Below are 57671 nucleotides of genomic sequence, written 5' to 3'. Positions count from 1 at the left end.
CGGATGGATTCGTCGGCACTCCAACCCGCGCGGGAGACCACCTCGGGCATGCCGTAGCTCTCGGATTCGGCCGCCAGCGCGATCCCGCCGTCCTGGGCGTTGCCGTCGATGAACACGGCCTGGAGGTCGGCGGCGTCGGCCACCTCGGCCACGGGCTTGATATCGCCGTAGTTGGTGGGCAGCGGCGCGCCGGTGGGTTCCGGGGCGGTGCTTTCCGACGTCCCGGTGGCCGGGGTTTCCACAGGGGCAACCTCGGCCGGGGCGGCCTCAACGGGCGCGGGCGCCGGAGTTTCCTCCGCCGGTGCTCCCACCATGTCCACGCCCGCCACGGATACCTGCACGCGGGTGGTGGGTTCCACGTAGATCAGTTCGGTGCCGGTGGTGCCGGTGGGGGAAGTTTCGTCGAGGGGTTCGGCGTCGTACCAGGGGCCCCAGGAGCCGTCGGCGGCCTGGGCACGGACGAAGGCGGCGATGTCGCGTTGGCCGTTCCAGGTGAGCGCGAACATGGAGAATGGTTCCTCGCGGCTGAACTCCTTGACGGTGCGGGCGGCTTCTCCCTCGCCCTGGGTGGCGATGGCGGGGTCATTGACCACCACGTTGGTGCCCTCCGCGAAGGATGCGGTGGATTGGGTGGCGGCCACGGGGGCGGTGCCGGTGACATCCGTGGGAATGATGCCGGTGCCGATGTCGAGCGCGGCGGTGACCACGAGCGAGGTGCTCAGGATCACCGCGAGGGTGGAGGTGCGTCGGGGCGCGATCAGGTGTCGGCGTTGCTGCACGGTGGCGTTCTCCTCAGCGTATTTGCGGTGCATGGGGTGTGCCATGAGGGATAGTTGGTGATTATCGTAGACAACTGGGGTTAGAGATGCCAGTGTTTTAACAGGGGCTGTTTATATCCAGAGTGATTTCTGTGAACTTTCCATGGGTCGCCCCACCCGCAACCCGCGCGCCCTCTGCCCGGCAGGGGCGGCGTCGATTAGCCTGGCAGCTATGACCTCACAGACCTATGACCTGATCGTGGTGGGTTCCGGCTTGTTCGGCCTCACCGTGGCCGAGCGCGCCGCGAGCCAGCTGGGCAAGCGGGTGCTCATTGTGGAACGCCGCGAGCACATCGGCGGCAATGCTTATTCCGAGGCGGAGCCGGAGACGGGCATTGAGATCCATAAGTACGGCGCGCACCTCTTCCATACCTCTAATAAGCGCGTGTGGGAATACGTCAACCAGTTCACGGACTTCACCGGCTATCAGCACCGCGTGTTTGCCATGCATGATGGCACCGCCTACCAATTCCCCATGGGCCTGGGCCTGATTAACCAGTTCTTTGGCCGCTACTACTCCCCGGAGGAGGCGCGCGCGCTGATCGCGGAGCAAACCGACGGGCTCGACCCCGCCCAGGCCACCAACCTGGAGGAAAAGGCGATCTCGCTGATCGGCCGCCCCTTCTACGAGGCCTTCATCCGCGATTACACCGCAAAGCAATGGCAGACCGACCCCAAGGAACTTCCTGCCGGGAACATCACCCGCCTACCGGTGCGCTACACCTTTGATAATCGCTACTTCACGGATACCTACGAGGGGTTGCCCGTGGACGGCTACACCGCCTGGCTAGAGCGCATGGCCGAGCACGAGCTCATCGACGTCTCCCTGAACACCGACTGGTTCGAGGTACGCGAGGAACTACGCGCCGCCTCCCCGGAGGCCCCCGTGGTGTACACCGGGCCGCTGGATCGTTACTTCGACTACGCCGAGGGCAAACTCGGCTGGCGCACCCTGGACTTTGAGGCCTCCGTGGAACCGGTAGGCGATTACCAAGGCACCCCGGTGATGAACTACAACGACGCCGACGTCCCCTGGACCCGCATCCACGAGTTCCGCCACTTCCACCCCGAGCGCGCCGACCGCTACCCCAAGGACAAGACGGTCATCATGAAGGAGTACTCGCGCTTCGCGGGGGAGGGAGACGAACCCTACTACCCCATCAACACCCCGGAGGATCGCGCCACCCTGGAGGCCTACCGACGCCGCGCTGCCGCCGAATCCCGCGAGAACAAGGTGCTCTTCGGCGGGAGGCTGGGCACCTATCAATACCTGGACATGCACATGGCCATCGGTGCGGCGCTCTCCCTCTTTGATAACCACCTTGCGCCGTTCTTTGAAAACGGGAAGCCGCTGGAGCAGCCGAGGGGGCACTGAGGGGGTGGAGTCTGAGCAGGGCTCTCCGGATTCAATTTGACGAATCGTGGTGGGGAGTCCTATTGTCTCGGGCAGAGAAGGTAAGGACAAGGTCCCTTGCCATGAGATTGGGAAGGTCCGCTAGACGAATGCACTAGCGGGCTTTTCCTGGTTCTGGGCGTTTGCGTAGGAGGCTTCTTACCGTGCTTGTGCCACTAAGCCATTCCCGCAGCTGCGGATTAATGCTTCCTGCAAGATCAAAAGCTTTGTTCATGTGATCAAGGATGTTGGTGTTGAGCAAGCTATCCATATGCGACACGCGATTCCTTAATGCGTGTAGGTGGAGGACTCTCCAAAATGTAAGCGCTCCGTCAGGATCCTGTGCATGGGGGAAGGCTTGATGGATCGCTTCGTCCCACAGCCTTGCCCGGTTTCTATTGTTTCCCCTCATGGGATTGGCTTCTGGGGACGTGGTTTGGCAAGAGATCCCTCCACATGCCAAACATGGTGTGGGCAAGAACGTCATCATGGGTAATGTGCTCGCCATAGCGGGGGTGGTCGGCGTTGCGTATCTCTGCGGCTTTCCGCGCGCTGCGTAGTGCTTCCTCTCTCTTTCTTGAAGTGAGTGAGCGGAGCGGCGCTGCGGGAGCTTCTAATAGCCAGCTTTGTTCTTGGCCAATTTGGGCGTTATTCCATTGCTGGAGTGTGCCGTCAATTGCATTGCGGAGTATGACTTCGGTGAGGCTCAAGACTCGTGGACTGCTGAAGATAGCTCAATGCTCCAGCGATAGAGCCTCAGCGCATGTTTCTTGTTCCCACCTGTTTCTGCCAGGTACGGGCGGAGGCGCGCTGTCCCCAGAGCATTGATAATAGTGTCACGTTGATCCATGAGCATACCTTTGCACATCTGAGGGGGCTTTTGGGCGGATTTTGCGGCGAGCATGAGCCACTCGTCGGCCCTGAGCAGATCGTAGGGGTGATCGTCTGGATTCTCGTAGAGCCCCGCAAAATCCTTGATGCTTTCCGTGACGATCATTCCGATATCGGCATGTACGGCAGTGGAATGGACGTGGGCATCAACGTATCGGGGTAGGCCACGTTTGTATCGTGGGAGAAACCGCCTCCCTCTCCTCTTGGCCGCCTCCGCTATGATGTCCTCTGTTCAGTAAAAGGACCATGAACCTGTGGTCTCGGCGGCGATGAGGGCGGAGCCAGCTGTGGAGGGTGGCAGAAACCCAGATGTTCGCGTCGGGGAGTACGGAACAAGTACGCAGGGCAGTCGCCAGGTCATTCTGGCAATGTCTTTTGGGTAAGCAGATTCTTCAGTCTCGTTGTTCCTGTTCCCCTAACTCGTTTTCCAGATCCATGAGGCTGAATACAGCCTGGCGCTTTTCTTCCTTGAGTTCTTCCCGGAAAGTCAAGACATCGCTGGAGAGGAGCCTGTGGTGACTACCCACCATGTGGGCGGGAATCCTGCCGTTGCGGACGTGCTTCATTAACGTGGGGCGGGTGATGCCGAGCATTAACGTGGGGCGGGTGATGCCGAGCATGGATGCGGCGGTGGTGGTGGTCACCTCTTTGGGGAGGGTGGAGATGGAGATGGGGAGACCTTCCTTGATGGCGTGGAGTACCTGAACAATCGCGTTATTGATTTCCGGGGGGGAGGCTTTTGCCCTCGGGGGTTTGAAGATCGGAGGCGTCTCCGCCCAATGCAGTGATGTACTTGGCGGCAGAGCGCTGCTCCTTGGGGGCAGGAGAAGAGTGCGGTCATTGACGGTGATGCTCATCCGGAGCTTCCTTAGATAAAGCATCACTCTGGTTGCTACCACCAGAGTGATGCTTTGCACTTGTATCTGCAATCAATGATTGGCGAGGGCGTCTCGCATGGGCTTGCGTGTGCCGGGTGGGGTACGGGGCGGGGGCTGGCATATTTTCCGTTAACTTTCTGTTTACCTTTCTCTGTCTGGATGGGCTGGCCATGTCGAGGTGGTGGCGCAATCTGAAGGGGTGGAGGGGTTGAGGGGCCCGTCCCAACTGTGATGAAAACCTCTTTCAGGGCTGGGTTTCATGGATATATTGGTCTTGAACTGCATGTTTTTCAAACTTGACGCCCGCCGACCCTCCGGGATGGCGGGAGGAAAAAAAACCGTTTGAACCTCCCATTATTTGAAGTGCCTTGCGTTGTTCGCTTGGTGACGCTAAGGTTAACAATCGGTTAACAAACGAAGTCTCCGACATGAACCTGAAGGAAGGATCGTGAGCATCATGACCAAGATTGATCGCCTCTGGAGCGTGCGGATGGATCTTCACGCCCAATTCGGCGCCGAGCTCTCCATCGGCCTGATTGACGCCGTCCTCGATGGCGTGGCCCGCCGCTGGGAGTCCAGCCCGGCTCTCTTCCGCACCGTGCTGATCGAGCGCGAGGCGGTGGAGGAGCTGGAGCACCGGCTGCACGGCGGAGTGACCGCTTCCCTCGCTGCCTAGAGCGGCTTCAAAGAACCCAAAATCATCCCGGCCCTGGCCCTGTTCTCGCAGCAGGGCCGGGGCCGGAGTCGCGTCAAGGGCCGCGCTTCTGGCTCGGCCTGGCCGGGGAGATGGACGTGTCTGCGGCACCGGGGCCCGGTAACCAATTAGTCTGGAGGGGCGATAATAGCGGCGAGAATAACGTCCTCAAGGGAAGGCGAACATCAGCATCGTGAGTGAGACCTCCAAGATTCCAGCGGAGAACCCTACATCCAAGGCGGTGGAGCAACTCCAGCGCCTGCTCATGCCCAAGCGGGGCGAGCCTGCGGACGTGCGCAGCCTGTATTACATGGAAACGCACCAGACTCAGGAGCGGATCACCTGCCCGGATCGTCTCAGCGTGAGCATTCCCGCTGGCGCGGAGGTGAGCTTTGAAACGTACTTCAACGCTTTCCCCGCGAGTTACTGGCGGCGATGGTCACAGCTCGATTCCGTGGTGCTGCGCGTGGAGGTGCAGGGTTCCGCGCGCATTGACGTGTACCGCTCCCGCTTTGATGGTGGGCGCATCGCGGTGGATTCCGCCGAGGTCACCGGCGACGCCGCGGAGTTCGAGCTTTCCCTGGCTCCCTTTGAAGATGGCGGCTGGTATTGGTTCGACGTCACGGCGGAATCGGAGGTGACGCTCACCGGCGGTGGTTGGTTTGCGTCCCAGGCCCCGGGGCCCCAGACCATGCCGGATGGAACCCAGGTGGGGCCGTTTGAGAAGTCCGTGACGGTGGGTATTCCTACCTTTAACCGTCCCAAGGACGCGGTGGCGGCCCTGGAGGCCCTGGCCTCGGACCCGGAGGTGGATGCCGTTATCAACGCGGTGCTCGTGCCGGATCAGGGCACCCAGCACCCGGCGGACGAGCCCGGGTATAAGGCCGTGACGGAGCACTTTGGCGAGCGGTTCTTTGAGTTCCGCCAGGGCAACCTGGGCGGCTCGGGCGGATACTCCCGCATTATGTATGAGGCGCTGGGGGAGAACACCCCGGCTACCCCCTATATCCTGTACATGGACGATGACATCGCCATTGAGCCGGACGCGATCCTGCGCGCGGTGCAGGTGGCCCGGTACGCACGCCAGCCGATCTTTGTGGGCGGGCAGATGCTCAACCTCTTGCAGCGCTCCGAGCTGCGCACGATGGGCGAGGTGGTGAACCACGCGGACTTCATGTGGTCGTCCGCCCCGTACGTGCACTATGACCACGACTTCGCCCAGCACCCCATGAATGACATGGGCAAGCACGGCGATCCCCTAAGCACCGTCACCTCCCGCGATATTCACCGCCGTATTGACGTGGACTATAACGGCTGGTGGATGTGCATGTTCCCCACGGTGGTGGCCGAGCGGATGGGGCTGCCGCTGCCGTTGTTTATCAAGTGGGACGATACGGAGTATTCCCTGCGCGCTAAGGATGCCGGTTTCCCCACGGCCACCTGGCCGGGCGTGGCCATCTGGCACATGTCCTGGGCGGATAAGGATGATGCGATTGATTGGCAGGCGTATTTCCATCTGCGCAATCGCCTGATCGTGGCGGCCATGTATCACCGGGGCGATGTGAAGGGCATTATCAAGTCCCTGCGCAAGTCCACCTTCAAGCACGCCATGTGCCTGGAATACTCCACGATGGCCATTCAGATTGAGGCCCTCAAGGACTTCTTGGCCGGGCCGGATCACCTCTTTGAGATCCTGGAGAGTTCCCTGCCCCGGATCAACGCCCTGCGCAAGCAGTACCCGGACGCCCAGGTGGTGCCCTCGGCGGCGTCGTTACCCAGCCCCTCGGGGCTGCCGGGTGGGGTGCCCATTCATGACATCGGCGGCAGGCTCGCCCCGGTGAAGAAGCTGCGGTGGCTGGCCAAGAGCCTGGTGCATTCCGCGCGCCCGGCGCAGGCGCAGCACCACGAGGTGCCGCAGGCGCACCTGAGCAAGCACGAGGCGCGGTGGTTCTCCCTGTCCCGCCTGGATAGCGCGACGGTGACCACCGCCGACGGCAAGGGCGTGACCTTCCGCAAGCGGGATCGGGATCAGGCCAAGGAGTTGTTGCAGGAAACGCTGCGCCTGCACAAGGAACTTGCCGCGCGCTTTGAGGGGCTGCGCGGGGAATACCGCGCGGCCATGCCCCGGCTGACCAGCCGCAAGGAGTGGGGGGAGATCTTCGATGCTTAGCGAGCCCGACGTATTGGTGGCGGTGCAAAAGGGTGCCGCCGATCTTCCCGGCGTGGTACCCACGGCGCGGGCCTTAAGCGCCTTCGGCGAGCATGCCCTGGGCTGGATGGGCATCGCCGCCGTGGGCGCGGGCCTGGACGCGCCGAGGCGTCGAGAGTGGGTGCGGGTGGGGGTGTCCGCGCTGGTGAGCCACGCGGCGTCGATAGCCATCAAGCGGGTGGTGCGCCGCAAGCGGCCGCACGATCCGCGCATTCGGGTGGGCGTTTCCACCCCCTCCAAGCTGAGCTTTCCCTCCTCGCACGCCACGTCCACGGCGGCCACGGCGGTGGCGGTGGCGGAGGTGACGGGCCGGCGCGTCCCCCTGCTCATTGTGCCGGTGATGATGGCCTCGCGTATGGTGCTGGGGGTTCATTACCCCACGGACGTGGTGGCGGGCACCGTGCTCGGCGCCGTGATAGGCAAGGCCGTGATGAGGGCGGAAGGAAAGGCGTAGCGCGTGACGGAGCAGACGACGGGCATTTTCAGCTCGGAACCGCACACCGAGGGCATCGACGATACGAAGAAGCGCAAGCCGCCAAAGAACCTGCTCGACGGCATGATAAAGGCGCTGCGGCCCAAGCAGTGGGTGAAGAACGTGCTGGTGGTGGCGGCCCCCGCCGCCGCCGGTGCGGACGCGCTGCTCAACCAGCGCACGCTTATCGACGTCGCCCTGGCCTTCGTGGTCTTTTGCCTCGCGGCCTCCTCCATCTACCTGATTAATGACGCCCGCGACGTGGAAGCCGACCGCCAGCACCCCACCAAGCGCTTCCGCCCGATCGCGGCCGGGGTGCTTCCGGTGGGCATGGCCTACGCCATGGCGGTGGTGCTGATCCTGGGCTCCCTGGGGCTGTCTCTGCTGGCCTCCTCCGGGTACGGCCTGGCGATCGTGGCGGCGGTGTACATCGCCCTGCAACTGGGCTACTGCTTTGGGTGGAAGCACCAACCGGTGATTGATATTGCCCTGGTGTCCTCCGGTTTTATGCTCCGCGCGATGGCCGGCGGCGTGGCCGCGGGTATTGATCTTTCCCAGTGGTTCCTGCTGGTGGCGGCCTTTGGCTCCCTGTTCATGGCGGCGGGCAAACGCTATTCCGAGCTGCTGCTCGCGGAGCGCACGGGGGCGAAGATCCGCAAGTCCCTGCGCGGCTATACCCCCACCTACCTGCGCTTTGTGTGGACGCTGGCGGCCACCGCCGTGGTGATGAGCTACGCGCTGTGGGGCTTTGAGATGTCCAATACCGTGGCGGCTTCCTCCGGGGTGTGGTATCAGATCTCCATGGTGCCCTTTGCCATCGCGATCCTGCGCTACGCCGCCGACGTGGATCGCGGCGATGGCGGCGCCCCGGATGAGTTGGCGCTCTCCGATCGCGTGTTGCAGGCGCTGGCCGGGCTGTGGATCTTGTGCATCGTGCTCGCGGTGTACGTGATGCCCGCAGTGGGATAGTGCCGGGGTAGAGCACCGGGGTAGAGCGCGATAATAACCGCATAATCGCCTGTGGCCTGGGTTGTTTCCCGGTGTGTAACGGTTTTGTGATCGTGGGCGATGAGAATAAAAGAATGACCGGCTTGGGAAGTTTGATCGAGAGAGGTATGTCTATGAAGTCTGGCTTGCGCTTTGCGCCGCGCGCCGTGGTGGCGCTGATGGCCACGATGCTTACCGCGCTGGGCGTGATGACCGTGGGGGCGGGGCAGGCCCATGCCGCCAACCGCGATGAACTCCGCCCCGACGCCACCGGCACCTGCGAATGGGACCCCCACGGCTACTGGGTGCAGCGCTGCGATGTGTGGTCGCCCTCGATGGGGCGCAACATCGCCGTGCAGATTCAGCCCGCCGGGCGAGGCGGCGATGCCGGCCTGTACTTCCTGGATGGCCTACGGGCCACGGAGGAGACCAACGGCTGGATGGACGTGCCCAATGCCCCGGCGGTGTTTGAGCACGATAACGTCACCCTGGTCATGCCGGTGGGCGGCCCCGGTTCCTTCTATGCGGACTGGAACGCTCCGGCCAAGTTCGATGCCACCGATCCGGTGAACTATCAGTGGGATACCTTCCTCTCTCAGGAACTCCCGCCGTACCTGCAACAACACTTTGGGGTTTCTCCCACCAATAACTCCGTCCTGGGCATCTCGATGGGAGCCACCGGGGCCATGACCCTGGCGGCCAATCACCCCAACCAGTTCCGCCAGGTGTTCTCCCTGTCCGGCTACCTCACCAATACCCTGCCGGGTGCGCAGACCCTCATGCGGGTGGCGATGATGCAGGTGGGTCTCAACGTCAATGACATGTACGGCTCCGTGGTGAGCCCTCGCCGCTTTGCCAACGATCCCCTGCTGAACATGGAGGGACTGCGCGGGACGGACGTGTACGTGGCGGCCGCCTCGGGCCTCCCGGCCCCGGTGGATCAGCAGCTCCCGCCCCAGGACATCGCCGCAGGTTCTCCCCTGGAGATCCTTTCCCGCGCCTCCACACAGATGTGGTCGGCCAAGGCGAAGGCGACGGGGATCGGCGTGACGGAGAACTACCCCGCCCTGGGTCTGCACAACTGGAACCTGTGGGTGGATCAGCTCAATAACCATGTGCGCCCGCGCGTGCTGGAGGTCATGGGCGCGGCATAGGGCCTCCGAAGGGCAAAGCAGCAGGGAAAAAAGCGGCAACGCCGGGCGTGGCGCGCGCCCGGCGTTGTGTCTTCACCGGATAAGGTCAAAATGTTATTCATGTGACCTATGTGATTGCTGTTAATATGAACCGCAGAGAGTACGCCGGGGCTGAGCGCCGGGCGCGCTGCGGCCGGGTGGCCGCGAAGGAACTGCGAATAAAACCAAACGTGAGGAAGTAACAATGCGCAGTGCACACGCCGGGATCAGGCCCCGGATGGAGAAAGTGGTGGCCGCCGTGCTGGTGGCCGTGATCGCCGCCGTAGGAATGATGGTGGCCGGCCCCCAGCCCCGGGCGCATGCCGATAATCGAGACTGGTTGCGCCCCGATTCCACCGGCACCTGCGAGTGGGATCCCGCCCTGTACTGGATTCAGCGCTGCGATGTGTGGTCGCCCTCCATGAACCAGCACATTCCCGTGCAGATCCGCCCCGCCTCGCGGGGCGGCAACGGCGGCCTGTACCTGCTCGGCGGCCTGACCGTGGAGGACCCGAATAGCTGGGTGCGGGATTCTAACGTGTACCGCACCTTTGAGAACGATGACGTCACCCTGGTCATGCCCACCGGCGGTCGGGGTTCCTTCTACGCGGACTGGGAGGCCCCGGCGAGCGTGTTGCCGATTCCGGCCGCCCCCATGGTCAACCCGGATTACCGCTACGAGACCTTCCTTACCAAGGAGCTTCCCTCGTACCTGGAATCGAACTTTGGGGTGTCACGCAATAATAACTCCGTGGCGGGCGTGTCCATGGGTGCCACCGGGGCGATGAACCTGGCGGCCAAGCACCCGGCGCAGTTCAAGCAGGTGATCTCCCTGTCCGGCTACCTCACCTTGACGGTGCCGGGCGCGTACTCGGTGATGGGACTCATGTTGCTGGGCGTGGGTGGCTTCAACATCAATAACCTGTATGGCTCCCTGATGAGCCCCAAGCGCGTGGAGAATGATCCCTTCATGAACATGGGCGGGCTGCGCAACTCGGACGTGCTGGTGGTGGCCGGCAGCGGCCTGCCGCGCGAGGATGACCTGAAGGACCCGTGGAGCCTGGTGGTGGGCGGAGGCCTGGAACAGGTCTCGCGCCTATCCACGCAGATGTGGAGCGGCAAGGCGCGCGCGGAGGGTGTGGTGGACACGGAGGTCTACCCGCCGCTGGGCCTGCACAACTGGCCGATGTGGAATGACGTGATGGGGCAGAACCGCGAGCGTATTTTGCAGGCGCTGGGCGCTTAGGGGGGATCGAGCCTGGCCTTCCTGGCTGGGTGCGCATGGGGCCGCACGAAGAGGGGATCGTGCGGCCTTTTTATGTTTTCCGGTCGGGGGAGTATGGCACTTCCGCGTGTCCCCGCGAAAAACTCTCAAGTTAAACTTAAACTTGACTAGACTGTGTACCGAGTGCAGACAGAAGTAATGTACAAGGGTAGCAACGGAAGAGGGGAACTTCCGCTGCTTCGCGGAACCGATTGAGAAGTACGAGAAGTAAAGGACAAGGAACACATGCGCGACACCGCATTCCGTGCGCCGCAGCGGCGCTCCTTCAGGATTGCCGCCACGGCGATCCCCACCGTCGTGGCGCTCGCCCTCGGCGGGATCACCCAGGCGAATGCCCTTCCGAGCCTCCCCATCAGCCTCTCGGATTACATCAAGCCGGGCGATTCCCAGCAGCCCGCCCCCACTCGCACCGACGTGCCCCAGATCCAGGGGCTGCCCGAGGGCGTGAGCGTGGATCGCGTGGAGTGGCTGAGCAGCCGCCGCGTGGCGGTGTACATCAATTCCCCCTCCATGCCGCAGAGCCCGGTGCAGGTGCAGATCCTGCTGGCGCGCGACTGGCACTCGCAGCCTGACCGCACCTTCCCCGAGGTGTGGGCGCTCGATGGCATGCGCGCCCGCGATGATGAGAACGGCTGGACCAGCGCCACCAATCTGGAGCAGTTCTACTCCGATAAGAACGTCAACGTGATTCTTCCCGTGGGCGGCGAGTCCTCGTTCTACTCCGACTGGTTGGAGGAGGATAACGGCCGCCACTACAAGTGGGAGAGCTTCCTCATCAATGAACTTGTCCCGGTGCTGGACAAGGGCTTCCGTTCCAACGGGGATCGCGCCATCACCGGCATCTCTATGGGCGCCACCGCCGCGGTGAACCTGGCGGCGCACAACCCCGGCCTGTTTAGCTTTGTGGGTTCCTTCTCCGGGTACCTGGATACCACCACCCCGGGCATGCCCGCGGCGATCAACGCGGCGATGTCGGACGCCGGCGGATACAGTGCCACGAAGATGTGGGGCCCCTACGGCTCGGAGGAGTGGAAGAACCACGACCCCAAGCGCGGCCTGGACGCGCTCAAGGGTACTCCGGTGTATGTTTCCGCAGGCTCCGGCCGGGAGGAAAACGGCAAGGTGACGGTGCCGGAGCCCGCCGCCCGCATGACGGGCATGGGCCTGGAGGCGGTGTCGCGCATGACCACCCAGACCTTTGTGAACCACGCCAAGAAGGCCGGGGTGGACGTGACCGCGCGCTTCCGCGACGCGGGCATCCACTCCTGGTACTACTGGCAGTTTGAGATGACCCAGGCCTGGCCGCTGATCGCGGATTCCCTGGGCGTGCACGACGGGGATCGCGGGGCGGAGTGCGCGCCCATCGGCGCGATCGCGGAGGCCACCCAGGACGGCGGCATCGGTTCCTGCGTGAACAACGAATACGACGTGGCCGGTGGCGCAGGAAAGGCGCAGGACTTCCAGAACGGCACGGCCTACTGGTCCGAGGCCACGGGGGCGCACGTGCTCTTTGGCCGCATCAACGCCCGCTACGCGGAGCTGGGCGGCCCGGCCTCCTGGCTGGGGTTCCCGCGTTCCACCGAGCTGAGTTCCCCGGACGGCAAGGGGAAGTACGTGCTCTTTGAGCACGGTGCGATCTACTGGTCGCAGGAGACGGGAGCCTTCCCCGTCAACTCCGCCACGATGGACGCCTGGGGCGGGGCGAATTACGAGACCGGCGAGCTGGGCTATCCCGTATCGGACACCGTAGTCTCCGGGGATTCCCGGGTGCAGCAGTTCCAAAACGGCGTGATCGTGAGCACCGGCGAGGGCGAGGACGCCAAGGCCTTCCGCCTGAGCGGGGCCATCGGCCAGAAGTACGCCGAGCTGGGCGCGGCCACCTCCTGGCTGGGCATGCCCACCTCCAACGTGATCCGCATTCCGGGCGGTGCGCTTCAGCAGTTTGAACAGGGCAACATCTATCACTCCGAGTCCTCCGGGGCGCACGCGATCCGCTACGGCGCGATCTTTGACGCCTGGGGCGAGGACCAGTGGGAGCAGGGGCCCTTTGGCTGGCCCACCGCGGACCAGGCCGAGATCCCCGCAGGTGGGGAGTACGTGCAGTTCCAGCACGGCAAGATCAGCCAGGTCAACGGCCAGATCAATAAGGAGCGCTCCTAATGCGTCGGATAGCGCTGGGCGGCGTGGCCCTCATCGCGGCGGCGAGCATGGCGGCCTGCGGAGGCGCCACCGTGGAGGGTGGAGACGGCGCGGAAGGCACCGAGGGTACTGTAGCCCCGCTCACCCGCAGCCAATCCGCCTCGTCGGAGGCTTCGGAACAGCCCTCGACGAGCGCAACGGCGAGCGCGGAAGCGTCGTCGAAAAGCGCCGCCGAGCCCGCCCGCACCGCAGCCGAGAAGGATTCCGGGGCGCGGGAGATCGAATCCCTGCCGGAGCCGCAGGGGGCGACCACCCCGGAGGAACAGGACTACCTTGACCTGGTGGCCGATGGCGGGGTGGATACCCAGAAGGTCTCCGATCAGCTGATCGCGGCGGCGCAGTCCGTGTGTACCGCCGCGGCGGAGGGTACCGAGGGAGACGCCACGGCGCAGGCGATCGGCGGGCAGCTGGTGGAACAGGGCTTTACCGAGCTGGACGCGCAGAAGGCTGCCGAGTTGATCGAGTCCTCCGCGCGGAAGGCGTACTGCTAGAAACGCTACGATGAGGAGAATGCGAAAGGTTCTCACGATTCTCGCGGTGCTCGCCGTGGTGGTGGCCATCGGCGTGGGCGTGGCGCAGTGGTGGCAGCGCCCGGACGCCCCCGAAGACCCCCTTCCCGGCGGGCAGGAGACGCCCTCGCAGGCCCTGCCCGAGCAACCGGACTGGTGCCCCGAGGTCGAGGTGATCGCCGCGCCGGGAACATGGGAATCCGGCGCGGAGGATGATCCCATTCACCCGCACGTGAACCCCCTTTCCTTCCTGCTCACGGTGACCACCCCCATACAGGAGCGCTACCCGCAGGAGCGCGTGAAGGTATGGACGTTGCCCTACGCCGCGCAGTTCCGCAACATCAACGCGCCCGCCGAGATGACCTATGACGATTCCCGCACCCAGGGCACCGACCGCGTGCGCGCGGAGATGGCGGAAACACACCGGCAATGCCCCGGCACGGACTTCGTGCTCACCGGATTCTCCCAGGGCGCGGTGCTCCTGGGCGACCTGGCGGAGGAACTGGGCGGCCCGCAGCCGGCGGTGCCGCCGGAGCGCGTGCGCGGCATCGCCCTGGTGGCCGACGGCCGCCGCGTGCCGGAGCAGGGAGTGCCCGTGGGCAACCCCGTCTCCGGGGTGGGCGCCGAGGTGGCGCTGCAACCGCTCAACGCCCTGGTGCAGCCGATCGTGCCCGGCGCCACCATGCGCGGGGCGCGCGGCGGCTTCGGGGTGCTGAACGAGCGCGTGTACCAGGTGTGTGCCCCGGACGATCACATTTGCGACGCCCCCCGGGACGTGGGCAATGCCCTGGGGCGGGCGCGGGACATGATTGCGGCCGGGGGAGTACACGCGCAGTACGGCACGAACCCCAACGTTTTCCCCGGCACCACCACGAATCAGTGGCTGGTGGAGTGGATCGGCGGCCTGATCGACGGCGCGCCCGCACCGGAGTAACCTCGGCCGGGATACGGTTGTATTTTCCGCAAAAATATCCGGTGGGGTAGATTGCTTAACGGTACTAATATCCGCCCCGGCACCCTGCCGCGCCCCGCCACGCGACGACGTTAGGAGAAACATGGATCTGAAGTCCGCCCTGGCCGCCTTTTTCAACGAGAAGGGGGAGATCACCATTGACCCCCGCCTCACCCTCCCCGGCCTGTCCGAACTGCTCTACCAGAAGGAAGCGGCGGCCGGCGGCGGAGATCGCCCCGCCCTGCGCTACTGGGATTACCAGGGCAAAGGCGGCGTCGTGGAGTACACGCGAGCCCAGATCAACACCCGGATCAAGGCGGTGGCCGCGCGCCTTCAGCAGGTGGGTCAGCCCGGTCAGCGGGTGGCCCTGCTCATGGGCAACACCCCGGAGTACCTCTTTGGCTTCCTCGGGGCCCTGTACGCGGGCATGACCCCCGTTCCGCTCTACGATCCCCGAGAGCCGGGCCACGATGCCCACCTGCGCGCCGTGTTCCACGACTCCGACCCCCGCCTGGTGCTCACCAACAAGGCCTCCGCCCCCGCCGTGCGCTCCTACTTCTCCGACCTCCCCGGCACCGAGCGCCCGCGCATCATCGCCATCGACGCCCTCCCGGACGCTGTGGCAGCCTCCTGGGCCAACCCCCTGGAAAAGCCGGAGGCGGCGGAATACCTCGCGCAGCGCGGGGTGGCCCCCCTCGACCTCCCGGCCTTCTTGCAGTACACCTCGGGTTCCACGCGCACTCCTGCGGGCGTCATGCTCACCCACCGCTCGGTGCTTACCAACATTCTTCAGGTCTTTGCCGCCGGGCACCTGCGCACCCCCATGCGGCTGGTGCTGTGGATCCCGCTGCATCATGACATGGGCATCATCCTCGCCACCTTCGCCCTGATCCTGGGATTTGAGACGGAACTGATGGGGCCGCGCGACTTCATCCAGCAGCCCTCCCGGTGGATCGAACAGCTCAGCAAGCGGGGGGAGGATGACGCCCTCGCGGTGTACACCGCCGTCCCGAACTTCGCGCTGGACCTCGCGGTGCGCTACGGCAACCCCGGCGAGACCACCGACCTCTCCGGCGTGGACGGGGTGGTCCTGGGCGCGGAGCCGATCACGGAGCGCTCCCTTACCGCGTTCTACGAGGCATTCTCCCCCTATGGCCTACAGCGATCCAGCCTGCGCCCCTCCTACGGCCTGGCGGAGGCCGCCCTGTTGGTGACCACCCCGCAAAGCACGCGGCGCCCCGTGATCGCTCACTTTGACCGCGAGGCCCTCTCCCGGGGCAAGGCGGAGCAGGTAGAGCAGGATCACCCCTCCGCCGTGGCCCTGCTTTCTAACGGCCAGGTGGTAGCGCCCCAACGCCTGGCGGTGGTGAACCCGGAGACCCGCCAGGAGATGCCGGACGGCACCATCGGTGAGCTGTGGAACCATGGCGCAAATATCGCCTCCGGCTATCTCAACCGCCCGGAAGAAACGGCCGAGACCTTTGCCAACACCCTGGCCGGGCGCTTGGAGGAGGGCTCCCGCGCCGCCGGGGCCCCGGACGAGGGGTGGCTGGCCACCGGCGATCTGGGCGCGATCATCGACGGCGAGGTCTACATCACCGGGCGGCTCAAGGATCTCATCGTGATCGCCGGGCGCAACCACTACCCCCAGGACATCGAGTTCACCGTGAGCCGCGCCACGGAGCAGGTGGAGCCCACCGCGATCGCGGCCTTCTCCGTCCCGGGCGAGGACGCGGAGCAGCTGGTGATCCTCGCGGAGCGCGCCGAGGGGGTCGCCGAGGACGCGGACGCGGAGGCGATCCAGGCGATCCGCACGGAGGTCAGCGCGGCCCACGGCGTGACGCCCAAGGACGTGCAGATCCTGGCCGCGGGCCGCATCGCTAGGACGTCGAGCGCCAAGATCGCGCGCCGGGTGGCGCGGCAGAACTACCTGGGCTGACCGGCAGGAACCTTTGTCTACGGCAGTCGCATTGTGGGGTGCCGGAGGGTACCCTACATGGACGGCGATAGTAACCATTATTTTCACCGAATCATCTTTGTAGGGAGATTCTTCGCATGGCAGACAGCCCCAGTGCACCCACCACGATGACCGCCGAGCAATTGCGCCAGTGGCTGCGCGAATGGGTGGCCGGGGTGACGGACGTTCCGGCCGAGGAGGTCACCGACGATCGCCCCCTGGAAAACCTGGGCCTTTCCTCCCGCGACGCGGTTCTGCTTTCCGGGGAGCTGGAAAATCTCCTGGGCCGCAAGCTCGACGCCACCGTGGTCTACGAGCACCCCACCATCGGGGAACTAGCCACGCACCTGCTCAGCGCGCGATCTGCTCAGGCCCCCGTGCCTCCGGGCACCGCGAACGCCATGAGCACTACGAGCGTCGCAAGCACGGCCCCCGAGGATCACGACATCGCCGTGATCGGCATGGCCGCGCGCTTCCCCGGGGCGCGCAACCTCGATGAGATGTGGAGCCTGCTGGTGGAGGGCCGCGCGGCCACCACCGCCCAGCCGCCCGAGGGCCGCTGGGCGGAATACCAGGGAGACCCGGTGGCGCGGGCCAAGATGGCCGAGCAGAACCTCGCCGGGGGATACCTGGAGGACATCTCCTCCTTCGACGCAGAGTTCTTTGGGCTCTCCCCGCTGGAGGCGGCCAACATGGACCCGCAGCAGCGTCTCATGCTGGAACTCTCCTGGGAGGCCCTGGAGCACGCCCACCTGCCCGCCAACGAGTTGCGAGGCACCCCCGTGGGCGTGTTCTACGGCTCCTCCAATAACGATTACGGCATGCTGATCGCCTCCGATCCGCAATCCGCGCACCCCTACGCGCTCACTGGGACCTCCAGCGCGGTGATCCCCAACCGCGTTTCCTATGCCTTTGACTTCCGGGGACCCTCGGTGGCCGTGGACACCGCGTGCTCCTCCTCCCTGGTGGCGGTGCACCAGGCGATCCGCGCCCTGCGCGCCGGGGACGCCTCCGTGGCGCTGGCCGGCGGCGTGAACATCATGGCCTCGCCGTTTATCTCCACCTCCTTCGGGGAGCTCGGCGTGATTAGCCCCAGCGGACGGATTCACGCCTTTTCCGAGGACGCCGACGGCTTCGTGCGCTCCGACGGCGCCGGGGTGTTCGTGCTCAAGCGGGTGGCGGACGCGGTGGCGCACGGCGACACCATCCTGGCGGTGCTGCGAGGCTCCGCCATCAACTCCGACGGCCACTCCAACGGCCTCACGGCCCCCAACCCGGAAGCCCAGGTGGACGTGCTGCGCCGGGCCTACGCGGACGCCGGGATTGACCCCCGCGAGGTGGACTACGTGGAGGCCCACGGCACGGGCACGGTGCTGGGCGACCCCATCGAGGCCACGGCCCTGGGCGCGGTGCTGGGCGCCGGCCGCGATAGCGCGCAGCCCACGCTGCTGGGCTCCGTGAAGAGCAACTTTGGCCACTCCGAGTCCGCGGCCGGTTCCGCCGGGCTGGCCAAGGTGATCCTGGGCATGCGCAACGAGGTGCTGCCGCCCTCGATCCACTACGCGGGCCCCAACCCCTACATCGACTTCGACGCCGAGCGCCTAGAGGTGGTGGAGGATCCCCGCGAGTGGCCGGAGTACTCCGGGCGCAAGATCGCGGGCGTATCCGGCTTCGGTTTTGGCGGCACCAACGCGCACGTGGTGGTCAGCGACTTCGATCCCGCCGACTATCCGGCCCCGGAGAACCGGGTGGAGGCGCTTCTGGACGATCCCGAGGACGCCACGGCGCTGCTGCCGGTCTCGGGGCACCTGCCCTCGCGGCGTCGGGCGCAGGCCGCGGCGCTGGCGGACTACCTGGAGGAGGCGGGCCTAGAGGATCTCACGGCCCTGGAGCGCACCCTGGCCGGGCGCAACCACGGGCGTTCCCGCGCCGTGGTGCAGGCCAGCACCGTGGACGAGGCGGTCACGCGCCTGCGCCGGGTGGCCGAGGGGAAGAAGTCCGCCGGGATCGCGGTGGCGGACGCCCCCACCGCCACGGGGCCGGTGTTTGTGTACTCCGGTTTTGGCTCCCAGCACCGCAAGATGGCCAAGGACCTGGTGGCCATCTCCTCGGCGTTCCAGGAGCGGCTGGAGGAGCTGGACTCCCTGGTGCAGTACGAGTCCGGCTGGTCCATGCTCGGCCTGATCCTGGACGACGAGCAAACCTACAACACGGAAACCGCGCAGGTAACCATCACCGCGATCCAGATCGCGCTGACCGATCTGCTGGCCAGCCTGGGCGTGCGCCCCGCCGGCGTGATGGGCATGTCCATGGGCGAGATCGCGGCCGCCTACGCCTCCGGGGGCCTAAGCGCCGAGGAGGCCCTGCGGATCGCCTGCCACCGCTCCCGGCTGATGGGCGAGGGGGAGAACTCCCTGTCCGAGGACGAGCTGGGCGCGATGGCCGTGGTGGAACTCTCCACCGAGGCCCTGGCGCAGATGTCGGCCGAGGACGCGCGCTTTGCCAGCATCGAGCCCGCCGTGTACACCGCGCCGGGCATGACCACAGTGGGCGGGCCGCGCCCGGACGTGAGCGCGCTGGTGGAGCGGCTCGAAGCCGAGGGCAAGTTTGCCCGCCTCCTGGCCGTCAAGGGCGCGGGGCACACCAGCGCGCTCGACCCGATCCTGGGCGAACTCGCCGCGGAGATCGAGGGGCTGCGCCCGCGCCCCCTGCACACCACGCTGTTTAGCTCCGTGGATCGCGGTCGAGTGTACCAGCCGGGGGAGACGGTGCATGATGCGGATTACTTCCTGCGCTGCACCCGTCACGCCGTGTGGTTCCAGGACTCCACCGAGGCCGCCTTTGCCGCCGGGCATACCGCCCTGGTGGAGATCGCCCCGAACCCGGTGGCGCTCATGGGCATGATGAGCACCGCCTTCGCCGCCGGTAAGCCGGACGCGCAGCTGCTCTTTGCCCTCAAACGCAAGGTGCCCGCCGCCGCTTCCCTGCGCGATCTGCTCGCCACCCTCTACGTCTCCGGCGCGCCCGTGGACTTCCGCCGGGTGCGAGGCCTGGGGGACACGCTTGCCGACGCCCCCGGCACCCCATGGAAGAAGCAGGAATACTGGACGCCCGCGCGCCCCTCCGGCGGGACCAGCGGCCTGCCCGGGGCCAGGGTGACGTTTCCTGACGGCCGCGTGGCCTTTGGTACCGAGGCCACCCGGGTGCCCTCCGGGTTGGCGTTGATCGAGGCCGCCGTGGCGGAGATCGACCCGCAGGCCACGCTGGTGGCCAAGCGAGAGCACGCCGCCCTGCCCGCTCATGGCGAGGTGACCACGGTGGTCATGCGGCACCTCGGCGGGCTCTCGGTGGCGGTGTATGCCGCGCAATCCGGGGCCCAGGCCCTCGCGGAGGGCTTCGCGGCGGGCGCGGCCCCCGAGGCCGCGAGCGCCGGACTCACTGAGGCCGCCGCCCCGCCCGCCGCTCCCAAGGCCACCGGAATGCCCGGTGCGCAGGGGGAGATCGAGGTGGAGGCCCGCCACTGGGACCCCGAATCCGGGGAAACAGTGGAGGAGCGGCTGCGCGCGATCGTGTCCGAGTCGATGGGCTACGACGCCGAGGACCTGCCCCTGGAACTACCGCTGATCGATCTGGGCCTGGATTCCCTGATGGGCATGAGGATCAAGAATCGCATCGAAAACGACTTCCAGATCCCGCCCCTTCAGGTGCAGGCCCTGCGCGACGGCTCCTTGGCCGACGTGATATCCCTGGTGGAGCAGGCCGTGGCGGGCAAAGCGGGCACCACCGTAACGGAGAAGCCTGCGGCGGCCGAGGGGGCGTCGCAAAGCCCCTCCCAAGGCGTGGGCGTGGCCCCGCGCGATGCCTCCGAGCGGCTGGTGTTTGCCACCTGGGCGGGCCACAGCGGTGCGGCGGCAGCGGGTGTGACCAGCGAGCTTCCCGAGTTTTCCGCCGAGGTGGCCGAGGCGATCGCCCAGCGCCTCAGCGAGCGCTCCGGGGTGGAGATCACCGCGGAGCAGGTGGCGCGGGCGCGCACCCTCGAACCCCTGGCCGACCTGGTGCGCGAGGGGCTGGAAACCGAGGTGGAGGGCAATATCCGCGTGCTGCGTGAGCGGGCGGAGGGCTCCACAGCCCCCTCGGTGTTCCTCTTCCACCCCGCCGGGGGCTCCTCCGTGGTGTACCAGCCGCTCATGCGCAGGCTGCCGGAGAGTGTGCCGGTGTACGGGGTGGAGCGCCGCGAGGGCCCCCTGGAGGAGCGCGCGGCGGCATACCTGGAGGAGATCAAGGAACTCGCCGATGGCCGCCCGGTGATCCTGGGCGGGTGGAGTTTCGGCGGCGCCCTGGCCTACGAGGTGGCGCACCAGCTCCGCGCCCAGGGCGGCGTGGAGGTGGCCACCATCGCCCTGCTGGACACCGTGCAGCCCGCCGAGGCGATCCCGGACACCCCGGAGGAGACCAAGGCCCGCTGGGAGCGGTACTCCGCCTTTGCCAAAAAGACCTACGGCCTGGACTTCCCGGTGCCCTACGAACTCCTGGAAACCGCGGGCGAGGAGGCCATGCTGGGAATGCTCACGGAGTTTTTGAGCACCACCGACGCCTCCGAGCACGGCCTGGCCGCCGGGGTGCTGGAGCACCAGCGCGCCAGCTTCGTGGACAACCGCATCCTGGACAGCCTGGACATGCGGCGCTGGGCGGACGTGCAGGTGCCGGTGCTGCTCTTCCGCGCGGAGCGCATGCACGAGGGCGCCATCGAGCTGGAACCGGCCTACGCGCACATCGCCCCGGACGGCGGCTGGGGGGCCATCGTGAAGGACCTGGAGATCGTGCAGCTGCGCGGCGATCACCTCGCCGTGGTGGATGAGCCGGAGATCGCCACGGTGGGGGCGCACATCACCCGCTGCATCGAGAATCTGGAAGGAAAGAAGAGCTAGTGGCCACCACTGCGGAAAAACTCGCAGACCTGCAAGAACGCCTGGATAAGGCGCAGGACCCCGGCAGCGAGCGCGCCCGCGCCAAGCGCGACGAGGCCGGGCGCACCACGCCCCGGCAGCGCATCGCGGCCCTGTTGGACGAGGGCTCCTTCGTGGAGATCGGTGCGCTGGGCAAGACCCCCGGCGACCCGGACGCCATTTACTCCGACGGCGTGGTCACCGGCTACGGGCGCATCGACGGCCGCCCCGTGGTGGTCTATGCGCACGATAAGACCGTGTACGGCGGCTCCGTGGGCGTGACCTTTGGCCGAAAGGTCGTGGAGGTGATGGACATGGCCATCAAGATCGGCTGCCCGGTGATCGGCATCCAGGACTCCGGCGGCGCGCGCATCCAGGACGCGGTGACCTCCCTGGCCATGTACTCGGAGATCGCCCGCCGCCAGATGCCGCTCTCCGGGCGCAGCCCCCAGATCTCCATCATGCTGGGCAAGTCCGCGGGCGGTGCCGTGTACGCGCCCGTGACCACGGACTTCGTGATCGCCGTGGACGGGGAGACCGAGATGTACGTGACCGGCCCGGCGGTGATCCGGGAGGTCACGGGCGAGGACATCAGCTCCGCCGAACTAGGCGGTGCGCGCCAGCAGGAGGCCAACGGCAATATCTCCGCCGTGGTGAACAGCGAGGACGAGGCCTTTGACCTGGTGCGCGACCTCCTCGAACACCTGCCCTCTAGCTGCTTTGACCCCGCCCCCGTGGTGGCGGCCCCCACCGACGAGGAGGTGGCGGACACCCGCTCCCTGGACACCTTCATGCCCGATGACACCAATGCCGGGTATGACATGATGGATCTGCTCTCCCAGCTGGGCGATGACGATGATCTCATCGAGATTCAGGAGAACTTCGCCCCCAACCTCATCTGCGCCTTCGGGCGCATCGACGGCCGCACCGTGGGCTTCGTGGCCAACCAGCCCATGCACTACGCGGGCTGCATCGACGCCGAAGCCGCCGATAAGGGCGCCCGCTTCATCCGCACCTGCGATGCCTACAACATTCCCGTGATCTTTGTGGTGGATACCCCCGGCTACCTGCCCGGCGTGGCGCAGGAGAAGGAGGGCCTGATTCACCGGGGGGCCAAGCTGGCCTTCGCCGTGGTGGAGGCCACCGTACCGAAGGTCGCGATCATCGTGCGCAAGGCCTACGGCGGGGCCTACGCCGTGATGGGTTCCAAGAACCTCTCCGGTGACATCAACCTCGCCTGGCCCACCGCGCAGATCGCCGTGATGGGCGCGGCGGCGGCCGTGGTGATGATCCAGGGCAAACAGCTCGCCGCCGCCCCTCCCGGGCAGCGCGAGCAGATGAAGAAGCTCTTTATGGACTTCTACGATCAGAACATGACCTCCCCCTACGTGGCCGCCGAGCGAGGCTTCCTGGACGCCATGATCCAGCCGCGCGATACCCGCCTGGAATTGCGCCGTGCGCTGCGCCAGCTGGCGGATAAGCGGGAGGGGGATCTACCCAAGAAGCACCCGATCGCCCCGATGTAGCGATTTGCTCGCTGGGACGGTAAGGTCTGGTGAGGACTGTGCCCCGCTATACCACGCTGCGGGGCCTAGCAATTTTGTATTTTCTATGCGGCACAAGAACGCAACCAAAGATGGAATGAGGGAACCCCTATGATCTTCACCATTTTGAAGGGCCTGGCCCTGGCCACCGGCCTCTTCTCCCTGTCCGGCATGTCCACCACCGTCGATGCCCCCGTGGCGGAGACCGTGGCCGTGGAGCAGGCCGCCACTACGCAGGACGCTGAGGCTTCTGAGGGCTCTGAGAACTTTGCGGATCGTGAGGCCGCCGCCGAGGCCGCGATCCAGGCCATCGAGGACGAGGCCGGGCACGACCTGGTGAACGTGGAGTTCAAGGATGACTACGTGGTGCTGCGCCCGGCGGAGTCCTTCGACGAGGAGAACGATCAGGAGTACTTCAGCGAGATCATGGCGTCCCTGCGTGCGCTGGGCTACGAGAACATCGCTGCCGTGGGCAAGCCGGTGTACGTGGAGAACCCCGAGATTGATCCGGCCGAGGTAGAGGCCCTGGAGGCCGAGGAGGACGTGGACGTGCAGGCGCTGGCCCTGCCCGAGGTCGATCCGGCCTTTAGCCACGTGATCCGTGCGTAATTAACCCAAACGCAGATAAAGGGCCGGGGCGCTCATGCACCCCGGCCTTTGTGCTGCCGTGCTGCCGTGCTGTCGCTTAGGCGAGATCGGCGATGATGCGCAGGGCGAGGTCGCGGGAGGACTGCGGGTTCTGCCCGGAGTAGAGATTCTGATCCACCACCATGTGCGGGCGCAGCGGGAACCCGGCGTGGTATTCCACCCTGGCCTTCTTCATCTCATCCTCCAGCAGCCAGGGGGCCTTCCAGGCAAAGGGGTTGAGGAGTTCCTCCTTGTTGGATAGGCCCGTCATGCGCCGCCCGGAAAAGGCGTCGGGGGCAGCGAGGATCGCGGCGGGGGCATGACAGAGCAGCGCGAGGGGTGCTCCCGCCTCGATGCGCTGGCGCAGCAGCGCGCCGGAGGTGGCGTCAAAGGCTAAATCCTCCATGGGGCCGTGGCCGCCGGGGTAAAACACCAGGTCATAGTCCGTAGAGTCAATATCCTCCAGCGGCACCGGGCGGGCGAGAGCACCCGCGATGGAATCGAGGTAGGCACGCACCCTCCTGCGCTGGGAGGGCAGCCCGCCGGAGACGCCCATGCTGAGGGCGTCGAGGGTGGGGGCCACGCCGCCGGGGGTGGCGATGGTGATCTCCCACCCCGCCTTGGTGAACAGCTCGTGGGGCACGGCCAGCTCCTCGCCCCAGAAGCCGGTGGGGTGCTCGGTGCCGTCCTTGAGCGTCCACACCCGGGCGGCGGTGACCACCATGAGTACCTTGCGCGGGGTGGCGGAGCCGTCGGTAAGGCGCTGGGCTAGCCAGGCCGCGTAGCGACGATTCGCGCGCCGATTCTGTAGCTGTTCCCCGATCAGCGCTGCGCGGGGATCGAGGCTCAGCCGCGGTTCCTTGCCCCGCCCCAGGCGCGCCATCTGACGGCGCACCCAGGCCATCGAGGCGGCGGAGGCGATAGCCTTGTTCTTGATCCGGGTGCGGGGGATCTCCGGGGCGGTGTTCTGCCCGGCCTCCCATTGCCGGGGCAGGGTGGGGTTGGCGGCCAGGGCGGTGCCGATCCCCACCAGCGCGGCCCCGGAGTTCAGTACCTCCTCGGCCACGCTGGGGCGCACGATTCCCCCGGTGACCATGAGCGGAACCGGGGAATCGGAAAGGAGTCCGCGCGCCATCTCCAGGAAGTAGGCCTCGCGGGCCTGGGTGCGGCCATCGGCGGAACGCCCGGTCATGGCGGGGCTCTCGTAGGAGCCGCCGGAGAGTTCCACCAGATCCACGCCGAGCGGGGTGAGCATGGCGATGACCGCGCGGGCGTCGTCAAGCTCGAAGCCGCCGCGCTGGAAGTCCGCGGAGTTAAGCTTGACGGCCACGGCGAAGTCCGGGGCTACGGCGGCGCGGATACCCCGCACGATCTCCAGGAGGAACCGGGCGCGGTTCTCCAGGCTGCCGCCCCAGCCATCGGCGCGGGTGTTGGTCAGCGGGGAGAGGAACTGGGAGAGCAGGTAGCCGTGGGCGGCGTGTACCTGCACGCCGTCGAAGCCGGCCTCCTCCGCGCGGCGCGCGGTGGTGATGAAGCGCGCGATGGTGGCTTGGATCTGTTCCTCGTTCATGGGGGTGGGAGTGGGGAACGTGACGTTCTTGGTGCCCACCTCCACGGCCTTGGCGCTGGGTGCCCAGGCCACGCCGGGTTGGTGGGCGCTGACCTGGCGGCCGGGGTGGCTGATCTGCATCCATATTTTTGCGCCGCCGTCGTGGGCGGCCTGGGCCCACCGGCGGAATGGTTCGAGGGGCTGACGATCATCGAGCACCACGTCGCGGGTGCCGGTGAGCGCGGCATCATTCACCATGACGTTGCCGGTGATGAGGGTGCCCGCCCCGCCCTGGGCCCAGGTGCGGTAGAGGCGGAAAAGGCGCTCCCCGGGGAGGTGGGAATCGGTGGCCAGGATTCCTCCATCGCGGCTTTGACGATGCGGTTGGGTACCGTGGCTCCGCCGGGGAGCCGGTAGGGGGTGAAGAGATTGGTCATGGGGTCTCCGCGAGTTAAAGTTTACGGTGTACACACCGGAGGATAAGCGAGGAGGTTTACGGTGTCAACATCGGAGCGGAAGGAATACCACCACGGGGACTTAAGGCGTGCCCTCCTCACCAGCGCCCGCGAGATCCTTGCCACCGGCGAGGGCTTCTCCCTGCGCGCGGTGGCCAAGAAGGCCGGAGTGAGTCCCACCGCCACCTACCGGCACTTTGCCGACCGCAAGGCCCTAGAATCCGCCATCGCGGGGCAGGGATACCGGGAACTACACGAATACCTGGAAGCGGCCTCCCGGGAGGTTGCGGCGCGGGGAGACACCTGGAAGATCGCCGTGGCCTACGCGCAGTGGGCGATGGAGAACCCGGCCATCTTCTCCCTGATGTTCACCACGGACTGCGATCCCCAGGACGCCGAGCGCACCCGCGCCGTGGCGGAACTCAAGGGATTCCTGGCTCAGGAGGCGGCGGCGTGGATCCCGGAACGCGCCACGGAGGACTTCATCATCGCCCTCTGGTCCTTCGTCCACGGGATCACCCTCCTCCACGCGGAGGGAAAACTCCCCGCCCAGGAACCAGGGGAAATGGAAGAGCGCATCCGCCGGGCCTGGGATGCGCTCGTGGGGTAGGGGGTCAGGGGTTACTGCCCGGTTGAGGTACGCCCCGCCACGGCCCGCCACGCCGCCATGAGAACCCCGGAGGTCACGGTGGCAACGATGATGAACGACCAATGCGGCACCGCGCCGTGGCGCAGCCCCCACACGCCTAACCCCACGATCACCGCGAGCGGCCATGCCAGGCCAAGGCTGCGCCACGGGGAGGGGGTCACGCCACCGCGCACGGCCAGGATTCCCCAGGCCAGCGCCACACCCAGGAGGAAGGGCCACAGGGTGCTAAGCCACCCGGTCACGCTCAGCGGCATGTCCTCGCTGCGGTGGGCCACGCGGGCCAGGAGGGCAAAGAGCGCGATGGCCAGGGCGTCGTAGGTAAACCAGCGGGCTGCGGTAGAGGGGAACATGCCGCCCATTATCCTCCCGTGGCTACTGGGTTATCCAGGAGGGGGCGTGACCGCGCGGTTTTTCCCGCGGATAACCCAGAACCACAAAAACACCACCCACCCCACGGCGGCCAGCAGCACGAAGGTGAGCATGCGGAACACGATCGCCGCCGCCACGGCCAGGGACATGGGAATCCCGCCCAGGGCCACCAGGGTGGAGGTGAGCATCACGTCCACCGGCCCCAGCCCGCCGGGGGTGATCTGGGCCTGGCCCACGAGCTTGGCGGCCAGGAAGGAGAGCGTCACCCCGGCCACGTCTGGCTCGCCGCCCACGGCTACCACGCAGGCCCACAGGCACACGATCTCCGCCACCCACTTCAGCGTGGACCACAGCAGCGCCAGGCCCAGCCGGGCCAGGGGAATATCCACGGCGCGCAGCTGCGTGCGCAGCCCGGAGAGTTTATCCGTCCAGCGATCCTCCGGGGAACCCACCCGGCGGTTGTACCAGCGCAGCGCGGAGGTGAGCTTGGTCTCCACGGTGGCGGGATTGCGGGCGGCCCAGCTCACCGCGCACAGCACGGCCACCAGGGCCACTATCGACGCCACCAGGGTCAGCGGTTTCACCGAGGCCCCCAGGAAGAACACCGCGATGAGCCCGAGCAGCGCCATGCCCGCGGCGGCCAGCAGTCCGGAGACCACCATGTACCAGCTGGCCACCACCGCGCTGGCCCCCCAGGCCATCTGTTCCCGGAAGATCATGGCGGCGGCCACGGCCGGGCCACCGGGGAGGGTGGCCGACCACGAGTTTGCGGCCAGGCCCAGGGCGTTGGCGCGCCCCCGCCCGCAGGGCGCGCCGGTGGAGTGCAGCAGGCTCACCATCATCTCCGCCTGGAAGATCATGGTGATGGCGGTAAACAGCACGGCCACCGCGATGTAGCGGTTATCGGCCCGCTGGAGCGCCACCCAGCCCTCGCGGAGGAAGTGGGCGTTATCCCGCAGCACGTAGGCCAGGACGGCGAGCACGATCACCACCAGGCCGTAGCGCACCCACGGGCTGCGCAGCCACCGCCACACCGTTACTTCTCCAGCCTCTGGATCAGGTCTTTGAACGGCACCAGGCCATCATCCTGGGCGGTGGTGCGTCCGCCGCGGGCGGCCTCGGATTCCTCGATCACCACGGCCTCGTCCACGCTCACGGCGGCGGGCGGCGGCGTGGCATGCGCGGCCGCGGGTGCGGCCGGGGTGACCTCGGAGCCGTGCCCCAGCCGGGAGTATGCCCTGCGCAGCCAGGTGGGTGCCCACCAGTTATCCTCGCGCAGCAGGTGCATGACGGCGGGCACGAGCAGCATGCGGATCACGGTGGCGTCGAGGAGCAGCGCGGCGATCATGCCAAAGGCGATGTATTTCATCATCACGATCTCGGAGAAGCCGAAGGCCCCGGCCACCACGATCATGATGAGCGCGGCGGCGGTGATGATCCCGCCGGTGTGGGCGGTGCCGTACTTGATGGCGGTATCGGTGCTGGCCCTTCGGTCGCGGGCCTCCACCATGCGGGAGACCAAGAACACCTCATAATCGGTGGAAAGGCCGTACACGATGGCCACGATGAGCACCAGCACGGGGCTCATTAAGGGACCCTCGGTGAAGTTCAACAGGCCGGAGCCCACCCCGTCCACGAACATGAGGGTGAGGAACCCCAGGGTGGAACCCAGGCCCAGGATCGTCATGATGATGGCCTTGGCGGGCAGGATCAGCGAGCCAAACACCAGCGCCATGAGCACAAAGGTAGCCACCACGATGTACAGCGCCATCCAGGGCAGGGTATCGAGCAGCGCCTCGATGGACTCCACCTCCATCGCGGGGGTGCCGGCGATGTATACCTCCACCCCCTCGGGGGCGTCGATGGCGCGCAGTTGCTCCATCACGCGCTGGTTATCCGCGCGATCCGCGATGCCCGCCGTGAGCACCGTGGTGCCCTCCTGGCTGGGGTGGGCGGGGCGGAACCGCCCGGTGAGTCCCTCCACCTCGTTGGCCTGGCGGTACACGGTGCTCAGCTGCTGGTTATCGGCCCCGGTGACCACCAGCTTGATGGGCTCGGTGCGGAAGTCCGGGAAGGCCTCGTTGAAGGAGGCCTGGGCCTGGCGGGTCTCATTGGTGGGGGGCAGGTACGTCTCATTGATCCCGCCGAAGGTGATGCCCACCAGCGGAATGGCCAGGGCCAGCAGGCCCCCGGCGATGACCACCGTCACGGCCTTGGCGTGGCGCATGGCCCAGGCGGGTATGCGCCACCACAGGGTCTCTTCCAGGCGCTTGCCGCGCCGGGAGGCGCGCCGCACCGTCCAGCGATCGATGTTGGTGCCCAACATGCCAAAGAGCGCGGGCAGCACCGTCACGGAGAGTAGCGCCGCGAGCGCCACGGCGGAGATGGCCCCGTATGCTACCGATTTGAGGAAGGCCTGGGGGAAGATCATCAGCCCGGAGAGCGCCACCGCCACCATGCCGGCGGAAAAGACCACCGTCTTTCCCGCCGTGGCGGTGGTGGTGGCCACGGCCTGAGCGACGGGGGTTCCCTTGTCCATCTCCTCGCGGAAGCGCGAGACCATGAACAGGCCGTAGTCGATGGCCAGGCCCAGGCCGAGCAGGGTGACCACGGACTGCGCAAACACGTTGACCTGCGCGCTGCCCGCCAGGATGGAGAGGATGCCCAGGGAACCCAGGATGGAGAGGACGCCCACGATCAGGGGCATGGTGGCGGCCACCACGGAGCCGAAAACCAGCAGCAGCAGCACGGCCACCACGGGCAGGGCCACCAGTTCCGCGCGGGAAATGTCCCCGGCCATGCCCTCGTCGAGGGAGTCCGCTACGGCCGTGGCCCCGGCTACCTCCAGGGTCACGCTCTCCGGCAGGTCTTGGCCGCGCAGATCCTCCTCGATGGCGCGGTAGTCTTTGAGGGTCTGCTCCCCGTCTCCGGCGAGGCCGATGGCGGCGAAGGCCCGGGTGCCGTCGGCGGTCATCATCTCCGGGGCGCGGGTGGAAAAGTAACTGGTGATGTGGCTGATCTCGCCGGAATGTCGCTCCTTGAGGGAGTCTAATTGCGCGTTGAGGGCCTGGGCGAGCGCGTCCTCGCTGAGGCTGCGCGGGGCGTTCACGGAGTAGAGGGCGATGACGTCCCCGCTCCTATCGCGCCCGAAGGTTTCCTGCTCGATGCGCGCCCCCACGGTGGACTCCGCCCCGGGGTCCTCCCAGCCCTCCTGGCTGAGGCGATCGCCCAGGCGCAGGCCAAAGATGCCGTAGAGGGCGAGGATAAAGAGCACCACCAGGGCCGGGATAAGGTGGCGGTGGCGGTAGGAGAACTGACCCCAGCGCAGAAACACAGGCGACTATCCTTCCTGACCGGCGGCGGGTTCGTCTACTTTTTCCCAGAGGAACTCCGTGATCGCGTGATCCATGCGCAGGCCACGTCCCTCAAACTTGGTGCGTACTTGGCGGTCGGTGAGCACGGGGCACTGCTCCCACGGCCAGCCGCGATAGCGCAGCAGGGGTTCCACGTTGACGAGCTCGCTGATCCACTCGGCGTAGTCTGCGTGATCGGTAGCCACGTGCAGCACCCCGCCCGGTTTGAGCCGGGTGGCGATCAGGTGCAGCGGGCCGGACTGGATGATGCGGCGTTTGTGGTGGCGGGCCTTGGGCCAGGGATCGGGGAAGAAGATCCGCACCCCGTCCAGGGAACCGGGAGCGATCATGCGGTTGAGCACCTCGACGCCGTCGCCGCGCACCATGCGGATATTGTCGATCCCCTCGCGCAGCGCCGCCCCCATCATCTTGGCCAGGCCGGGTTTATAGAGTTCCACGGCGATGATGTTGGTCTCGCTTTCCAGCGGGGCCATGGCCACCGTGGAGGTGCCGGTGCCGGAGCCGATTTCCAGGATCGTGGGGTGACCGCTGCGGCCAAACCACTCCTCTACGTCGATGCGTTCGTCGCTCATAATTCGGCCGAGGCGGGGCCAGTGCTGCTCCCACGCCGCCTGCTGATTCGGCGTGAGGGTGCCGCGCCGGAAAGACACGGTGCCCAGGCGCGGGTAATCCAGCCCGTCATCGAACTCGGATTGCAGGGGCCGACCGTGGGGCAGGTCGCCGAGGCCGGGGGCAGGGGGCATGGCAGATTCGTTCATCTCCTACAGCATATCTGTGCGCCGTGGCGCTTATCGACGCCCCCTGAGCCTCGCCTTAGTTGTTATAACAATGGAGGGTACGGGGTGGGTGCTTGGCGGCGCCGCGCGGGCGCGCTGTGGCCAAGGAAACGTGTGGAATGGCTAACATTGGTGGGTTGTGGGAAGGTGGGGTGAGGGCGGGTACTGGCCTGGTGATAGGTACCTGTTTGAGGGGGTGGGGGAGAGGCGCCGGGGAGGAACGTGCGACGTAGGTCGGGCGAGGCGGGAGAAGAGAACTATTTTTCCCGATCTGGAAAGTGGGAGGACACCCCCGCATGGGGGTATTGCCGTTCGGGGCGTGTGCGGGCGCGGGGAGAGACGTGCCAGGTAGAGCGGCACTCGGGTAAGATGTTATGACCACTTGGAGGGGCGAGGCGGGCGCGGGGAGTGTTTTTCCGCTGCGCACATGGATACGCTGGAGAGGCATCGCAGAGAAAGCGACCGAAGATCAGGAGTAGGTTATGACCGCTGCCATCAAGGGTCTGCAAGGCCCAGCGCCCACGAAGAATCAGGAACTGCTGAAGTGGATCTCCGAGGCCGTGGAGCTTTTCCAGCCGGAGAACGTGGTGTTTGCGGACGGGACTCAGGAGGAATGGGAGCGGCTGACCTCGGAATTGGTGGAGGCCGGCACCCTCATTCGCCTCAACGAGGAAAAGCGTCCTAATAGCTTCCTCGCCCGCTCCAATCCCTCGGACGTGGCCCGGGTGGAATCCCGCACCTTCATCTGCTCCGCCACCGAGGACGGCGCGGGCCCCACCAACAACTGGGCCCCGCCGGAAGAGATGAAGGCGGAGATGCGGGAGCACTTCCAGGGAGCCATGCGCGGACGCACCATGTACGTGGTGCCTTTCTGCATGGGCCCCATCAGCGACCCCGAGCCCAAGCTCGGCGTGCAACTCACCGACTCGGCCTACGTGGTGCTCTCCATGCGGATCATGACGCGCATGGGGCGCGAGGCCCTGGACAAGATCGGCGAGCACGGGGACTTCGTGCACTGCCTGCACTCCGTGGGCGCGCCCCTGGCCCCCGGCGAGGAGGACGTGGCCTGGCCGTGCAACGAGACCAAGTACATCACCCAGTTCCCCGAGACCAAGGAGATCTGGTCCTACGGCTCCGGGTATGGCGGCAACGCCATTCTGGCTAAGAAGTGCTACGCCCTGCGCATCGCCTCCGTGATGGCGCAGGAGGAGGGCTGGATGGCGGAGCACATGCTCATCCTCAAGCTCACCTCCCCGGAGAACAAGACGTACCACGTGGCGGCGGCCTTCCCCTCCGCCTGCGGCAAGACCAACCTCGCCATGATTACTCCCACGATCCCCGGTTGGAAGGCCGAGGTGGTGGGCGATGACATCGCCTGGCTCAAGTTTGGAGAGGAAGGCCATCTCCACGCCATCAACCCGGAAAACGGCTTCTTCGGCGTGGCCCCCGGCACCAACTACTCCTCCAATCCCATCGCCATGAAGACGATGGAACCCGGCAACACGCTGTTCACCAACGTGGCGCTGACCGACGACGGCGACGTGTGGTGGGAGGACATGGGCGAGGCTCCCGAGCACCTCATCGACTGGCTGGGCAATGACTGGACGCCCCAGTCCGAGGGGCTGGCCGCCCACCCGAACTCCCGCTACTGCGTGCCGATCTCCCAGTGCCCGGTTTCCGCCCCGGAGTTTGACGACTGGCGCGGGGTGAAGATCGACGCGATCCTCTTCGGCGGCCGCCGCCCCGACACCGTGCCGTTGGTCACCCAGTCCTACGACTGGGAGCACGGCACCATGATCGGCGCGCTGCTCGCCTCCGGCCAAACCGCCGCCGCCGCCGAGGCCACCGTGGGCGCGCTGCGCCACGATCCGATGGCCATGCTGCCCTTCATTGGCTACAACGTGGGCGATTACCTCAACCACTGGATCGAGATGGGCCGCAAGGGTGGCGATAAGATGCCGCCGATCTTCCTGGTTAACTGGTTCCGCCGGGGTGAGGACAAGCGCTTCCTGTGGCCCGGATTCGGGGAGAATTCCCGCGTGCTTGCGTGGATCATTGATCGCATTGAGGGGCGCGTGGGTGCCGAGGAAACCGTGGTTGGCCACACCGCCCGGGCGGAGGACATCAACCTCGATGGTCTTGATACCCCCATCGAGGACGTGTGCGAGGCGCTCAGCGCCCCCGCCCAGCAGTGGGCCGGTGACCTGGAGGATAACGCCGCCTACCTGAAGTTCCTGGGCGAGCGCGTGCCGGAGCAGGTGTGGGAGCAGTTCCGCGCCTTGCAGAAGCGCGTGGCGGAGGCCACGGTCTAAGGTCCTAACCTGTGTAGGCATAAAGCAGCCGCCCCTTGCCGTGCGTGGTGAGGGGCGGCTGCTTTTGTGTTAAAAGATGACGATCTCCGGCGTGGAATCGCGTGGCTCGGGAGGGGGTGGGGAGTATCCATCGCCACCGTCCTTGCCAGGCGCGGTGGCATCATGACCTTCCTTGGGGTTGGTTATGTTTTCTTCACCATAATGAAGCCGCGTTATCCCCTCACCTGCTCCGCTCCCACCACGCCCACCGGCACCCGCACCATCTCATCCGGGCCCACGTTGTAGGAGCGGGAGACCAGCGCGGACACGGCGTAACCGCCGCCCGGCAACGGGGTGAGCCAGGGATCGGCCAGGGCCATCTCCGCCAGGGTGAACTTGGCGGTGGTCACCACGGTGCCCCGGTACTTGCGCACCCCGTTGTCCTCCGGGGACTCCGCTGCGGCGTCGCGGCTAAATGCCACCCGCTCGCCGTCGAGCACGGTGGCACCGTTCTTGGCTTTGACGGCCCCGCCGGTGAGGCCGGCGAAGCGGAAGGCGGCTGGGGCGTCGATAAGCAAATCCTGGGTGGGGGCGGGCGGGGTGTTCGGGCCGGGCTCGGGGGAGTAACGAAGGGGGATATAGAACTCCTCGGCGGCGTTGTGGGAGCCCGCCCCGGGATAAACGTAGACTCCCCAGCGGTCGCCCGGGGTGGTCTCCGACGGGTCTACCACCAGGCGGGCGGTAAAGGAGCCGTCCTGGTTCATCGGCTGGGCCTGGCGGGCGATGGAGCGGCGCATCTCCACCACCCCGCTGGGGATGGATTCCAGCGTGCCCTCCGGCATGACCCAGGCCATGCGATCGTGAGGGTGGGTGCGGGCGGTGCTATCCGCGCCTTCGCTGGGCTTCCAGTGCTCCGGGAAGGCGCCGTAGAGGACAAAAAGCCCGTTGGGGGTGCCGGGCGGTACGGGGAAGGGGAAGCCGCCGCGATTGGCCTGCGGGGAGAAGCCACTGCCGTGGACGAGGAGGACGTCGCCGCGCCGCACGGTGGTGTCGGGGGTAATTGGGGTGCCGTCCTCCAGGGTGACGGACACGCTGGGATTTTCCTGTACTTGCGGGAAAATCGGCAGATCGTCGGGGATCGTGGGGGTGGCGGCCTGCGCCGCCGTGGGGCTGATGAGCAGGGCGGCGGCGAGGGCCGTGGCGGTAAGGGGGAAAGGTCTCATGTTCCCAGAATAATCCAAGGGAAGGGGAGCCTAACCTTTAATTCTCTGTGTTGTGCCTCACTGTATTATCACGTGCTATCCCAGCGCGATTCGGTGCAGGAGGGTGCGCTGCTTATCGCTGAAGTTGTCATCGGACATCACCAGGAGTTGCGCGCGGCCGTCGCTTAGCCTCGGCGCCCAAGCCAGGGCCTCGATGTTATCCGGGTGATCGGGCAATTCGGAGAAATCAAACACCAGCTCCTTACGCACCGGCACCTCCGCCCCGGTCAGCGCCGGAGTGCCCAGCACGTCCGTGGCGCCGTCGAGGGTCAGCCGATAAATCTCGCCGCGATTGCCCTCCCCGGCCACGTAACCACGCTCGATCACATAAAAACTGCCGTCATCGCCCGCGATGATCTCGGAGATGCCGCGATCCTTCGCGCCGGGGTACAGCGCTCCCACCTCCAAGGCATACTCCGCCACCGGCTCGCCGGTGCTCACGGAATACTGGGTGAGCCGCACCCGCATACCCTGCTCCTCGGTGTTCATCGGCCCGTCCTGCGCCAGCGCGCCCTCGTTGGCCGTCATCACCACGTCCTCAGAGACCACGGCAAGCCCCTCGTTCGCCTTATTGTGACGAACCCCCACCGTGCCCTCCGGGTTCGGCGCATGATACGCGGGCACCTTGAGCCGCGAGAGCTCCCGCCCGGACGCCTCGCTGACGATGACCGCAGGCGAGCGGAAATTGCTGTCCTTTGCCCAGCCCTCCGACGTCCACGCCACCGTGCCGTTTGGCAAGATCCGCACCGATTCCGGGTCCACCGCCCGCGGGGCGTAGGGCTGGCCGTCAGAATCGCGGAGGATGACGGTTCCGGCGATGGTGGGCTCCGCGCCATGAGGATCGGTGGGAATGGAAAGGCGGTACGCGCGGGAGGGGCCGTTTTCCGCAGAGTCATCGGAGAGGGCAAGGTACTCCGCGCTGTTGTCTGGGCCGTCGGTGTCGGTCAGGCGCTCCAGGCCGGAGATCCCGCCAAAGGGAGGCTGCTGCTTGCCCTGCTTATCGACGCCCGGGACAGCAAGGTGGGACAGATCGGTGGTGCCGAGGTACTCGCTGGGGAAGCGGTGCGCGGCGGGTTGTGGGGCCTGCTGGGCTTGCGGGGACGACGCCGCAGGCGCCTGGGCGCGCGCCGGGGTGGCGGGGCAGGCGGTAACAGCAGCGACGGTGAAGGAGGCGGTGGCGAGGAGAACGCCGAGGGGGCGGGCATGGTGGGACAACATGGTGCGCAGCATAGGATGAGCGGGCGACGAGGCGGTGACGGGCAGGTGGACGGGAGGTGGCGCAGGGGTAAAAACTGGGTGAACTTTGGGGTTCCACATACACACCAGATACACACCACACTGATAATCTGATGCGCACTTTTATGAGTGTGGCTTGTAGTCTGCGAGTGTGCGGTGGACTGAACAAGATATCCTCGCTGCGGTTGAGGACATGCGTCGTTATGGAAATGACACCTCCCTGGTGGAGGTCAAGCGTGCCGCCGGAGGCCTTCCCGGATTAGCGGAGACGATCTGAGCCTTTGCCAATATGCCCCAGGGCGGCGTGGTGATTCTGGGGATTGATGAGGCACGGAACTTTGCGCTGGTGGGAGTAGCGGAGCCGGGTGCGCTTGTCCAGGGATTGGTTGACCAAGCGCGTGCTTTGGTACAACCGACGCCACAGATCGAGGCGTATCCCGTAGACGTAGACGGGGTCGCGCTCGTGGTGGCAGAAATTCAAGCGCTTGCCCCGACACAAAAGCCCGCGCGCACGCATGGTGTGCCTTACTTGCGGCAGGGCGATGGGGACTACGAGATGAACCCCAATGATATTCATATGCTTAATGTGGCTGCGCTGAATCAGACAGAGAGGCAGGTGTACGATGCCGCCCCGGCCCCAGGGGCCTCCGTGAGTCACTTGGATAAAGATTTGGTGAAAAGTTACATCCAGATGGCTCGTTCATCTAGCCGCAGGTTGGCAAATATGGAGGAAGGGCAATTACTCAGGGTGACCAGCGTGATTAATGGTGAGGGAGTTCCCACAATAGCGGGTCTCTACGCACTAGGTGAGTTCCGCAGGGTTCCTTGCCTGCGCTGGTGGTGACAGCAGCCGTGCGTATGCCACGGGAAAGTGGTGAAAGAAGCAGGAATCTTCATCACTTTGATGGTCCGGTTTCTGTGATGCTAGAAGAGATCATGCAATGGGTGGAAAATAACATCTCAACGGTGCAGGTGTATCGCGATGATGGTCATTAATTCACCGTCCAGAGTTTCCGCTAAGTGCCATCAGGGAGATTGTGGCTAATGCCTTAATCCATAGGGATATGGGTCCAGACACCCTGGGGATAGGGAAACGGGTGGAGATGCGGATAACCCCTTACGGATTTATAGTGGAAAGTCCGGGAGGGCTGCGGGGAGTATCTCAGGGGCAGTTGCACGGGCCAGAACTGGCAAAGGCCGCGGTGAATCAGCGCTTGTATGAGATGGCTAAGCGCCTGCGAACAGGGGAGAATCTTCCGGTTATCGAGGGAGAAGGGGGTGGTATGAGGGAGGTCTTTGAGGCGATGGAAGAATGGGGCCTAGGGGAACCAAAACTCTTTGATAATGGCACGGTTTTCCGCGTGGTGCTCCGCCGCGCTGCCGTGACAGAAACTTTGGCAAAAGCGGAGTTTGCGCCCACCGTGAAGTATGGAGAGGAGCAGCTAAGGGCTATAAGCGTTAATGCGCCCAGCATTGTGCGTTCTCTGGAAAGTAGTGGGCAGTTAAGCGTCGCCGAGATTGCTCGTGAGACAGGACTGTCCTCGGCGCAGGTACGTTATGCCATGACGGCCCTTGTGCGGGAAAACGTGGTACACATGATTGGCCGTCAGGGGGATCGCCGCACCTGGTATCGCCTCACGGATTAATCACAGCCACCCCTGCTCCTTAGCCAGAAGGTAGGCCTTAAACCTGTTACCGGCCCCGGTTTTGCTCATCGCGGAACTCAGGTAATTCCGCGTGGTGCCGGGGGCTAGATGGAGGCTGGCGGCAATCTCGTTGATGCTGCCGCCCAAGCCCGCTGCCCGTAGCACCTCCGCCTCGCGCGGGGTGAGCGGGGAGGCGTCGATAGTCATGGCCCATGCGGCGAGCTCGGGGTCGATGTAGCGCTCACCCGCGTGAATCGCTCGGATCGCCTGGGCAAACTGGTGGGCGGTGGCGGTTTTGGGTAGGTAGCCCTGGATTCCGTGGCGCATGGCCTGGTACAGGTTTTGGGGGTGGGCGTGGCTGGTCACGATGAGGGCCGCGGCGCGCGGAGATAAGGCGTGCAGCGCTTGGGCGGTTTCTATTCCGCTCAGTCCGCTCATGTTCTGATCGAGCACGCTGACCTCGGGCAGGGGCTTGCCGAGGGTGTGCTGCTTTGTCCACCATTCCAGGTATTTCTTCCCGGAATCGGTGACGGTGAGAACCTCAATATCTTCTTCGAGGCTTAGGAGCGTGGCAAGCGAACTCGCCACGAGGGATTCATCGTCGATGACCGCTACCTGAATCATTGTTCCTCCGGGTTGAAAGAGAGTTTCACCTGGAACTCTCCCTTGTGGCTATGCGTGTGCAGTAATGCCCCATTCTTCATGGCGGCGCGCCGACGCAGCTTCTCCAGTCCGCTGAAACGGGGTGGTTCGCTATGGGCCGCTCCGTCGTTGCGCATGGTGATGCCGGTGGATTGCAACGATAAGGAGGCTGCTGTGGCGCGCGAGTGTTTGAGGATATTGGTGGTGGCTTCCCGGACAAACCAGGCGGATAGTTCCCGGTGCGCGGCGGGAATATCGCTGGTATTTCCCGTGGTGTGTAGCGGTATCCCGGCGGTGTGGAGCAGGGCGCGGGCGGCGTGGATCTCCGTGTCCATATCAATATCGCTGTGCCCGTGTATGACGCTGCGCACCTCGGAGGCTGCGGTGCGGGTGATCTGCTGAATCTCGGTAATCTCTGCGCGGAGGCGAGGATCGTTCGCGCGGGCCAGGGCCTGCGCTAACTCCGCTTTTATGCTGATGGCGGCAAGGCGTTGCCCCAGGGTATCGTGTATTTCCTGAGAGAAGCGCAGTCGCTCCTCGGCAAGGATCAGATGGCGCTGCAACTCGGCGGCGTGCTCGGCCTCCTCCATGAGCCGGATGGACCATATGATGCTGAGCGTGGTGCCGCAACCAAAGAATAGGAACGTGGAATAGAGACCGATGGGCACCAGGGGCGCATCGTGTATTGCCGGTGCGGGACCCACAAGCCAGGGGAGGGCCTCCAACAGCGCCAGCAGGCCGGTGTATATCCACGGGCGCTTGAGGAAGGGCAGGTAGCCGTATGCCAATATGATGGCGAAGGCGAGGATAACCGCCGTGGCGTCGAGGGGCGAGACAAAAAGGCTTCCCACGACGGCCGCGAGCAAGCTACAGAGCGTTAGGGCGAACCCCACGGTGAAGATCGTGCGATGGTAGCGGGTGTTATCGGCGGCGAGCTGGGGCGACCGGAGAAAGAAGGCCGCCGAGAGCAGGGTGCACAGCCCAGTCCAGAGGAAAATCGGAAGCCAGGAGGCTCCCTCATGCTCCCACAGCGCCACGAGAGATAGGGGAAGGAGGGGGTACACCAGGCAGGACAGGCGCATGAAGGACGCGAACTTGCCGGAGGCGGGGAGGGATCGCCATGTCCTCACGGGTAAGCGCACCATCAGTTACCTATCGTTTTCCCACTTCATGTACCGCACGGCGGCCCAACAACACAGCAGCGTCCATGCGGAAAGAACAAGCACGGGGCGGAGAAACCCCTCCGATTGCATAATGGATTCGCCCCAACCAAGGTGGAGCAGATCCGAACCAGCGGCAAAGGGAGTATAGCCGATGGCCTCGGATAGGGTTTCCGGGAACAGAACGCGGGTGAACCCGGCGGACAACATGATGAGAATCATCACGGGCATGGAAGTCATTTGGGCCGCCTCCGCAGTGGGAGTGACGATGCTGGTGAGAAGCGCCATGCCCCAGACCAGGGGGATACCGAGGACAACGGCCACCACCACGGGCCCGGGGTGATCCGGCAGGGGAGAACCCAGCAGGAGAAGGCCCGCCGCGCCGAGCGCGATGACGGTCAGGGAAGAAAGAATCGCAGGCGCGGAGAGGGAGACGAGAATATCGGGATCGGTTAACTCACCCACCCGCAGGCGCTTGAGCACCTTTTCATCCCGCCGAGCGGCGGTGATGGAGAGCACGGGATAGTACACACCAAAGAGCAGAACAAACTGAATAAGGAGATCGGTGGACGCGGCCGCGCCGGCGGAGGGATCGTCCGCGTTGGTTTTATAGAGCATGAGCACCGGGGCTAGAGGGAGGAGCATCATGCCCATCAGGGTGCGGTTGCGCAGAAGCTGCCGGAACTCTGCGCGGCCCAGGCTCATAATCCGGGAGAAGGGGGTGCTCATTTGGGTGCTCCTTGTGCGGTGAGGGAAAGGGAAGGGGCGGACTGCGCGGTGGAGAGAAAAACCGTTTCCAGGGAGGCGGGTTGCGCGCTGAAATCGCTCAGGGTTGTCCCCTCACGCCGCGCCCAATCCAGCGCGGCCTGGGTATCGGCGAGCAGGTGGCGCGTCAGCACGGTGTGGGCGGTACCATCGCGGGTACAGGAGCCGGAGAAAATATTCGGTGCCGGTTGTGGGGAGGAGAAGCGCAGGCGGGAATCCTCCTGTGCCACGAGATCGTGCACGGTGCCCTCGCGGACGATGCGCGATTGGTGCATGATCGCTATCCGGTCGCACAGATGCTCGGCTTCCTCCAAGTAGTGCGTGGTCAGGATCATGGTCACCCCACGCTTTTTCATGTCGGATAGGAGCCGCCACGTGTGTGCGCGGCTTTCTGGATCAAGCCCGGTGGTGGGTTCATCGAGAAAGACCACGCTGGGATTGCCCGCGAGCGCGCAGCCGAGATCCAGGCGGCGCTGCTCTCCCCCGGAAAGGGCACTGACCTTCACATCCATGCGGTGCGTCAGTTCCACGGCCGCCGCCACCTCCTCCACCGGCAGCGGGTGGGACAGCGTGCCGGCCCACATCGTGAGGGTCTCGCGCACGGTGAGCTGTGGAGGCAGGCCTCCCGATTGCAGCATGATCCCCATCTTGGGGCGCAGGCGGGAGCGATCCCGATGCGGATCGAGCCCGTCGATGCGCACGGTTCCGGCGGAGGGCGGGGCAAGCCCCTCCACCACCTCCAAGATGGAGGTCTTTCCGGCGCCATTGGTACCTAGCAGCCCGAATATCTCGCCCTGCCGTACCTGAAAGGTAGAGTCTGTGACGGCGGTATAAGGTTTCTTAGTTGTGGAACCGGCGTACACGCGCCTAAGCCCCTGAACGTCAATGATGGTGCGGGTCATACCCCCCTATGCTGCTGCCCGTTCGGTTTGCCCAGTAGGGCTAAAAATCACCAAAACCGCATGACAATTGTCATGCGGCAGAAAGAGAAACTCTACTTCCTTGCGCTAAAGCTCCACGCGGTGCCCTGGGCGTCGGTAAGCGTGAGGGTATCGCTCTCCACGCGCACGGTGTGCTCGCCGTGGAGAATATCGGTGAGATCGTAGCCCTCGCCGCAGAACCGCATGGTGGAGAAGAGGCCGTCCACGGTGAGGGTATCGCCGTCGATGGTGGCGTTGCCGCCGAAGGGGTTGCAGCCATCGTTGCCGCCGATGGTGCCGTCATCGTGCAGGGTGAAGAACGCTCCGTAAGAGTAGCCCCATTCGGTGCCGGTGAGCGGGGTGGACTCGGCCGCACCGGCGGTGGCGGCCCCGGCGAGGATCAGCGCGGAGGCGGTGGCGAGGGAATAACGCAAAGACATGCTTGCGCATTATACCCGACGCAGCACGATCACCAGGTTGCTCACGCCGAACTCGCGCAGCCCGGGCACCCGCGTGAGCCACCACGCCCAGCCGGGGTGATAGCGGGGGAAACAGCCCACCACCTCCGCCTCCCCGAGCCCCGCTACCTCCCGCGCCCAGCGCAGACCGGCGGCGCAGGAAACATTAAAAAGGGAGGTACCGAACACGTTCTTGGGCGGGTGACCATGCACGCGGGTATAGCGATCCCGCGCATAAGCCCCACCCACGTAGTGCTGCCACAGGCCGGTCTCGTGCCCGCCAAAGGGGCCCAGCCACACCGTATAGCTCAGCGCCACGAGGCCACCGGGAGCGGTAACCCGCAGCATCTCCTCTCCCATACGCCAGGGATCGGGAACGTGCTCGGCCACGTTAGAGGAATACACCAGGTCAAAGGCCCCGGTGCGGAAGGGAAGATCCATGCCGGAACCCCGCACGGAGGCCGCCACCTCAATCCCGGCGGCCGCCATCTCCCCCACGTCCGGCTCCACGCTGATATAACGCGCGCCGCGCCGCTCGAACTCATCGGCAAAATACCCCGGCCCACCCCCCACATCGAGGACGGCGGTGCCGCGCAGGGCGCCCGAGGGACTACCGACGCCCCCTTCGGTAGGAAAAGCGGCATCCGCGCGGAGGCTTTCCATGAGCTCGGCGGTATCGCGGGCGAGGTTTCCATAGAACCGGGCGGGATCGCTCTGCTCGAAGCGGAAACTGCCCAGCAGGCTCAGCGAGCGGCGCAGGGTGGCGCGGCGGCGGGTGTGGGGGAGGAACGCGCGGGCGGGGGACGTGCGGGGAAAGCGGAGGGCGGGCACGGGGAGAAAGGGTAGCAGGGGCTTATCGGGTGGCTGATGTTCCGTGCGCTGGAGTAGTGTGGGGATCGTTAATGAGTGACTACATGTAGTCATGAGGTACGGAGGTGTTCCATGACTGCTCCGATGGCGACGTCGGTGCGTCTGTCTCCCGAGACAGCACAGAAGCTAGAGATGCTTGCGGAGCGCACGGGTCGTTCAAAGTCGTTTTATCTGCGTCGGGCGGTGGAGGAAAGTATTGATCGATTGCTGTGGCAGTATGAGGTAGCGGCCGACTGGGAGGATATTAAGGAAGGCCGGATGGCAACGCACAGCCATAGCGAAGTGAAGAAGCAGCTTGGCCTGGACGATTAAATATTCGGATAAGGCGGTCAAACAGTTAAAACGCTTGGATAAACCGACTGCTAAGAATATCGTCAATTATCTCAGCGATGTCGCAGAGTTGGATGATCCTCGCGTGCGAGCCAAGGCGCTAACGGGGCCACTATCGGGGTTGTGGAGGTATCGGGTTGGGGACTACCGGGTGATTGCTGCTCTAGAAAGTGGTCACTGTGTGATTGTTGCTGTTGTGCTGGGGCACCGGAGCGAGATTTATGATCGCTAATCTTTAACTGGTCGTCACGGTTTTTGCCCCTCGTATAGGCTTGAGCGGTCTATGAAGATTCTCCTGCTGTGCTGGCGCGATACGGATCACCCCCAGGGGGGAGGCTCGGAGCGCTACCTCGAACACGTGGCCGCGTATCTCGCCGAGCGCGGCCATGACGTCATTTTCCGCACGGCCGCGTACACGGACGCCCCCTCGCGCAGCACCCGCGACGGCGTGCGTTTTTCCCGAGCCGGGGGCAAGTACACGGTGTACCCGCGCGCGTGGCTGGCCATGCTCGCGGGCAGGCTCGGATGGGGTCTTTTGCGCAAGGTGGACGTGGTGGTGGATACCCAAAACGGCATTCCGTTTTTCGCCGGCGCGGTGTCCGGCAGGCCCACCGTCTTGCTCACGCATCATTGCCACCGGGAGCAGTGGCCGGTGGCGGGGCCGGTGATCGCGCGTGTGGGCTGGTGGCTGGAGTCGGTGGCAGCCCCCAGGGTGTATCGGGGGAGCCAGTACGTCACGGTTTCGCACCCCAGCCGCGAGGAACTGATTGCCCTGGGGGTCACGGCGGGGGATATCCACCTGATCCGCAACGGCGTGGATCCCGTGCCCGCGCATTTACCGCGCCTCGATGAGGACGGCCGCCCCCACCTGGTCACCCTGTCGCGCTTGGTGCCGCACAAGCAGATCGAACACGCTATGGACGTGGCCGCCGCCCTGCATCGCAGCCACGGGGTGATCCTGGACGTGCTGGGCAGCGGCTGGTGGAACGCTCAGCTGCGGCAGTACGCGGAGGAACGGGCCTTGGGGGAGGCGGTGGTATTCCACGGCCAGGTCTCCGAGGACTATAAGCACGCGCAGTTGGCCCGCGCGGCCCTGCATCTCATGCCCTCGCGCAAGGAAGGGTGGGGGTTGGCGGTGATGGAGGCCGCGCAGCATGGGGTACCCACCGTGGGGTATCGCAGCGCGGGTGGATTGCAGGATTCCATCGATCACTCCCGCACCGGAATGTTGGTGGATACCCCGGCGGAACTCACCGCGGCGGTGCGGGGTTTGCTCGACGATGCTCCCGCGCGCCGCCGCATGGGGGAGGCCGCCAGGCGGAAGGCTACGGCCTTTTCCTGGTGGGAGGCCGGGGTGCGCTTCGAGCGGCTGCTGAGCGAGGTGGCTGCCGGTGAGCAGAAAGCAACCGGCTAACCGCCACGGCTACGGGCACCACGCCCAGCCAGAGTGCCAGGAGCCCCAGGCCACGGGCACGAGACGGCGCGGGGGCGGAGGTTTCCGCGAGAATCCTCCCGGTGCCCCCGTCCACCACCAGGCCCACCCCCAGGCGCTCTAACTCGGGGAGGTCTCCGGCCCGCCAGGCCGAGGTGGCGGCCACCCAGCGCGGGGAGGGGGGATCAACCTCCACGCCGTCCACACTGAGGCTTCCCGGTTCCACGGCGGCCAGGGCCTTCCACCAGGGATTGACCAGGGGGGTGCCGTTCACGCTCACCAGCGTGCCGGAGTGCTCCCCCACCACCAGCACCTCGCTCCCGGCCGCCTCTTGTTGCACCGCGCGCATGGCAGCGGGGGGCACGGGCAGGGCCTCCGGAGGGAGCGGGCGCAGCGCGGTGAGCGCTAAGGGGGCGTCGATAAGCTGCACCGCGCAGAGCGCGAAGGCCCAGCAACCGGGGCCGGGGCGCAGCGTGGCCGCCAGGGCGATATAGCCGGGCACCGCGAGCAGCACGAACTTGTGGGCGTCTCGCAGTAGCCCGCCGCCGGGGATCTCCCCGATGGCCATGCCCATCACTGAGGGCAGCGCCCAGGCCGCCAGCGCCACCCCTAGGCCCAGGCCGCCGAGGAAGAGCAGGCCGCGCGGGCAGCGCCGCCACCCGGTACACAGCAGGAAGAACAGTGCTACCCCGGCGAGCGCCACCCCGGCCTCGCGCGCGCCGGGTACCGCCGAGGCGTTCCAGATCCCGCCCAAGCCCAGCAGCGTCCCGGGGGTGCCCGCAAAGGCCTCCGCGCGGGGGGCAAAGGCCGCCACCGCGCGGGTAGAGGAGGTGGTTTCCACCCCCGCGAGCAGGCCGGGAACCCACCACGGTGCGCACAGTAACACCCCGATGAGCGCGGTGGCCCAGCGATTCCTTTGCGCGGTGATTACCCCGGTGAGCAGGGCGAGGATCCCGCCGGTGGGGCTCAGCGAGGCCCCCCACATCGCCAGCCACTGCGCGCGGGGGCGGCGGCTTAGGCCTGCCCAGGCGATCAGCGGCAGCAGCCAGGCGCAGATCACCAGCGACCACTGCCCCTGAAGCAGCCGCTCTAGCACCGCCGGATTGGCTACCCCCACCGCGAGAGCCACCGCGCAGCCCCACGGCCCCGCCCCCTGGTGCCGCGCCAGCAGGTAGCTGCCCCACGCCCCGCTTATCGACGCCCCCACGATCCCCACCCGCAGGGCCCAGGACGCGGGCATGATGGTGCCGATGAGGGCCAGCAGTCCTTCCTGCGGAGCCCCGCGCGCCGGGAGATCGCCCCAACCCAGGGCGGAGGGGCTCAGCGCGGGGCGATCGAGCACGATCATGTCCCGCAGCGCGGGGACGCCAGGGCCCAGGAAGGGAAGGACCACCAGCCCCACCAGCAGCGTGCCCCAGGCGCTCAGCAGCGCCGTGCTCGCCCACGCCCCCGGGGCCGTCCGGTTAGCGGGCACGGCGAGCCCGGCGGGCGCGAACTATGAGCGCGATGGCGGGCAGGATCACCAGGAAGCGCAGGGCCTTGGACACCCAGGCCACCACCGCCATGCGCTGCTGTGTGTCCACCACCCGATTGGCAGAGTCGGTGTGGGTGGCGATGGTGGCCTCGTCCCAGGAGGTATCCGCGCGGTAGAGCACCCGCCCCGCCGGCTCCTCGGCGGCGGCCTGCCGGGCCTCCTCCTCGCTGGCGGCCAGCACCACCACCCGATGCTCGCGCTTGTTCACGATCGTCCCGGAGGCCGGCTCCACCGTGAGCGTGCGGCTGGCGGCATAGAAGGGCGTCAGCGTGGTGGGCTCCGTGCCGCGCAGCCCCAGGGTGGCCAGCTCCTCCGCGGAGTAAAAGGAGGCGGCCGGGCCGGAGAGGGGTTCCGCGTGCAGCAGGGTGGGGGAGTCCGGGCCGAGGGGAACCGGGGCCACGTCCTGGTGGAAGAGGAAGAAATGCTGCGTTTTGTCCACGTAATCGATGGGCGTGGAGCGCAGGCTCCACGGGTCGAAATAGGGGTAGGATTTCTGCTCCGTGGTGGCGGGAAAACGGTAGTGCAGCCCCTCGCGGCTCAACTCCCCGGCCTCCCCGCCGGTGAGTACTCCGGCCAGCGTGCCCTCCATCTTGAGGGAGCCGTTCGGTTCCAGCACCGGAAAGGAGGAATGGCGGGTCACCCGCACGGAGTCCTCCCACCGGGCCTGCCCCAGGGTGGTGCGCGCCTGGATCAGCGCCTCCTTCTTATTCTCTGCGGGAAGCACGCCGATCTCCGTGTTCTCCTCCACCTCAGCGGTGGTCTGGTAGCAGCGCAGTTCCGCGCAATCATGGGGGCCTCGGTGCTGCCAGGCGCGCACGTCGAGGGCATGGGCGGTGGTGGGGCTGGTGCGCACGGACTCGGCGGCGTTGACGTCGAGTTTCTTCATGGAACCAAGGACGGAGCGCGGGATCACGTCACCGCTGAGGGTGAGCAGGGCGGCGGCGACCACCAGGGCGATCAACCACCTGCGGGTACCAGTCACGATGATCCTTCCACTAGGGTGGGAGCGGTGACGACGCCGCCGAAAGCCAGGGAAGACACTGCCCGGCGGGTATCGCATTCATCCTACGCAACCGGCTTCATTCCTTCCCTGGAGGGGCTGCGCGCCGTGGCGGCCTATGGCGTGGTGCTCACCCACGTGGCTTTTCAAACGGGCCTCGATCCCGCCACCGTGCCGGGCGCGATCGCGGCGCGCTTCGACTTCTTCGTGGCGGTATTTTTTGCCCTCTCCGCCTTCGTGCTGTGGCGGCGGCACCGCGCGGATCACCACTTTGGGGCCTACTATCTCCACCGCTGCGCCCGCATCATTCCGGCGTATGTGGTCTGCGTGCTGGCGGTGTTGCTTTTCCTCCCCGAGGCCTTTGGCACCCGGCCCGGCGTGGCGGTAGCCCAGTTCACCCTCACCCAGATTTACCTCCCACAGGGTCTGGTGGGGGGCCTCACGCACATGTGGTCGCTGTGCATTGAGGTGGCCTTTTACCTGCTTTTACCCCTGCTGGCCCTCACCGTGGGTAGTCTTTCCTCTCGCCGCGCGCGGGTCACCCTCATCGCAGCGGGGGCGGCCGCCAGCCTGGGGTGGGCGTGGCTGCCGGTGGTGGCGGCCACCCCGGATAACGGCTGGCCCAACATGCAGATCTGGCCCCCCGCCTATGCCAGTTGGTTTGCCGTGGGGCTTCTCGCGGCGGAGGCCGAGCCGCTGATGCCCTTGGTGCGCCGCACGCGGCGCTCGCGCGGCGTCCTTAGGCTGCTTTCCCAGCGGTGGCTGTGGTGGGCCCTGGCCCTGGCGATCGCTTGGGCGGCGGGCCAGGAGTGGTTTGGCCCGCTGGGCCTCGTCCACCCCAGCCCCGCCCAATTTAGCCTGAGAATCCTCGCTGGGGCGGCCTTCGCCCTCGTGGTGGTGTGGCCCTACGCCCTGGCCCCCAGCCCCCGCGATCTGCTGGCTCGTCCCACCGCCCGCACGCTGGGGCGATGGTCTTATTCGGTGTTCCTCTGGCACGTGGCGGTGCTCGCCGTGGTGTTTCCGCTGTTGGGTGTTCCGCTCTTTAGCGGAAATCCCGCCCACATCGCGGTGGTGGCCCTAGCGGTGCTGGTTCTCAGCACGGCGGTGGCGGCGGCGAGTTATGAGCTGGTGGAAAAGCCCGCGCGCCGGGCGATCACGGGCCGGTGGGGCGCACGCCACGCCCAGCGCCGCGAGCACGCACAGCCCTAGAAAGAGGGAATCGCCCGCATAGCCGGGGGTTGGCCAGGGCGCGCGCGCCAGCCACGCACCGGCGATGCTCATGGTGGCGGCGATCAACCACCCCGCCCGCCAGGTGCTCCATCGCAGCACCAGCCAGGAGGCCGCCACCGCGCCCAGGCCCGCCGCCCCTCCCACCAGGAAGGACACCGCCGCGCAGGGCAGCCACAGCCACGTGCCGCGAGAATCCCCCCGCCAGGTCATCGCTGTGGGCCCGCCGCCGCGCGCCAGCACGAGGGCCACGCCCAGCACGGTGAGGGCTGCGAGTATCAGCCCCCCGGCTAACCCCCAGCGGTAGGGGCGCTCCCCGGCAAAACCCATCTCGATCGCGCCCCCCACCCCGGCGGGCAGCACAAAGGCCTGCACCCCGGCCTCCACCGTGTGGGGGGTCAGGCTCACGCCGCCCACGCTGGCGCGCAGGCCGGGGTTGGCGGCGCGGTTGGTTACCAGCAGCCTGCCCTGCCCCGAGGCCTCCACCGCCCCGTGCACGTCCCGGCTGGTGGGAGAGGATACGTCCCCGGCGCTGAGCCGCACCCACACATCCTGGGTGCGCAGCCGGTGCGTGCCCGCCGTGAGGGTCACGACCTCGCCGGGGGCGTACTCGGTGCCGTCGATAAGCACGGGCCGCTGGGTGGGAGCCTCGAGGCGCACGCGCATGTCCCGGGGCGCGGTGAACTCGCGGATCAGCACGCCGGTGTCCACCATGAGCCGCTGGAACACGAATTGCTCCACGTTCGGGGAGGTATCGGGCACGGTGACCACCCGCTCCACCGGCTGCTCGGGTGTTTCTACCTCCGCGATCCCGGTGGGGGTTTCCAAGGTGAGGCGCAGGTGCTCCACTGGGGTATCCCAGCGCAGAGTTACGGGCCTGCCCGCGGGGGCCTCTATTTCTTGGGAGTTCACGGTGAGCACCGCGTCCTCGGTGGTGGTGATGGTGGCCTCCGAGACGGGGCGTTGCGGGGTGACCTCTAGCCATTGGCCGCGCGCCGGGCCGGGTGCCGGGTACCAGGCAGTTTCCTTATTGCCGTCCACGGCGGCGGTGAGCGAGCGCGCCGGATCCGCGCCGCCGAAGTTGGAGGCGTCGGCAGCCGAGGAGGAGGCTCGCACCCGCCCGCCGCGCTCGGCCACGGAGGTCAGCGGCCCGGCGCTGGGATAATCGAGTAGCCGATTGTGCACGTCCGCACCCTCCTCCGGGTTGGCGAGGGGGGCGGACTGCGCCCCGTGGAGGGTGCCGTAGTTGCGGGCCACCAGCATGGGGGTATCGGTGACCACCTGCGCGTGATCGGGAACCAGCTCGTAAGCGGCGGCGGTGCCCAGCGCGTCCAGCAGAGCCAGCGATTCCCCGCCCCCGGCCACCCGCACGGGTGTGCCCTCTACCACGCGCATGTCTGGTTGCTCGGGAAGCAGCACCACCTCGATCTCTCCGAAACGGTGTATCTCGCCCAGGTCTTCCGGCACGGTGATGTCCGCACCCCTCGTGCCGGGGTCGAGGTCGTGGCGCACCAGCAGCGCCCCGATCCCCATGCGGTGCAGGGCGGCGCGCGCGGCCAGGGGGTCATCGTGAAGCACCGCGATCAGCCCGTCGAGCCCGCGAATCGCCTCCGGGTTAACCAGGGGAATCGCGTCGCGCACCGCCCAGGGCACGGTGAGCAGCGGTTGCGCGGGCTCGTCGCGCGTCCACCCCCATTCCTGCCGGGCAAAGGAGGTTTCCGGGAGGATCAGCGTGCGCGTCTGCGCAGCGTGGGTGTTCACAAACTCCGTGGCCTCGCGCCACTCCTGCGGCACCTCCGCGAACGTTCCCTGCGGCAGCAGGCGAGCGCTCCACGCCGGGGCCATGCTTATCGACGCCACCAGGGCCACGAGGATCAGCGCGCCGCGTCGGCGGGTGAGCAGGGGGCCCAGTGCGGCGAGGCCCACCACCAGCGGCAACCGCACCAGGGGATCGAACTTGTGGAGGTTACGCAGGGCGGCACCAACGCCGTCGAGAAGCCCCTGGTACTGCCCAGACAGGGGCGCGGCCACCTGCCAGCCCGCGCCCATGATGGCCACCCCGCACAGCAACATCCCCAGCCACAACCCCCGGTGCGGGGTGCGGCGCAACCCGATGAGCCCCAGGGCCGCCACCGCCAGGGTACTCAGCACAAAGACCGGCTCAGTGACCAAGAGATGCCCCGCCGTGCGCTCCGAACTGGCAAAGGGCGCCCAGCTGGTGGTGCCGCGCAGGATCTCCGCCGGGTTGAGCCACCGGGTAGTGACAAACGCGGACTCGATGAACTCCGTAAACGGCGGGGCATACCGTCCCAACACCACCAGGGGAACAATCCACCACAGGCTCACCAGGGCGCAGCCCACCAACCACCACGCCAAGACCCGGCCCGCGCGCGGCTCGCGGCGCAGGCAGCGCCACAGCAGAATCACCCCCGCCGGAACGCAGGCCGCCGCCGTGGCGGTGGCATTGACCGCGCCCATCGCCGCCACCGGGATCACCCCCGCCGCCACCGCGCGACGATCCAACACGCCAACAAAGGCCGCCGCCACCCAGGGCGCCAGCATGACCGGCCAGGTCTCCGAGGAAATGGCCGTGAGCGTGCTCAACGCGCGGGGGCTCAATGCAAAAAGCAGCGCGGCACCCCACCTGCTCAGCGGGGTACCCAGACCCAACCGGCGCACCAGTACCAGGGCGCCGGAGAACCCCACGCCCAGGACGATCAACCACCACAGGCGTTGCGCCAACCAATCCGGCAACGGCTCCGCGAGCGCAAAGAACAACCCCTGGGGGAAAAGATAACCATAGGCCTGATTCTGTAGCTGACCCAGGAGAAAAACGTCCGTGTAGGCGTGCAGCGCACCGCGCAAAAATCCCCACGGGTTCGCCGTGAGATCGTGCTTAGTATCGGCCGCCACCTGGCCCCACGGCTGAAGGAACACCACCAGGGCCATGACGCACCAGCCCCAGGGGTGGCTCCAGGCCCGGGGTGTGCGGAGGGTGCGGGCCTGGCTCAGGCTAGGTGCGAGAGCCATACTCCGGGCCGCCGAGGAGAGAATCCTCCGCGCTGGGCGCGCCACCGGCGGGAACCGCGTTCTGCTGGCTCAACGAGGAGATACCAAGAATGGTGATGATCCCCAGGGCAACCCCCACGACCACGCTGGCCACGGCGGGACCCAGGGTGCGCCGGGGAAGAGAATCGGATGGTTGTGCCATGAGGACACAGCCTAGCAGGTGGGGGTGCTTTTCACCTGTGTCACATGGTGGGGAGAAAAGGATGTATGTGGTGCGGTTGGTGACTGACGGTAGCCCCTCCTGTCACACAGAGGTAAGGAAACATACGTCCATGGGGCTTGGTGATAGGGGAGAGTAACATGCGTCACACAGCGGCGAGGAAAAGTCACGGGGAATGGCCTCAACCCTGGGAGTATGACCCCGAATCGGATGCTGAGGAGCAGACAGACTGAGAGCGAGCGTTTTTGTCCATACCCCGCTTCCTGGCGGCCTCCATGAACCTTTGGAGTCGCCTCATGGCCCCGCGCGGGTATCCGATAACGTGGGTGGGCGAACACGTTGAGGAGAAGAATGCGTTTATTCAGGAATGGCTCGGTGGCCGTGGCATTGAGCGCGGCCATGCTGGTGGGGTGCGTGAGCGCGGAGGAAACTCCTGTGCCCTCGTCGGAGCCGAGTGCGCCTTTCTCGGCGGCCCAGGTACCCACCACAACCACCCCTGCCCCGCCGAGCGAGGGCGGCGAGGCGGCGTCGATAAGCATGGCGCCGGAGGAGCGCCGCAGGCTGGCGGCTTCGCTGATGGTGGTGGGGGTGACGGATTATGATGACGCGCTGGCCAAGTTGCGGCAGGGCGTGGGTGGCATCTTCATCACTAGTTGGGCCGATCCGGCGATGCTGACGGAGCCGGGCCGAAATATCGCGGCGCTGCGCGAGGCGGTGGGGCGAGATTTCAGCGTGTCGATTGATTTTGAAGGCGGCCGCGTGCAGCGCCATTCCTCGGTGCTGGGGGATTTCCCCTCCCCGCGTGAGATGGCCAATACCCTCAGCCCCCAGGAGACGGAGGACCTGGCGCACTGCCTGGGGCAGAGCCTGCACGAGCACGGAATCACCATTGATTTTGCCCCGGTGCTGGACGTGGATAGCGCGGGTCTGGAGGTGATCGGGGATCGTTCCTTTGCCACGGAGCCGCAGCGCGCCGCCGAGTATGCGGCGGCCTTTGCCCGGGGGCTGCACGCCGCGGGGGTGAAGCCGGTGTTCAAGCACTTTCCGGGGCACGGCGCGGCCAGCGGCGATACCCACAAGGGTGCGGCGGTGACCCCTCCGATTGAGCGGCTGGGAGAGCTTGACCTGAGCGCCTATGGCCCGGCGTTGGCCCAGTCCGAGGGGGCCGGGGTGATGGTGGGCCATTTGGTGGTTCCCGGTCTGAGCACGGGGGATACCCCGTCGAGCATTGATCCGGCCGTGTACGGGTTGTTGCGCAGCGGCGCGTACCCCCACGGCACCCCCTTTGGGGGCACCATTTATACCGATGATCTTTCCGGGATGAAGGCCATTACGGATCGTATGTCTACCTCCGACGCCGTGGTGGCGGCCATCGTGGCCGGTGCGGATCGTGCTTTGTGGTCCTCCGGCGAGGCGGTCGAGGAGGCTATAGATAAGGCGGCGGCGGCCGTGGCGGAGGGGAGGTTGCCGGAGGATCGCCTGCGGGCCTCGGCGGGCGTGCCCCAATCCTGATCTTGGCGGGAGTTGAGCCGCCCGGGAGCACCGCAGTGGAAATATGCTTTTCCGTGGCCGGGTGGTTACGCTAAACACCGTGAATGAGTCTACTGACCAGCGTGGTAGCCGGCGTGGCCTGAAGATTACTCTCTGGGTGATTGTGGGGGTGGTGGCCTTGGCGATCCTGGCCTATGCGGCGGACGTGTTGATGACCAGGGGTACCGTCCCTCGGGGTGCGGCCGTGGGGGGCGTGCAGATCGGCGGAATGTCCAAGCAGGACGCTGCCGAGAAGCTCGACGCGGAACTGGGTGGGGTATCCGCGCGGCCAGTGGCGGTGCGCGCGGGGGAGTTGCACACGCAGTTCATTCCGGCGGATTCTGGCGTGGCCCCGGACTGGGCTGCCACCGTGGAGGCCGCCGGGGCGCAGTCGCTCAACCCCGTGACCCGCGTGCGGGGCTTCTTCGATTCTTACGAGGTGGACATCGTGAGCCGGGCGGAGGATTCCGCTTTTACCTCCGCCCTGGAGCGCGTGCGCACCGATCTTTCCCGCGAGCCGCGCAACGGCGCGGTGCGCATCGAGGCGGGCAAGGTGGCGGCCGAGCCCGCGATCAACGGCCAGAGCATTGACCGGGAGGAGTTGCGCCAGCGCGTGACCGCCGAATGGCTCAACCCCAAGGGCATTGAGGTGGCGGCGGCCGTGGTGGAGCCGGATATTCGGGACGACGCCGTCCGTGCCGCCGCGGAGGGCGACGCTGCCCGCGCCGTCTCCGCACCCGTGGTGGCTCAGGGCCGCGATGGAGTCAAGGGCGTGATTCCCGTGGAGCGCATGGGCGAGGTGGTGACCTTCTCCCCCGACCAGGGCGTGCTGCGCACGGACGTTGATCTCGACGCCGCCCGGGCCATGCTGGCTCAGGGGTTGGCCGGGACGGAGCGCCAGCGCGCCAACGCGCAGATCTCCTTTAGTGGAGGCTCCAAGCGGGTGACCCCGCACGTGGACGGCGTGACTATTGACTGGGAAAAGAGCGCGCACCAGTTGCGCGAGCGGATCGTGGGCACCCAGCCGCGCCAGTTTGACGTGGTCTACATCGACGAACCCGCCACCTTCACCACCGAGCAGGCGGAGGCGGCTACCTTTGATGACGTGGTGGGCGAGTTCAGCACGGGAGGCTACTCCGAGGCCTCCGGCAAGAACATCGCGCTGGTGGCGCAGGCCGTCAACGGTGCGCTCATTCCCCCGGGGGAGACCTTCTCCCTCAACGGTTACACCGGCCCCAGGGGCAAGGCTCAGGGCTACGTGGAAAGCGGCATCATCCTCAACGGCCACGCCGACGAGGCCGTGGGCGGCGGTATCTCTCAGTTTGCCACCACCCTGTACAACGCCGCGTATTTCGCCGGAATGACGGACGTGGCCCACACCCCGCACAGCTATTACATCTCCCGCTACCCCGCTGGGCGCGAGGCCACCGTGTACGAGGGGGCGATTGACCTCCAATTCCGCAACGACTCCGATCACCCCGTGCGCATCGACACCTCCGTGGGCGGCGGCGATGTCACCGTGAGGCTCATGGGGGTCAAGACCGTGGACGTGGAATCCGTCAACGGCGGGCGCTGGGCGCAGACCTCCCCGCAGACGCTGAACCTCTCCGGGGATAAGTGCTCCCCCTCGGGAGGCACGCCGGGCTTTACCACCTCGGATACCCGCATCATCAAGGATCTCTCCGGGGCAGAGATCAGCCGGGAGGAAACCACCACGGTGTATGATCCGCAGCCCATCGTCAAGTGCAGCTAGGGCGCTGGCCCCGGGAGCCGCAGCGGCACTGTTAGGATTTGCCCCATGAGCGAGCACTACAACCTCTATGAGTCTCTGGGGCTGAGCCGGGAAAGCAGCAGCGAGGACATCGCCGCCGAACTCGATTCCCGGCTTTCCGCCTACCTGGAGCGCGGTGGGGCGAAGAACGACCCCGAGTACGACGAGGCCGCTACCGCCCGCGCGATCCTCGGCGATAATGCCAAGAGAGGGCTTTACGACGCCCGCCTAGACGACGCCCACGGAGAGCCCATCACGATCACCGCCCTGCGTGAACTCGCGGGCACAAGCGCGCCCATGCGCCGCGTGCAGTACCGCTACGAGCCCGTGGGTGCGCCGCCGAACACCCTCATGGGGGCCTTTAAGGAGGCCCCGGCGACGGTCAGCGGAGCCACCTTCCTGGCCCTGGGTGGGGCGCTGATCTCCCTGCTGGCGATGGTATTCCTGTACCTGGCCGCGCAGCGGGAACTACACAGCATGGACGCCCTCAACCAGGTATATGGCATGGGCGTGGGGGCCCAGGTGATGACGGCCGGGGTGGTGGCCTCCCTGGCGATCGTGGCCTTCTCCGCCGCCCTGTACTGCCTGCATGGCCTGGTGGTAGCGGCCGTGGTGCTGCGCGGATCAAACCCGGTGGCCCACGCGGCGGCGGTGGCCGCCACGGTGGTTTTCCTGCTACTTTCCGCGTGGGTGTGGATCATGCCGCTGGGCTTCTCCTTTGCCGGGCTAATCTACGTGCCCTATCTGGTGGGATTGCTGGTGTTCCTACTGTTGCCGGGCACCCGGGCCTGGGCGGCGGGGCAGCGGCGCGTGCGCGAGGTGGTGTGAGGGACTTATAGTCCACGGCATGTTTGGCTGCTGGGCAAGGATGGTCAAAGTGCGTGAATGTGAACCGATCCAGTCCGCGGCGGCGGGGTCAATGCTGCGGGTAAGGGTATCAAGCGAGGTGAGGTAGCCGCATAATCTTCTCATCTCTTGCTGAGGGGACTCGGTGGAGCCGATGAGTGGTTCTTGATGGGAAGCGCGGTTGCGCACAAATCGCATGAGTTCCACGTTTGCCTCGAATTGATCCCGGGGTAGTGGGGCATGCCTCCGTTGGCTGGTTTGATGCGGGCCTTCCCAAATTGTGGCTTCAAGGCGAGGGGTTAAAAGGACCTGAACCCCGATAGGCCCCGGGAAGGTCAATGCCCCGAGAGAGTGCTTGCCGGGGCTCCCTTAAGGTGTTAGCCCACAAGCGTGGTGATAGCGGTAAACAAAAGGACTCACGCCCCGCGTGAGTCCTTGACTGGAGCCGATGACGGGAATCGAACCCGCGTATTCAGCTTGGGAAGCTGACATTCTACCATTGAATTACATCGGCGCGGCTTTTTCCGTGTTCTGCGACCTCCGCCGCGCAACCGAAAGCGCTGCACAATACTCTACACCATTGCGGCGATCCCGGAGAAACGCGCTGGTGGCTTCGCGGTACACTCGGGATCGTGCTGCTATCTGATCGTGACATCCGCCGTGCCATCGACGAGGGTGACCTGGGCATTGAGCCCTATGATTCTGCCCTGGTGCAACCCTCCAGCGTGGATGTGCGCCTGGATAAGTTCTTCCGCGTGTTCAACAATTCCAAGTACACCCACATTGATCCCAAGCTGGAGATGGAGGATCTGACCAGTTGCGTGGAGGTGGACGAGGGCTTTGTGCTCCACCCCGGCGAGTTCGTGTTGGGTGCCACCCTGGAAAAGTTCACGCTACCCACGCACCTGGCGGGCCGCCTGGAGGGTAAGTCCTCCCTGGGGCGGTTGGGTCTGCTCACGCACTCCACTGCGGGTTTTATTGATCCGGGCTTTTCCGGGCACATCACCCTGGAACTTTCCAACGTGGCCAACCTGCCCATCGTTCTCTATCCGGGGATGAAGGTGGGCCAGCTCGCGCTCTTTGCCATGTCCTCTCCGGCGGAGGTTCCCTATGGTGCGTCCAGCCTGGGTTCTAAGTATCAGGGGCAGCGCGGGCCCACCCCGTCCAAGGCGTATTTGAACTTTCGGTAACCCATCATTGGTTTTTTCCGGTTCAACCGCCGTTTACCAGAAGGGCGTACCCCTGGGGGCATGAAGCTAAGCGTCATTGGAACCGGATACCTGGGGGCCACGCATGCCGCCTGCATGGCGGAGTTGGGGCACGATGTGGTGGGGGTGGACGTCGATAAGCGCAAGATCGACGCCCTGGCGGCCGCGAGGGTGCCGTTTTATGAGCTGGGCTTGCCGGAGGTGCTGGGGCGCAACCTGGAGGCGGGCAGGCTGAGGTTTGCCACGGAGTATGCCCGGGCTGCGGAGCATGCCACGGTGCATTTTCTGGCGGTGGGTACCCCGCAGCGACGCGGTTCCTACGCCGCCGATCTCACCTATGTGCGCGCGGTGATCGAGCAGTTGGTGCCGTTGTTGGAGGGGGAGCACCTGATCGTGGGCAAGTCCACGGTGCCGGTGGGCACGGCGGCGGAGTTGCAGGAGCTGGCGGATTCCCTGGCGCGGCCGGGAACCAACGTGGAGGTTGCCTGGAACCCGGAGTTCCTGCGTGAGGGGCACGCGGTGGAGGATACGATCCACCCGGATCGCTTGGTGCTGGGCCTGCGCGAGGGCTCGGGGGCGGAGGCCGTGGTGCGGGAGATTTACGCCGCCCCGATCGCGGAGGGCACGCCGTTTTTGGTGATGAATCTCCCCACGGCGGAGTTGGTGAAGGTCTCTGCCAATGCCTTCTTGGCCACCAAGATTTCCTTTATCAATGCGGTCTCGGAGGTGTGCGAGGCGGCGGGCGCGGACGTGACCTCCCTGGCGTACGCGCTGGGGCAGGACGAGCGCATCGGGCACAAGTTCTTAGGCGCGGGCCTGGGCTTTGGCGGCGGGTGTTTGCCTAAGGATATTCGGGCGTTCATGGCGCGCGCAGGGGAGTTGGGGGTGGATCAGGCGCTGACGTTCCTGCGCGAGGTGGATGCCATCAACCAACGACGCCGCGAGCGCGTGGTGGAGCTAACAAGGCGCTTCTGCGAGCATTCGCTGATCGGGGTGCGGGTGTGCGTGCTGGGTGCGGCGTTTAAGCCAAACTCGGATGATGTGCGAGATTCCCCGGCCTTGAACGTGGCGGGTTCGCTTTCCCTGGCGGGGGCCCATGTAACGGTCTATGACCCGCAGGCGATGGATAATGCGCAAGGTGTTTTTCCCACGCTGGCCTATGCTCCCACTGCGGAGGAGGCGTTGCGTGGCGCGCAGGTGGTGATCTTGGCTACGGAGTGGCAGGAGTTCCGCGATCTTGATCCGGTGGAAACGGCGGGTTGGGTGGAGCGGCGCAACCTGATTGACGCGCGCAATGTATTGGACCTTTCCCGGTGGCGGGAGGCTGGCTGGGATGTCTATGCTCTAGGAAGAGCCGTGTGACGCCTGTGGCTCATGTGGCGGAAGTAGTCGGAAGTGACTCCAGTTTACCCCCTTGACCCCGCATTTCCGCTCCGCTTGCGGCGAGCGGGGGAGGGGTATCATTGGTGTCAATTTCGGTGGTTTCTGTCCGCCGCCGGTGCGCGGAGTTGGACAAATTAGTTGCTGGTTAAGTTCGCAGTAGGCTACTTTTGTACCTTCAGCGACAGTGAAAGATAGTTGAGGAAGGTGGTTCAATGAAACGACGAGT

At 66.2% G+C, this 57671-nt stretch carries 47 protein-coding genes, 1 tRNA gene and 2 pseudogenes (1 of these 50 only partly in view); 29 read left to right on the top strand and 21 right to left on the bottom strand.

The window, feature by feature from the left end:
• Nucleotides 1-824: the 5' end (the start) of a peptidoglycan recognition protein family protein gene (locus Cocul_RS11215; RefSeq protein ID WP_245622227.1), read on the bottom strand. Its footprint begins 853 nt before the window's first position; only the first 824 of its 1677 coding nucleotides appear in the window; the start codon lies at nt 822-824; its stop codon lies beyond the left edge, outside the window.
• 166 nt (nt 825-990) lie between these two features.
• On the opposite strand from Cocul_RS11215, the gene glf reads away from it, so the two are divergent.
• Together glf and Cocul_RS12525 are read left to right on the top strand one after the other, a co-directional pair.
• Complete coding sequence (gene glf, locus Cocul_RS11210; protein WP_055123368.1) at nt 991-2193, top strand: UDP-galactopyranose mutase; 1203 nt, start codon at nt 991-993, stop codon at nt 2191-2193.
• Nucleotides 2194-2974: 781 nt separating this feature from the next.
• Nucleotides 2975-3265, top strand: coding sequence for a hypothetical protein (locus Cocul_RS12525; protein WP_055123367.1), 291 nt, complete (start codon nt 2975-2977; stop codon nt 3263-3265).
• A gap of 229 nt (nt 3266-3494) precedes the next feature.
• Here the strand turns inward: Cocul_RS12525 and Cocul_RS11200 are convergent, their stop codons facing one another.
• Entirely contained in the window at nt 3495-3959 is a 465-nt protein-coding gene (locus tag Cocul_RS11200) for a helix-turn-helix domain-containing protein (protein WP_055123366.1), read from the bottom strand.
• A gap of 469 nt (nt 3960-4428) precedes the next feature.
• Here Cocul_RS11200 and Cocul_RS11195 point away from each other — a divergent pair, with 469 nt between their 5' ends.
• From Cocul_RS11195 to Cocul_RS11135, 13 genes are all read left to right on the top strand, one after another.
• On the top strand, nt 4429-4656 hold the full coding sequence (locus tag Cocul_RS11195; RefSeq protein ID WP_425388791.1) for a three-helix bundle dimerization domain-containing protein: 228 nt from the start codon (nt 4429-4431) through the stop codon (nt 4654-4656).
• A gap of 211 nt (nt 4657-4867) precedes the next feature.
• Entirely contained in the window at nt 4868-6844 is a 1977-nt protein-coding gene (locus Cocul_RS11190) for a glycosyltransferase (RefSeq protein ID WP_425388790.1), read from the top strand.
• Nucleotides 6837-7337 carry a phosphatase PAP2 family protein gene (locus Cocul_RS11185; protein WP_055123365.1) on the top strand — a complete coding sequence of 167 codons (501 nt, stop codon included), beginning with the start codon at nt 6837-6839 and terminating at the stop codon, nt 7335-7337. Before Cocul_RS11190 ends, Cocul_RS11185 begins: the two co-directional genes overlap by 8 nt.
• A gap of 3 nt (nt 7338-7340) precedes the next feature.
• Complete coding sequence (locus Cocul_RS11180; protein ID WP_055123364.1) at nt 7341-8324, top strand: decaprenyl-phosphate phosphoribosyltransferase; 984 nt, start codon at nt 7341-7343, stop codon at nt 8322-8324.
• A gap of 152 nt (nt 8325-8476) precedes the next feature.
• Entirely contained in the window at nt 8477-9496 is a 1020-nt protein-coding gene (locus Cocul_RS11175; protein WP_055123363.1) for an alpha/beta hydrolase, read from the top strand.
• Nucleotides 9497-9719: 223 nt separating this feature from the next.
• Complete coding sequence (locus Cocul_RS11170; RefSeq protein ID WP_055123362.1) at nt 9720-10760, top strand: alpha/beta hydrolase; 1041 nt, start codon at nt 9720-9722, stop codon at nt 10758-10760.
• Between the two features lie 264 nt (nt 10761-11024).
• Nucleotides 11025-12959: an alpha/beta hydrolase-fold protein gene (locus Cocul_RS11165; RefSeq protein ID WP_055123361.1), complete on the top strand. Its 1935-nt coding sequence runs from the start codon at nt 11025-11027 to the stop codon at nt 12957-12959.
• Nucleotides 12959-13489, top strand: coding sequence for a DUF732 domain-containing protein (locus tag Cocul_RS11160; protein WP_055123360.1), 531 nt, complete (start codon nt 12959-12961; stop codon nt 13487-13489). The genes Cocul_RS11165 and Cocul_RS11160 overlap by 1 nt, the downstream gene beginning before the upstream one ends.
• Nucleotides 13490-13508: 19 nt before the next feature.
• Nucleotides 13509-14441 carry a cutinase family protein gene (locus Cocul_RS11155; RefSeq protein ID WP_055123359.1) on the top strand — a complete coding sequence of 311 codons (933 nt, stop codon included), beginning with the start codon at nt 13509-13511 and terminating at the stop codon, nt 14439-14441.
• A gap of 121 nt (nt 14442-14562) precedes the next feature.
• Nucleotides 14563-16398: a FadD32-like long-chain-fatty-acid--AMP ligase gene (locus tag Cocul_RS11150; protein ID WP_055123358.1), complete on the top strand. Its 1836-nt coding sequence runs from the start codon at nt 14563-14565 to the stop codon at nt 16396-16398.
• Nucleotides 16399-16514: 116 nt separating this feature from the next.
• Nucleotides 16515-21344, top strand: coding sequence for a polyketide synthase Pks13 (pks13, locus tag Cocul_RS11145; RefSeq protein ID WP_055123357.1), 4830 nt, complete (start codon nt 16515-16517; stop codon nt 21342-21344).
• Nucleotides 21344-22888, top strand: a complete 1545-nt coding sequence (locus Cocul_RS11140; RefSeq protein ID WP_055123356.1) for an acyl-CoA carboxylase subunit beta — start codon at nt 21344-21346, stop codon at nt 22886-22888. Before pks13 ends, Cocul_RS11140 begins: the two co-directional genes overlap by 1 nt.
• Nucleotides 22889-23017: 129 nt before the next feature.
• Nucleotides 23018-23515 (top strand): hypothetical protein, encoded by a 498-nt coding sequence (locus tag Cocul_RS11135; protein WP_055123355.1) that lies wholly within the window; start codon nt 23018-23020, stop codon nt 23513-23515.
• A gap of 76 nt (nt 23516-23591) precedes the next feature.
• Here the strand turns inward: Cocul_RS11135 and Cocul_RS13190 are convergent, their stop codons facing one another.
• Together Cocul_RS13190 and Cocul_RS13185 are read right to left on the bottom strand one after the other, a co-directional pair.
• Nucleotides 23592-24257, bottom strand: a complete 666-nt coding sequence (locus tag Cocul_RS13190) for a type 1 glutamine amidotransferase domain-containing protein (RefSeq protein WP_082422324.1) — start codon at nt 24255-24257, stop codon at nt 23592-23594.
• 300 nt (nt 24258-24557) lie between these two features.
• Nucleotides 24558-25340, bottom strand: a pseudogene (locus Cocul_RS13185) (oxidoreductase); the annotation flags it as partial.
• A 240-nt stretch (nt 25341-25580) separates the two neighbouring features.
• On the opposite strand from Cocul_RS13185, the gene Cocul_RS11125 reads away from it, so the two are divergent.
• Nucleotides 25581-26147, top strand: coding sequence for a TetR/AcrR family transcriptional regulator (locus Cocul_RS11125; protein WP_055123354.1), 567 nt, complete (start codon nt 25581-25583; stop codon nt 26145-26147).
• An 11-nt stretch (nt 26148-26158) separates the two neighbouring features.
• On the opposite strand, the gene Cocul_RS11120 is transcribed toward Cocul_RS11125, so the two are convergent.
• The 4 genes from Cocul_RS11120 to trmB are packed head-to-tail and all read right to left on the bottom strand — an operon-like array spanning nt 26159 to nt 30672.
• Nucleotides 26159-26536, bottom strand: a complete 378-nt coding sequence (locus Cocul_RS11120) for a DUF3054 domain-containing protein (RefSeq protein WP_055123353.1) — start codon at nt 26534-26536, stop codon at nt 26159-26161.
• Nucleotides 26537-26566: 30 nt separating this feature from the next.
• Nucleotides 26567-27589: a lysylphosphatidylglycerol synthase transmembrane domain-containing protein gene (locus tag Cocul_RS11115; protein WP_055123352.1), complete on the bottom strand. Its 1023-nt coding sequence runs from the start codon at nt 27587-27589 to the stop codon at nt 26567-26569.
• A gap of 2 nt (nt 27590-27591) precedes the next feature.
• The gene (locus Cocul_RS11110) at nt 27592-29889 is read right to left on the bottom strand and encodes an MMPL family transporter (protein ID WP_055123351.1); all 2298 of its coding nucleotides are present in this window, start codon (nt 29887-29889) and stop codon (nt 27592-27594) included.
• Between the two features lie 6 nt (nt 29890-29895).
• On the bottom strand, nt 29896-30672 hold the full coding sequence (trmB, locus tag Cocul_RS11105; protein ID WP_055123430.1) for a tRNA (guanosine(46)-N7)-methyltransferase TrmB: 777 nt from the start codon (nt 30670-30672) through the stop codon (nt 29896-29898).
• Nucleotides 30673-31187: 515 nt separating this feature from the next.
• On the opposite strand from trmB, the gene Cocul_RS11100 reads away from it, so the two are divergent.
• Nucleotides 31188-33017: a phosphoenolpyruvate carboxykinase (GTP) gene (locus tag Cocul_RS11100; RefSeq protein WP_055123350.1), complete on the top strand. Its 1830-nt coding sequence runs from the start codon at nt 31188-31190 to the stop codon at nt 33015-33017.
• 212 nt (nt 33018-33229) lie between these two features.
• On the opposite strand, the gene Cocul_RS11095 is transcribed toward Cocul_RS11100, so the two are convergent.
• Nucleotides 33230-34219 carry a hypothetical protein gene (locus Cocul_RS11095; protein WP_055123349.1) on the bottom strand — a complete coding sequence of 330 codons (990 nt, stop codon included), beginning with the start codon at nt 34217-34219 and terminating at the stop codon, nt 33230-33232.
• Between the two features lie 75 nt (nt 34220-34294).
• Nucleotides 34295-35476: an esterase-like activity of phytase family protein gene (locus Cocul_RS11090; RefSeq protein WP_055123348.1), complete on the bottom strand. Its 1182-nt coding sequence runs from the start codon at nt 35474-35476 to the stop codon at nt 34295-34297.
• 169 nt (nt 35477-35645) lie between these two features.
• Between Cocul_RS11090 and Cocul_RS13055 the strand changes: the two genes are divergently transcribed.
• The 3 genes from Cocul_RS13055 (at nt 35646) to Cocul_RS12060 (ending at nt 37140) form a co-directional block, all read left to right on the top strand.
• Nucleotides 35646-35771 (top strand): hypothetical protein, encoded by a 126-nt coding sequence (locus tag Cocul_RS13055; RefSeq protein WP_281176094.1) that lies wholly within the window; start codon nt 35646-35648, stop codon nt 35769-35771.
• A 12-nt stretch (nt 35772-35783) separates the two neighbouring features.
• Complete coding sequence (locus tag Cocul_RS12065; RefSeq protein ID WP_055123347.1) at nt 35784-36338, top strand: AlbA family DNA-binding domain-containing protein; 555 nt, start codon at nt 35784-35786, stop codon at nt 36336-36338.
• 220 nt (nt 36339-36558) lie between these two features.
• A complete protein-coding gene (locus tag Cocul_RS12060) occupies nt 36559-37140 on the top strand; it encodes an ATP-binding protein (protein ID WP_055123346.1) in 582 nt (193 codons plus the stop codon).
• Here the strand turns inward: Cocul_RS12060 and Cocul_RS11075 are convergent, their stop codons facing one another.
• The 6 genes from Cocul_RS11075 to Cocul_RS11050 all read right to left on the bottom strand — a co-directional run bounded on the left by Cocul_RS11075 (nt 37141) and on the right by Cocul_RS11050 (nt 41916).
• Complete coding sequence (locus tag Cocul_RS11075) at nt 37141-37764, bottom strand: response regulator transcription factor (protein ID WP_055123345.1); 624 nt, start codon at nt 37762-37764, stop codon at nt 37141-37143. It lies immediately after the preceding gene.
• On the bottom strand, nt 37761-38927 hold the full coding sequence (locus tag Cocul_RS11070) for a histidine kinase (protein ID WP_055123344.1): 1167 nt from the start codon (nt 38925-38927) through the stop codon (nt 37761-37763). Before Cocul_RS11070 ends, Cocul_RS11075 begins: the two co-directional genes overlap by 4 nt.
• Nucleotides 38928-38930: 3 nt before the next feature.
• A complete protein-coding gene (locus tag Cocul_RS11065) occupies nt 38931-39671 on the bottom strand; it encodes an ABC transporter permease (protein WP_055123343.1) in 741 nt (246 codons plus the stop codon).
• A complete protein-coding gene (locus tag Cocul_RS11060; RefSeq protein ID WP_055123342.1) occupies nt 39668-40609 on the bottom strand; it encodes an ABC transporter ATP-binding protein in 942 nt (313 codons plus the stop codon). The genes Cocul_RS11065 and Cocul_RS11060 overlap by 4 nt, the downstream gene beginning before the upstream one ends.
• 92 nt (nt 40610-40701) lie before the next feature.
• Entirely contained in the window at nt 40702-41067 is a 366-nt protein-coding gene (locus Cocul_RS11055; protein ID WP_055123341.1) for an META domain-containing protein, read from the bottom strand.
• A 9-nt stretch (nt 41068-41076) separates the two neighbouring features.
• Nucleotides 41077-41916 (bottom strand): class I SAM-dependent methyltransferase, encoded by an 840-nt coding sequence (locus tag Cocul_RS11050; RefSeq protein WP_055123340.1) that lies wholly within the window; start codon nt 41914-41916, stop codon nt 41077-41079.
• 111 nt (nt 41917-42027) lie between these two features.
• Here Cocul_RS11050 and relB point away from each other — a divergent pair, with 111 nt between their 5' ends.
• The 3 genes from relB to Cocul_RS11040 are packed head-to-tail and all read left to right on the top strand — an operon-like array spanning nt 42028 to nt 43699.
• Nucleotides 42028-42267 (top strand): type II toxin-antitoxin system RelB family antitoxin, encoded by a 240-nt coding sequence (gene relB / locus Cocul_RS11045; RefSeq protein WP_169786410.1) that lies wholly within the window; start codon nt 42028-42030, stop codon nt 42265-42267.
• Nucleotides 42251-42517, top strand: a complete 267-nt coding sequence (locus tag Cocul_RS12055) for a type II toxin-antitoxin system RelE family toxin (protein WP_082422306.1) — start codon at nt 42251-42253, stop codon at nt 42515-42517. Before relB ends, Cocul_RS12055 begins: the two co-directional genes overlap by 17 nt.
• Nucleotides 42518-42568: 51 nt before the next feature.
• Complete coding sequence (locus Cocul_RS11040; RefSeq protein ID WP_055123339.1) at nt 42569-43699, top strand: glycosyltransferase family 4 protein; 1131 nt, start codon at nt 42569-42571, stop codon at nt 43697-43699.
• On the opposite strand, the gene Cocul_RS11035 is transcribed toward Cocul_RS11040, so the two are convergent.
• Together Cocul_RS11035 and Cocul_RS11030 are read right to left on the bottom strand one after the other, a co-directional pair.
• The gene (locus tag Cocul_RS11035) at nt 43611-45191 is read right to left on the bottom strand and encodes an MmpA family trehalose lipid delivery protein (RefSeq protein WP_055123338.1); all 1581 of its coding nucleotides are present in this window, start codon (nt 45189-45191) and stop codon (nt 43611-43613) included. The genes Cocul_RS11040 and Cocul_RS11035 overlap by 89 nt on opposite strands.
• Nucleotides 45181-46233, bottom strand: coding sequence for a porin PorA family protein (locus tag Cocul_RS11030; protein ID WP_160318517.1), 1053 nt, complete (start codon nt 46231-46233; stop codon nt 45181-45183). The genes Cocul_RS11035 and Cocul_RS11030 overlap by 11 nt, the downstream gene beginning before the upstream one ends.
• 18 nt (nt 46234-46251) lie before the next feature.
• On the opposite strand from Cocul_RS11030, the pseudogene Cocul_RS12050 reads away from it, so the two are divergent.
• A pseudogene (locus Cocul_RS12050) lies at nt 46252-47298 on the top strand (acyltransferase family protein); the annotation flags it as partial.
• A 30-nt stretch (nt 47299-47328) separates the two neighbouring features.
• Here Cocul_RS12050 and Cocul_RS13180 read toward each other — a convergent pair.
• Together Cocul_RS13180 and Cocul_RS11015 are read right to left on the bottom strand one after the other, a co-directional pair.
• Nucleotides 47329-50508: an alpha-(1->3)-arabinofuranosyltransferase domain-containing protein gene (locus tag Cocul_RS13180; protein ID WP_055123335.1), complete on the bottom strand. Its 3180-nt coding sequence runs from the start codon at nt 50506-50508 to the stop codon at nt 47329-47331.
• Nucleotides 50492-50689 carry a DUF2613 domain-containing protein gene (locus Cocul_RS11015; RefSeq protein WP_055123334.1) on the bottom strand — a complete coding sequence of 66 codons (198 nt, stop codon included), beginning with the start codon at nt 50687-50689 and terminating at the stop codon, nt 50492-50494. The genes Cocul_RS13180 and Cocul_RS11015 overlap by 17 nt, the downstream gene beginning before the upstream one ends.
• Before the next feature lie 369 nt (nt 50690-51058).
• On the opposite strand from Cocul_RS11015, the gene Cocul_RS11010 reads away from it, so the two are divergent.
• The 3 genes from Cocul_RS11010 to Cocul_RS11000 are packed head-to-tail and all read left to right on the top strand — an operon-like array spanning nt 51059 to nt 54836.
• Complete coding sequence (locus Cocul_RS11010) at nt 51059-52219, top strand: glycoside hydrolase family 3 N-terminal domain-containing protein (protein WP_055123333.1); 1161 nt, start codon at nt 51059-51061, stop codon at nt 52217-52219.
• Between the two features lie 43 nt (nt 52220-52262).
• Nucleotides 52263-53990: a VanW family protein gene (locus Cocul_RS11005; protein WP_082422303.1), complete on the top strand. Its 1728-nt coding sequence runs from the start codon at nt 52263-52265 to the stop codon at nt 53988-53990.
• Between the two features lie 45 nt (nt 53991-54035).
• The gene (locus tag Cocul_RS11000; protein WP_055123332.1) at nt 54036-54836 is read left to right on the top strand and encodes a hypothetical protein; all 801 of its coding nucleotides are present in this window, start codon (nt 54036-54038) and stop codon (nt 54834-54836) included.
• 458 nt (nt 54837-55294) lie between these two features.
• On the opposite strand, the gene Cocul_RS10995 is transcribed toward Cocul_RS11000, so the two are convergent.
• Nucleotides 55295-55368, bottom strand: a tRNA-Gly gene (locus tag Cocul_RS10995).
• Between the two features lie 118 nt (nt 55369-55486).
• Here Cocul_RS10995 and dcd point away from each other — a divergent pair.
• On the top strand, nt 55487-56044 hold the full coding sequence (gene dcd, locus Cocul_RS10990; protein WP_055123331.1) for a dCTP deaminase: 558 nt from the start codon (nt 55487-55489) through the stop codon (nt 56042-56044).
• 60 nt (nt 56045-56104) lie between these two features.
• Nucleotides 56105-57424 (top strand): UDP-glucose dehydrogenase family protein, encoded by a 1320-nt coding sequence (locus Cocul_RS10985; protein WP_055123330.1) that lies wholly within the window; start codon nt 56105-56107, stop codon nt 57422-57424.
• Nucleotides 57425-57671: the final 247 nt, after the last annotated feature.

The organism is Corynebacterium oculi, from assembly GCF_001412105.1.
Classification (GTDB): domain Bacteria; phylum Actinomycetota; class Actinomycetes; order Mycobacteriales; family Mycobacteriaceae; genus Corynebacterium; species Corynebacterium oculi.
This window is presented reverse-complemented; position numbering and strand designations above follow the sequence as displayed.

Bases quoted from the DNA above. Each gene is read 5' to 3' on its own strand.
- Cocul_RS11175 (WP_055123363.1), top strand. From the start codon at position 8,477: ATGAAGTCTGGCTTGCGCTTTGCGCCGCGCGCCGTGGTGGCGCTGATG.
- Cocul_RS11200 (WP_055123366.1), bottom strand. From the start codon at position 3,959: ATGAGCATCACCGTCAATGACCGCACTCTTCTCCTGCCCCCAAGGAGC.
- Cocul_RS11075 (WP_055123345.1), bottom strand. From the start codon at position 37,764: ATGATTCAGGTAGCGGTCATCGACGATGAATCCCTCGTGGCGAGTTCG.
- Cocul_RS11120 (WP_055123353.1), bottom strand. From the start codon at position 26,536: ATGTTCCCCTCTACCGCAGCCCGCTGGTTTACCTACGACGCCCTGGCC.
- Cocul_RS12060 (WP_055123346.1), top strand. From the start codon at position 36,559: ATGGGTCCAGACACCCTGGGGATAGGGAAACGGGTGGAGATGCGGATA.
- Cocul_RS11015 (WP_055123334.1), bottom strand. From the start codon at position 50,689: ATGGCACAACCATCCGATTCTCTTCCCCGGCGCACCCTGGGTCCCGCC.
- Cocul_RS11170 (WP_055123362.1), top strand. From the start codon at position 9,720: ATGCGCAGTGCACACGCCGGGATCAGGCCCCGGATGGAGAAAGTGGTG.
- Cocul_RS11090 (WP_055123348.1), bottom strand. From the start codon at position 35,476: ATGTTGTCCCACCATGCCCGCCCCCTCGGCGTTCTCCTCGCCACCGCC.
- Cocul_RS11155 (WP_055123359.1), top strand. From the start codon at position 13,509: ATGCGAAAGGTTCTCACGATTCTCGCGGTGCTCGCCGTGGTGGTGGCC.
- Cocul_RS11100 (WP_055123350.1), top strand. From the start codon at position 31,188: ATGACCGCTGCCATCAAGGGTCTGCAAGGCCCAGCGCCCACGAAGAAT.
- Cocul_RS11065 (WP_055123343.1), bottom strand. From the start codon at position 39,671: ATGAGCACCCCCTTCTCCCGGATTATGAGCCTGGGCCGCGCAGAGTTC.
- Cocul_RS11185 (WP_055123365.1), top strand. From the start codon at position 6,837: ATGCTTAGCGAGCCCGACGTATTGGTGGCGGTGCAAAAGGGTGCCGCC.
- Cocul_RS11135 (WP_055123355.1), top strand. From the start codon at position 23,018: ATGATCTTCACCATTTTGAAGGGCCTGGCCCTGGCCACCGGCCTCTTC.
- Cocul_RS11000 (WP_055123332.1), top strand. From the start codon at position 54,036: ATGAGCGAGCACTACAACCTCTATGAGTCTCTGGGGCTGAGCCGGGAA.
- Cocul_RS11095 (WP_055123349.1), bottom strand. From the start codon at position 34,219: ATGAGACCTTTCCCCCTTACCGCCACGGCCCTCGCCGCCGCCCTGCTC.
- Cocul_RS10985 (WP_055123330.1), top strand. From the start codon at position 56,105: ATGAAGCTAAGCGTCATTGGAACCGGATACCTGGGGGCCACGCATGCC.
- trmB (WP_055123430.1), bottom strand. From the start codon at position 30,672: ATGCCCCCTGCCCCCGGCCTCGGCGACCTGCCCCACGGTCGGCCCCTG.
- Cocul_RS13190 (WP_082422324.1), bottom strand. From the start codon at position 24,257: ATGGTGGTCACCGCCGCCCGGGTGTGGACGCTCAAGGACGGCACCGAG.
- Cocul_RS12525 (WP_055123367.1), top strand. From the start codon at position 2,975: ATGTTTCTTGTTCCCACCTGTTTCTGCCAGGTACGGGCGGAGGCGCGC.
- Cocul_RS11070 (WP_055123344.1), bottom strand. From the start codon at position 38,927: ATGGTGCGCTTACCCGTGAGGACATGGCGATCCCTCCCCGCCTCCGGC.
- Cocul_RS12065 (WP_055123347.1), top strand. From the start codon at position 35,784: ATGCCCCAGGGCGGCGTGGTGATTCTGGGGATTGATGAGGCACGGAAC.
- Cocul_RS11165 (WP_055123361.1), top strand. From the start codon at position 11,025: ATGCGCGACACCGCATTCCGTGCGCCGCAGCGGCGCTCCTTCAGGATT.
- glf (WP_055123368.1), top strand. From the start codon at position 991: ATGACCTCACAGACCTATGACCTGATCGTGGTGGGTTCCGGCTTGTTC.
- Cocul_RS13180 (WP_055123335.1), bottom strand. From the start codon at position 50,508: ATGGCTCTCGCACCTAGCCTGAGCCAGGCCCGCACCCTCCGCACACCC.
- pks13 (WP_055123357.1), top strand. From the start codon at position 16,515: ATGGCAGACAGCCCCAGTGCACCCACCACGATGACCGCCGAGCAATTG.
- Cocul_RS11060 (WP_055123342.1), bottom strand. From the start codon at position 40,609: ATGACCCGCACCATCATTGACGTTCAGGGGCTTAGGCGCGTGTACGCC.
- Cocul_RS11160 (WP_055123360.1), top strand. From the start codon at position 12,959: ATGCGTCGGATAGCGCTGGGCGGCGTGGCCCTCATCGCGGCGGCGAGC.
- Cocul_RS11010 (WP_055123333.1), top strand. From the start codon at position 51,059: ATGCGTTTATTCAGGAATGGCTCGGTGGCCGTGGCATTGAGCGCGGCC.
- Cocul_RS11150 (WP_055123358.1), top strand. From the start codon at position 14,563: ATGGATCTGAAGTCCGCCCTGGCCGCCTTTTTCAACGAGAAGGGGGAG.
- relB (WP_169786410.1), top strand. From the start codon at position 42,028: ATGACTGCTCCGATGGCGACGTCGGTGCGTCTGTCTCCCGAGACAGCA.
- Cocul_RS11055 (WP_055123341.1), bottom strand. From the start codon at position 41,067: ATGTCTTTGCGTTATTCCCTCGCCACCGCCTCCGCGCTGATCCTCGCC.
- Cocul_RS11005 (WP_082422303.1), top strand. From the start codon at position 52,263: ATGCTTTTCCGTGGCCGGGTGGTTACGCTAAACACCGTGAATGAGTCT.
- Cocul_RS11040 (WP_055123339.1), top strand. From the start codon at position 42,569: ATGAAGATTCTCCTGCTGTGCTGGCGCGATACGGATCACCCCCAGGGG.